Genomic DNA, 42,832 nt, shown 5'->3' with positions numbered 1-42,832 from the left:
ACCCCCGCCCACCTGGCGTTCCACGCCCTCACCGCGATCGTTGCGGCCCGCCGGGCCGCCGCCGGGACCGGCCGTTGGGGTGGGGCCCGGGGCCGGGGTCCTCCCCCCCCGGCCCCCCGGCCCCCCGCCCCGCCCCGGCCCGGGGGGGGGGCCGGGGGGGGGGGGCGCCGGGGGGGGTGGGGGGGGCGGGGGGGGGGGGGGGGCGGGGGGCCGCCCCGGGGGGGGGGGGGGCCCGGGGGCCGGCCGGGTCGGCCCGGACCGGGGGACGTCCGGGCCGAGGGGCGGCCCGGGAAGTCCGGGCCGGGGATGATCCGGAACCGGGGGCCAGCCCGGACCGGGGGGATCCAAGCCGGGGAGAAGGCGCCGGGACCGCAGTGCCCCGAGGGCCGGGCCGGACCGGGAGGTGACCCGGGACCGGGGGCCGACCCGGACCGGCGTGATCCGGGGCCGGGGGCCGAACCTGGACCGGGCGTGACCCCGGAGACCCGAGGGCCGGCCCGGACCGGGCGTGATCCGGGGCCGGGGGCGACCCGAACCGGAGGTGGGCCGGGAGCCGACCTGGACCGGGGGTGGTCCGGAGGACCCGGGGCCGATCCGGATCCCGGAGACCCGGGGCGCTCCGGACCGGGGATGGCCCGGGCCGGGGTCAGCCCGCGAACCAGCGCACCGGCTTGGGGGCCAGGTTCTGGTAGATGTGCTTGGTCTCCCGGTACTCGGCGAGACCGGCCGGGCCGAGTTCGCGGCCCACTCCGCTCTTGCCGAATCCGCCCCACTCCGCCTGCGGCAGGTAGGGGTGGAAGTCGTTGATCCAGACGGTGCCGTGGCGCAGCCGGCCGGCGACACGGCGGGCACGGCCCGGGTCGGCGGTCCAGACGCCGCCCGCGAGGCCGTACTCGGTGTCGTTGGCCAGGGCGACGGCCTCGTCCTCGGTGCGGAAGGTCTCGACGGTGAGGACCGGCCCGAAGACCTCCTCCCGGACGACGCGCATCTCGCGGTGGCACCGGTCGAGGACGGTCGGCTCGTAGAAGTAGCCGTTGGCCGGCCGCTCCGGGGACGGCTCGGGGCGCTTGCCGCCGCAGCGCAGCACCGCCCCCTCCTCCAGGGCGGAGGCGACGTACGCCTCGACCTTGGCGCGCTGCTGCTCGGAGACGAGCGGGCCGCACTCGACGCCCTCCTCGGTGCCCCGGCCCAGGCGGATCCGCTGGGCCCGGCGGGCGAGTTCGGCCACGAACCGCTCGCGCACCGACTCCTCGACGATGAGCCGCGCCCCGGCCGAGCAGACCTGGCCGCTGTGGATGAAGGCCGCGTTGAGGGCCTGGTCGACGGCGGTGTCGAAGCCCTCCTCGGTGGCGCAGGCGTCGGCGAAGACGACGTTGGGGTTCTTGCCGCCGAGTTCGAGGGCGACCTTCTTGACGGTGGGCGCGGCGGCCTGGGCGACCTTGGTGCCGCTGAGCAGACCGCCGGTGAAGGAGACCAGGTCGACGTCGGGGTGCTCGGAGAGCCGGGCACCGACCGTGTGGCCCGGTCCGGTGACGATGTTGGCGACTCCGGCGGGCAGTCCGGCCTCGACGAGCAGGCCGATCAGCGCGACGGTCGTCATCGGCGTGATCTCGCTGGGCTTGACGACGAAGGTGTTGCCGGCGGCCAGGGCGGGGGCGATCTTCCAACTGGCCTGCAGCAGCGGGTAGTTCCAGGGGGTGATCATCGCGCAGACACCGACGGGCTCGTGCACGACGACGCTGTGGACCTCCGGCGAGCCCGCGTCCACCACCCGGCCCGGGGCCTCGGCGGCGACCAGGTCGGCGAAGTAGCGGAACGCGTCGGCGACGCAGTCGATGTCGACGCGGCCCTCCTCGACCGTCTTGCCCGCGTCCCGGGCCTCCAGCCGGCCGAGCTTGCCCCGGTCCCGCACGAGCAGGTCGGCCACGCGGCGCAGCAGCGCGGCCCGCTCGGCGGCGGGCGTGCGGGGCCAGGGTCCCTCGTCGAACGCCCGCCGGGCCGCCGCGACCGCGAGGTCGGTGTCCTTCTCGTCGCCCTCCGCGACGACGGCGAAGGGCAGGGCGTCCGCGGGGTCGAGGATCTCGCGCGTGGCGCCGGAGACGGCCGCGCGCCATTCTCCTCCCGCGTGGATGGTTTGACTCGCCTGAAGCTCGGTACTTTCCGCCATGTTCGCTCTTCGCCTTCCGTTCCTGGTCAGCGTCTCCCGGTCACACAGGTGCCACCGAGAGACCGGGTTCGCCTGCCCGAGAGCCCTGGATGCATGCGCCTGGGTGGCCGAAAGTGCGCTGCGTCACGGGAGATGCGGACAAAGAAGGACAAAAGACTCGCCGAACAGCGCGCGGGCCCCGCACCGGTCGTCCGGTGCGGGGCCCGCGCGACCACGCGAACGGCGTGCGATCAGATGAGGCCGAGGCCGCGGACCGCCTCGCGCTCCTCCTCCAGCTCCTTGACGGAGGCGTCGATCCGGGCGCGCGAGAACTCGTTGATCTCCAGGCCCTGGACGATCTCGTACCGGCCGTCCTTGCAGGTGACCGGGAAGGAGGAGATCAGGCCCTCCGGGACGCCGTAGGAGCCGTCCGACGGGATGCCCATGGAGACCCAGTCGCCCTCGGGGGTGCCGTTGACCCACGAGTAGACGTGGTCGATGGCGGCGTTGGCGGCGGAGGCGGCCGACGAGGCGCCCCGGGCCTCGATGATGGCGGCGCCGCGCTTGGCGACGGTCGGGATGAAGTCGTCGGCGAGCCACTTCTCGTCGTTGACGACCTCGGCGGCGTTCTTGCCGGCGACCGTGGCGTGGAAGATGTCCGGGTACTGCGTGGCGGAGTGGTTGCCCCAGATCGTCAGCTTCTTGATCTCGGAGACCGGGGTGCCGGTCTTCTTCGACAGCTGGGTCAGGGCGCGGTTGTGGTCCAGGCGGGTCATCGCCGTGAACCGCTCGGCCGGGACGTCCGGCGCGGCGGCCTGGGCGATCAGGGCGTTGGTGTTGGCCGGGTTGCCGACGACCAGGACCTTGATGTCGTCCGCGGCGTGGGCGTTGATGGCCTGACCCTGCGGCTTGAAGATGCCGCCGTTGGCCTCCAGCAGGTCGCCGCGCTCCATGCCCTTGGTGCGCGGGCGGGCGCCGACGAGCAGAGCGACGTTGGCGCCGTCGAAGGCGACGTTCGGGTCGTCGGTGATGTCGATGCCCTGCAGGAGCGGGAACGCGCAGTCGTCCAGCTCCATGGCCGTGCCCTCGGCCGCCTTGAGCGCCGGCGTGATCTCCAGGAGGCGCAGCTTCACCGGCACGTCCGCGCCGAGCAGCTGACCGGAGGCGATGCGGAAGAGCAGGGCGTAACCGATCTGGCCGGCCGCGCCGGTGACGGTGACGTTCACGGGAGTGCGGGTCATGGCGTTCTCCGTATGACAGCTGGCGGTAGGGGCGGGGTCCCTGCCCCGGACGTTTGATCGATCTCTTGGCGTCAAGAGATCGATCCAGCGGTCAGGCTATCGCGCATCCGGGATCCCGCACCGCCGGGTCGGTGTGGCCCGGCCCACAACCCGCCACCCGTCACACGGAGGCGGCCGCCCGTCCGGGAGAGGAGGACGAAGGCGGCCGCCTGAGGGGGGTACCGACGATGCCGGTCCCGTGGGGGTACGGTTCGCGTGCCCGCGATTGCGGCGGGCATGCCTCCCCCGGCGGAATTCCTCGCCGGTCCGCCGGTCCGCCGGAGTGACCGGGGGATGCGCCGGGGCCGCCGCTACTTCGTGCAGCCCTGTCCGCCGGCCGCGAGCGTCGCGCACGCCTTGGCGTCGGCCGCGTTCTTCACGGCCACCATCGGGGTGTACGCGATGGTGTCCCCGACCGCGGTGATGCTGCCGCTCTGCTGCGCCTTGCCGGCGCTGATCCGGACCTCGTCGCCCTGCGCGGCCTGCGTGATGCGGCCCCAGGCCGCCTTGCAGGTCTCGCTGTAGCGGACCTCCACGACGGTCGTGCCGACGGTCGCGGTCTGTGCCGTGGTCACCAGGTCACCGCTGCATCCCATGTTCTCCGCGTCCTTGCCGGTGCAGCTGTCGCCGCTGCACTTCACGCCGGGCGGCAGGTTCCGGTCGGTGCCCGCGGTCGGCGTGGGCGACTGGGCGCCGCCCTTGACGTCGTCGTCACCGCCGCCGCCGGTGACGTAGAAGGCTCCGGCGATCACCACGAGCACGCCCACGACGCCCGCCAGGAACATGCCGGTGCGCCGCTTGCCGGCGGCACCGCCCCTGTGCCCCGGACCGGCCGCCCGGCCGCGCCCGGCGGCCCGGCCGCCCCCGTCGGCGGTGGCCGGAGCGGCGTCCTGCGGCGTGCCGTACGCGCCCACGGCCGCTGTCCGGCCGGGCGCTCCGGCCGCGTCCGCGGAGCCGGGCCCGACGCCCGTGCCGGAGGTGCGTCCGCCTGCTCCCGGCCCGGTCGGCGACGGGCCCTTGTAGCCGGCCAGCCCCCAGGAATTGACCTCGCCGCGGTCCTCCCGCGGGCCGGTGCCCGCGGAGTCCTGGACCTCGGGCGCCGTCGGCTGCGGCGGCACGCTCGGGACGACGCCGGCCGGGCCCGCGATGCCCGGCGTGACCGTGGCGCTGCCGCTGCGGCGGGACGGCTTGCCGCCCCCGGATCTGCCGTCCCCCTTGGAGCCGGCCGCGGCGGCGCCGAAGTCCTGGCCGCCGAACTCACCGAGCGCGGCGCGCGCCTGCGAGATCCGGATGGCCTCCATCGTCATGTCGTGCCGCATCTCCGAGCGGCTCCAGGCGCGCTCGGCGAGCTCCCACATCGTGGTGAGGTGCACCGGGTTGGTCCCGGTGACCTCGGCCAGGGCCACGATCGCGCCCTTGGGCGCGAGCAGCCGGCCGTTCAGATACCGCTCCCACGACGTCTTGCTGTAGCCCGTGCGGTCCGCCACCGACGCGATGCTCAGACCGCTGCGGTCCACGAGCCTGCGCAGCTGGCTGGTGAACTCCCTGATCTGTGGATCGAGCTCATCCGGCAAGGCCTTCCAACGAGGCATTGCTTCCCCCCTCTTCCCCCGGGTAGTGCTGTTCTGTCCCGCGCTGTTCGCCCCGCGCGTGGCGGCCTCGGCCGATCCCCGTTGTGGCTACCCACAGGGATGCGCCCAGTCAGGATCTCAGTTCCCCGACGGGGGGCGCACAGAAGCGCGGTGCCCGCGCGCGATACACCCTGGACCGTCCCGATTGTCCACGCCAACCCCCGTGTCGCACCACTTCGTGCGGAATCGGAAGCAGGACGTACCGGAACTGTCACTTCCGTGCCACAGCGTACTGACAGGCGTTGAACAGGCCGTTCGCGGTGCACGAGGGTGGAGCGCGGCGGCGGCCCGTCCTTCCTCGGGGGAGGGGACGGGCCGTCGTCCGGTCATTCGCTGGTGACCGTGAAGTGCAGGGTGTCCTTCAGGAACGGGATCTGCAGCAGCGGATGCGGCTGGGCCATCAGCGCCAGCAGGACGATCACGGTGCCCAGCACGCCGTACGTGACGATGTCGGTGAAGCGGGAGCGGACGGCGAGCATGCCGACGTCCGGGAGCAGCCAGCGCAGCGCGCCGCCGCCCAGCAGGGCGATGCCGATCAGCAGCGTCCCGAGCCGGAACTGGTCGAACGCCGTGACCAGCAGTCCGAGCCCGGCGATCCCCAGCACGGCGAGCACGGGCCACTGCCGCGCGGGCGCGGGCGCGTCCCCGGACGCGGCCCGGCCACCGCCCTCGGGGCGCGCGGTGTCCCTGGTGAACAGCGGGAACCGCCGGGTGACCCGCCGCGGCCGCCCGTCGGCGCCGGGGGCGCTGACGGGATCCCGGACGGTGAGCTCCTCGCCGTCGTCCTCGTCCGCCGCGTTCGGGCCGTCGCCCCGGCCGTCCCGGCTCTCGTGGCCGTCACCGCCCCTGCGGCCCTCAGGCCCGTCCCGTCCGACCTGCCCGTCCCGGCCCTTGGGGTCGTCGTGTCCGTCGGACGCGACGGGGCCGTCCGGGTCGGGCGCGGCGCTCGGCGCGCTCGCCGCGTTGCGGTCAGCCGGCACTGCGCTCCGCCGCCTCGACCACGTTGACGAGCAGCTGCGCGCGGGTCATCGGGCCGACCCCGCCGGGGTTCGGGGAGATAAACCCGGCCACCTCGGCCACGTCGGGGTGGACGTCGCCCACGATCTTGCCCTCCGCGCTGCGGGAGACACCGACGTCGAGGACGGCCGCCCCCGGCTTGACGTCCTCGGCGCGGATCAGATGGGCGGAACCGGCCGCGGCGACGATGATGTCCGCGCGCTTCAGATGCGCCGACAGGTCGCGCGTGCCGGTGTGGCACTGGGTGACGGTCGCGTTCTCGCTGCGCCGGGTGAGCAGCAGCGGCATCGGCCGGCCGATGGTCACCCCGCGCCCGACGACCACGACCTCGGCGCCCTTGATCTCCACGCCGTACTGTCGCAGCAGGGTCAGCACACCGTTGGGCGTGCAGGGCAGCGGCGCCGGCTCGTTCAGGACGAGGCGGCCGAGGTTCATCGGGTGCAGGCCGTCGGCGTCCTTGTCCGGGTCCATCAGCTCCAGGATGCGGTTCTCGTCGATGCCCCGGGGCAGCGGGAGTTGCACGATGTACCCGGTGCAGGCCGGGTCCTCGTTCAGTTCGCGCACGACCGCCTCGATCTCCTCCTGCGTGGCGGTGGCGGGCAGCTCCCGCTGGATGGAGGCGATGCCGACCTGCGCGCAGTCACGGTGCTTGCCGGCGACGTACTTCTGGCTGCCGGGGTCGTCCCCGACGAGGATCGTGCCGAGGCCGGGCGTGATGCCCTTCTCCTTCAGCGCCGCCACGCGGGCGGTCAGATCGGACTTGATCGCGGCTGCGGTGGCCTTGCCATCGAGAATCTGGGCGGTCATGGCCCCATCCTCGCGGATGACCCCGCCGTGGTTCCAATCCGGCCGCAATCCGGGCACCGCGGCTGCGCTCCGCCCGTATCCGCCCATGATCAGCGATGTTGCACTTGCACAACACATCGGGAATGCGGCTGGACAAGCCGGTCAGTGGTGCAGAACGATGACCGGACAAGTGCCGCGGGCAGTTCAACGGGGGGACGGTCGCTATCTGAAGAGCTTTCCTCCGTACGGACGTCACGCGTCGTCCCCGCACTCGGAAGACAACGGAGGAAAGTCCGCCATGAGCTTCGGCGACCCGAACAACCCCTACGGCCAGCCCCAGGGGCAGCAGCCGCAGCAGCAGGGCTACGGCTACCCGCAGCAGCAGGGACAGGCGCCCGGCTACGGCTACCCGCAGGCCCCTCCGGTCTCCCCCTACGGCGCCGGCCCCGCCGCCCCGACCACGATGCCCGGCTCGGTGAGCGCGGCCCGCGTGATGCTGTGGGTGATCGTCGGCCTCCAGGTCCTCGGCGTGGCCATCTTCGCCTTCTCCGCCATCGCGCTCAACGCCGCGAAGGACGACGAGTCCCTCAAGGACAACACCGCCTTCCAGGACCTCGTCGGTGACTCGACCGGCGTGATCTGGGGCTACGTCGTGTTCGGCCTGGCCTGGCTGGTGTTCGCGGCCGTGCTGGCGACGAAGTTCAAGAACGGCGGCAACGGCGCCCGCGTCACGATCCTGGTCTTCGCCATCATCACGGCGGTCCTCGGCATCTACCCGTTCGTCATCGTCGGCCTGGTGCACACGATCCTGGCCGTCCTGGTCGCGGTGTTCGTCGGCAACGCGGCCGGCAAGGCCTGGTTCAACCGCCCCCGTTACTGAGCGGACCCGGTCGACCGGACCACTTCACGCCAATCACATCCAAGGGCCGTGTCTCACCCGTACGAGGGGGGCACGGCCCTGGTGCGTCGCCCTAGTCTGACGGTGGTAGCTGTTCAGGCACGGGGAGAGCACCTTGTACAGCATCATCGTGGTACCTCCGCCGACCACGGAGGACAAGCGAGACCGCACCCCCATCCGCTGCGCGCCCGGCCCACGCCCCGCCCCCGGCCGGTCCGCGCCCGACAACGTTGCCCACCCCCTTCACACCGTCCGCCCCCGCCACTTCCGCCCTCACCGCTTCCGCCCCCGTCACGCCGCGCCCGCGACCGGTCCGGCCGCCCCGCCGGGCGAGGTGACCCGGTGACCGAGCCCTACGCCGTGCCGGTGCCCAAGGGGTACCGGGTCGGCGTCTGGGAGGTGCGCGAGCCCCTCGCGACCGGGGCCTTCGGCAGCGTGTACACGGCCCGGCGCGTCGGCGGCGACGGCGCGCTGCCGCCCACGGCCGCCCTGAAGTTCCTGCCCACCGGCACCGCGACGCCCCGCCGGCTGGCCCACCTGCGGGAGCTGATCGAGCGCGAGGTCGAGCTGTACCGGCGCCTGCGGCACCCGCGGCTGGTGCGGATGTACGAGACGCTGACCGTCGACGACCCCGGCCACCCGGAGCTGGACGGCGCCACCGTCCTCGTCCTGGAGCGGGCCGAGGGCTCGCTGTCCGCCCTGCTCGACGCCACGCCCCGGCCCGCGGCCGGCCCCGCCCTGCTCGCGCAGATCTGCGAGGGACTGGCGCAACTGCACGGGGCGGGCTGGGTGCACGGGGACCTGAAACCGGCCAACGTCCTGCTGATGGCGGACGGTTCGGTCCGGCTCGCCGACTTCAACATGGCCGCCGAACTGGAGGGCACCCACGCCTACACCCCCGCCTTCTCCACCCCGGACTACACCCCGCCCGAGCTGCTGTGGACCGAGATCGGCGAACGCGGCCGCCGCATCCGCCCGTCCGCCGACATCTGGGCCTTCGGCGTCCTGGCCCACCTCGTCCTGACCGGCTCCTTCCCGCTGCCCGGCGCCACCGCGACGGCCCGCCGCGACGCGGCCGTCGCCTACGCCCGCGGCACCGACGAGCTGCGCCTGTCGCCCGCGCTGACCGAGGACTGGCGGCAGATCGTCTCGGCCTGCCTGACCCGCACCCACGGCGACCGCGTCACCGCCGAGGCGCTGCTGCGCCGGGTCCGGGCCGCCGCCGGCACCGGGCACCGGCCGTTCCGCCTGCCCCGGCTGCGCCCGGCCCGCCGCCGCCCGCGCCGCGCGGCCGTCGTGGCGGCCGCGGCCGCCGCCGTCACGGCCGTCGCCGCCCTCGCCTACGGCGTCGGCCTCCTGGACGACGGCGCGCGCCGCGGCGGCGGCGGCCCGGGGGCGACGGCGAACGTCTCCGCCGCCACGTACGGCGCCTCGGAGCTGCGCACCGACCGCGGGATCCCGCCCGCCTACCGGCTGCTGATCGTCGAGACGGCGCACGACTGCGACCAGAAGGAGGTCAGCGCGGTCCTGATCGCCGCCATGCTGAAGGTGGAGAGCGACTTCGACCCGGACCTGTCCGACCCCGCCAACAACGAGTACGGCATCGCCCGCTGGACCCCGCGCGTGTTGCGCTGGTGGATGAACGAGGACGGCACCCCCGGGGAGACCGTGCCCCATCCGCCCTTCCCGCCGGCCGAGTCCATCCCGGCGATGGGCCGCTACCTGTGCTGGATCGCACCCCGCCTGCAAGCGGACCTGCCGGGCGACCGCCGGGTCCTGATCGCCGCCGCGTACCGCACGTCGTACCGGACGGTGAACAAGGCGGGCGGCGTGCCCCCGGACGTACGCGGCTACGCCGGACGCGTCGCCCACTACCTCAAGGAGTACGCGCCGGCCGGGCGGCGGTGACCCCGCCCGGTCCGGGAGGCGTGCCGGGACCGGGCAGCGGGATGCCCAGGAGCGCGGAGAGGTCCCCGGACGCCTGCGCGTCGTCCCGGAAGCACACGGTCCGCCAGCCCGCCGCGGCGGCGGCCGCGCAGTTCTCCGGGAGGTCGTCGACGAGGACGTGGCGGGGGGTGGGGGATGCCGCCGCCGCGATGCGGAAGACGGCCGGATCGGGTTTGCGCACGCCGACCCGGCACGAGTCCACGACGGCGTCGAAGGGGCCCGCGGGGGCGGTGATGCGCCGCCGGTGCCCCTCCCATTCGGGCACGTTGTTGGTGAGCAGCCCGACCGGGTGGCCGGCGGCCCGGACGGCGCGGACCACCGCCGCCATCACCGGGTTGCCGCCGCGTCCGCCCAGCCACTGCTCGCCGAACCGCTCCAGCCGCGCGGCACCGAGGTCCAGGCCGGGATGGCGGGCGCGCAGCGCCGCCCGGACCCGGGCTCCCCACTCGGCCTCGCTGATCCGGCCCAGTTCGAGCGGTGCCAGCGGGTGCATGCCGAGGTCCGCTCCCACGTCGGCGACGGCCCGGCGCAGCCGCGCGGGCGAGATGCCGGTCTCCTCGGCGTAGAGGGCGTACAGCTCGGCCATGGTGGGGGTCAGGACACCGCCGAAGTCGAACCAGACGGTGGTGGCGGCGGGCGTGTCACCCTCCGGTGGGCGCGCCGGGGCGCGGTGGCCGTCGCGCGTGCTCGTCACGGTGCGCGGCCCGTCTCAGGCGGCGGTCAGGAGCCGGGGGCGGGCGTCCGCCGCCACGACGTCGCCGGTGCCCGGGTCGTCCCGCTCCCGCGCGGCGCGGCCTTTGCGGGCGAGGGTCACCCGCGCCGTCGCCAGGGCGTCTCCGTCCTGCTCCAGCACGAGGTCGAGCACGGGGCGGCCGTCGGCCCCGTCGGCGACCCGGGCGCGGCAGTCGGTGGGCAGCTCGAACTCCCCGAACCGCAGGAACGCCACGTCGCAGCCGGTCAGTTCCAGCTCCTGCGGGGCGGCGTCGAGGCCGCACAGCTCACGGGCGGCCGTGGTGGCCGTCTGCCGGAGCGCCTCGAACATCACCGCGCCCGGGATGTGGTCCACGTGGTGGTCGAAGAGGGCGGGGTGGCCGCGGTCGACGACCACCTGGGCCACCACCTCCGCGGCGGAGGAGACGGTCACCCGGCCCAGGACGACGTTGGCGGACAGCCCGCGGCCCACCTCGGCGGGCGCCAGCCGGTTGACCAGGGGGTGCGCGCGGCGCGGGGTCAGGGTGAGCGCGGCCCTGGCCCGGGTGCGCAGCTGCCGCATGCTCCGGCGGGGTATCCACCGGTAGACCAGCCGCATGGTCGCCGCCGTCCTGCCGTCGACCGAGGCCCGCACCCGCACGGTGGCGCCGCAGGGCCGGCCGGCCCGCTCGCGGACGTCGGTGAACTCCCCCTCCACGGTGATCTCGGCGGGCCGTTCGCCGACGCGCAGCGCCTCGGGGTCGAGGACCTCCAGCGTGCCCCGGTCGAAGACGAAGCTGCTGTCCGCCGGTGCCGCCAGGTACGCGTGCGAGGCGAGGATGCAGGACTGGCGGAAGATCTCCAGGACGAGCAGCGGATCGTACGACGGGGCCGTCCGGGCGTCCGTGACGTGGTCGCTGTAGTACAGGTGCGCGCGCGGCGGCTGGGCCGCGACCCGGAAGGTGCGCTCGCCGGTGCGCCGGGTGTCGGTCAGGAAGCACTCGCTGACGGCGGCGCGGTGGGTGAGGGAACGATCGACGGTCCGGGCGTAGGAAAGGGCCCCGTCTGTCATGGGTGCTGCCTCCTCGGGCGGGTTCGGTGTCGGGCCGGGCTGGGCGGTGCGACCGCGGGGGCGGCTGCCGGGGGCGGCGGCGGGGCGGGGACCGCCGCCGCCCCGGAAGGCCTCCGCGGTGGTGGGTGAGACCCGGTCAGGGACCGGCCGGGGTGTCCCGCCGCCCGTCGAAGACGACGAGCTGGCGTCCTCGTACACCGCCCGCGGCGAGGCGGCGGTGGGCGTCCGGCGCGGCGGACGGGGTGAGCAGGGAGTCCGTGCGCAGGGAGAGCAGTCCCTCGCAGGCGAGTGCGGCGAGTTCGGTGAGGGCGGCGGCCTTGTCCGGGTAGGCCAGGACGTCGAGTTCGTGCCGCACGATGCCGCGGGGCAGGGCCAGGGGGCCCGGACGGCAGGTCACCACGGCGCCGCCGTCGCGGACGGCGCCGAGGACCGGTTCGCCCAGGACGGCGGCGTCCACCAGCGCGTCGACGCCCTCGGGCACGGCGCGGCGGTACCGCTCGGCGAGCGAGGCCGCCGCCGCGGCGCCCGCCCGCGGCGCGTCCCCCGGCTCCTCGTGCCGCGCCACGACGATCTCCGCGCCGAGCTGCTTCAGCAGCGGCTCGTCCTCCGTGGCCGCCTCCGCGACCACGCGCAGACCGCGGTGCACCGCGAGCTGGATCACGAAGCCGCCCAGTGCGCCGGCCCCGCCGGTGACGGCCAGGGTCGCCCCCGAGCGGAGTCCGAGCAGGGCCAGCGCCTGATGGGCCGTCAGGGCGTTCATCGGCAGCCCGGCCGCGCGGACCAGGTCCATGCCCGGCGGGACCAGGACCGTGTCCGCGGCGGAGACGACCACGTACTCGGCCTGGGCCCCGCCCTGCGGACGGAACGGGTCGACGAACGCCATGACCCGGTCGCCCAGGGCGAACAGGGTGCCGGCGCCCGCGGCGTCGACGGTGCCCGACACGTCCATGCCGGGGATGTACGGGGGCTCGAAGGCGGCCAGGTAAGCCGCGAGTTCGCCCGAGCGGAGCATGAGGTCCGTGGGGTTGACGGCTGCGGCGGCCACGCGCACGCGCAGCTCGCCGGGGCCGGGGTCCGGTATCCCCCGGTCGATGACCTCGAGCACGTCCGGTCCGCCGTATTCCAGGATTCCGACTGCGCGCATGGTGGGGCACTTCCGTTGTGGGGCCGTGAGGCCTGCGGGTGGGTGGTCTCGGGTGGGGTGGAGCGCGGGTGGAGCGGGGGTGGTCAGGCCGGGTGCCGCACGCCGGCGGGCGGCGTCCGGGCCGTCCACAGGGAATCGGGGAGCCGCAGCGGGCGCGCCGCGGGCGGGGCGGGCAGCAGGCGCCAGCCCTCCCGCGCGGCGACGGCACGCAGTTCCCGGTCGCCGCCGACCACCACGCCGCGGCCCGTGGCCCGCAGCATGGGCAGGTCCGAGGCGTGGTCGCCGTAGGCGGTGGCGGCGGCCGGGTCGATGCCGTGCTCGGCGCACCAGGTCCGGACGGCGTCCGCCTTGGTGCTGCCGATCATCGTGACCGCGGCGTCGCCGGTGTAGTGGCCGAGGAGGGTCTCGGGCTCCGTCGCCAGGACCGCGTCCACCTCCAGCAGGCGGGCCAGCGGCGCGAGGAGCGCGGGGAAGGAGCCCGAGACGAGCACCACGGGCTCCCCCGCCGCCCGGTGCCCGCGCAGCGCGGCGACGGCGCTGTCGTGCAGGAAGCCCCCGGACTCCAGCTCCGCGCGGAACCAGTCCTCGGCCAGGTCCGCCACGTAGGAGACGCTGAGCCGGGCGTAACTGGCGAAGTAGGCGCGGTTGGTGCGCGAGCGGCACACGCCCGCCTCGGTCATGGCGCGCAGCCGCTGCCGCTCCTGCGTGTAGGCCTGCGGGGGGCGTCCCTCGACGGCGAAGCGGTACTCGAGGAACCGGAACAGGGTCGTCCCGGTGGTGAGTGTGCCGTCGACGTCGAAGAACGCGGCCCCCGTGGCGCCGGCCGGGCCGTCACCGGGCAAGGCGGGCGCCCTTCGCGGTGAGCAGCCGGGCGGTCTCGGCGACGTTGGTGGCGTCGAGTATCTCGTCGTCGCCGATCTCGACGCCGTACACCTTGGACAGGTGCACCGCGAGCTCCAGCAGGACGAGGGAGTCGAAGTCCATGTCCTCGTACGGCGTGGTGGCGGTGGTGTCCTGCGGTGCCTCGAACTTGCCGCGGACGATGTGGAGCACGGCCTCGGTCAGGTCGGCCGGGGCGGTGAGGGGTGCGGTCATGGTGTCCTTCTCCTTGGATCGGGCGGGGTCAGGCGGGTACGACGTCGGGCCAGGTGAGTGCCGCGGAGCCCCAGGTGAGCCCGCCGCCGAAGGCGGTGAGCAGCACCCGCTCCCCCACCGTGAGGGAGCCGGCGGCGTCCGCGAGGGCGATGGGGATGGAGGCGGCCGAGGTGTTCCCGACCTGGTCGAGGTTGACCACCGCCCGCTCGGCGGGGACGCCGAGCTGCTCGGCGACCGCGCGCAGGATGCGGACGTTGGCCTGGTGGCCGACCAGGTGGCCGAGGCTCTCGACCGGCCAGCCGATGCGGTCGAGCAGGGACGCGGACGACTCGCTCATCCGCTGCACGGCCGAGAGGAAGACCTTGCGGCCCTCCATGGCGAAGTACTCGTCACCCGGGGCGGGTTCGGTCAGCGCGGCGCGCTGCCGGGAGCCTCCGGCCGGGATGCAGATCACGTCCTTCTGCGTGCCGTCGGAGCCGAGTTCGAAGCCGTGCAGGGCGCCGGGGAGATCCGCGTCGCCCGCGGTGAGGACGACCGCCCCGGCACCGTCCCCGAAGATCACCGAGGTGGTGCGGTCGGCCGGGTTGAGGATGGTCGAGTAGGTCTCGGCGCCGATGACCAGGGCGGTTCGCGCCCGTCCGGCGCCGATGGCGTTGGCCGCGGTCTCCAGCGCGTAGACGAATCCGGAGCAGACGGCGCTGATGTCGAAGGCCGCCGCGCCGGCGAGGCCGAGCCGGGCCGCGACGTCGGGCGCGGTGGCCGGGCACAGATGGTCGGGCGTGGTGGTGGCCAGGACGACCAGGTCGACCGCGCCCGGCGCGGGGTCGACGCCCGCGGACTTCAGCGCGCGGTGCCCGGCTTCCACGGCGAGGTCGCCGGTGGAGGTGCCCGGGTCCGCCCAGCGCCGGCTGCGTATGCCGGTTCTGGACGTGATCCATTCGTCGGTGGTGTCGAAGCGGTCCGCGAGTTCTTCGTTGCTGACGCGACGCGGAGGAAGGTAGGCGCCGAGTCCGGTGAGTACGGCGGTCAGGGGCATGTGTCTCGCCTCCCGTGGAGGGCCGCGGGCCGCGGGCGCCGGTGGTGACCGGCTGCGGCCGAGGACGCGAACTGGGATCGGAGCCGTCGGCTCCCGGTGGTGGTGCGCTCCCGGGCCGTCACGCGGGGAGCAGATGGGCGACGGAGCAGCTGAGCCGCAGGCCGCCGTGGTCGGCGACGATCTCGGCGCTGCGCCAGGTGCCCTGGGCGCTGTGCAGCAGCTGCGGTTCCCGGAGTCGGGCCTCGAACCGGCCCCGGGCCGTGCCGGCCTCGGGCGCCGGCCCGATGGCGGTGCGCCGCATCCACAGCGTGTTGCTGTCGGCCCGGGAGACGCCGTCCAGCGAGTAGAGCAGGACCTGGCCGAGCTGGAGGGCGGCGACGAACAGGTCGATCATCGTCGCCGGGCCGTCGGGGTCGAGGGTGAGGTCGGCCCGGGCCAGCGAGGCGTCCGGGAGCACCTCGACGGAGGTGAGCAGTTGCCGCCGGTCGCGGTGCGGGGTGCCGAAGGGCGCGTCGTTCCAGGGCCCGGGCAGCGCGTCGGCGTCCGCGTGGCGGGCGGGGCCCGGCCGGGCGGGGGCCGGGTGCGGCGCGGCGGTGCCGGCGGTGGTCTCCACCCGTACGGTGAGCAGGCCCACGCGGCATTCCATGGTCGTCGTGCCGTCGTCGGCGGTGTCCAGGAGCCGGCCGGAGACCGGGAACGTGTCCAGGTCCTCCTCCTGCGGCTTCTTGCCCGCCTTGATCGTCAGCGACCGGACGGTGAACGGCGTGTGCGGGCCGAGGCCGCGGGTGTGGGCGGCGTGCAGGCCGGCGAGCCGGGCGCCGTAGAGCATGACGTCGAGGGTGGACAGATGGGGCCGCTGGGTGCTGTCGCCCTTGCGGGACCAGGCGCCGGGGATCTCCAGGCCCGCCGTGGCGGTGATGCCGCGCTCGTCGACGGTGAGGTCGGTGAGCGTGTGGTGCACCCGTTTGAAGCCCTCGCCGAAGAACCGCTCCTCCCGGGCGCCGAGGAAGTCGTCCACGGTGCCCAGGGTGTTGAGAGGTGCTGCCGTAGTCATAGAGTTTCCTTCGTAGGCGGCCACACCCCTGCGGGGTGCCGGCCGTTGAACGGCGACGGCGATGCCCGGGACCCTCCGCAACAGTGGACCGGGTATCGCCGACGTCCGGGTCGGGGCGCTGCTCAGGCGGTCCGGCTGGCCTGCACCGGCTCGGCGGTGCCCGCGACCGGCTCGCTCTGCGCGGGGTCGACGTGGTCGCCCGACGCCGGCTTCTTGAAGTTGAGCACCACGAGGAACGTGAGCGCGATGCCGACGGCGATCGCCCAGGTGGCCGTGGTGACCCCGTCCATCAGCTCGCCGAGGTCCTTGGTCTCGCCGCCGCCCGAGGCGTTGGCGATCGCGATCAGTACGGCGAGGCCGACGGCGCCGCCGATCTGCTGGCCGGTGGTGGCGATACCGGAGCCGATGCCCTGGTCCGCCGCCTCGACGCCGGTGGTGGCCGCGGCGAACATCGTCGTGAAGACGATGCCCTGGCCCAGCGAGAGCACGAACAGCGACGGCGCGATCACGCCGTAGGAGGCGTCCTGGCCGAGCGTCAGGGCGAGGACGACGGTGCCCACCAGGCCCATGGTCAGACCGATGAACAGGGTGTTGCGCACCCCGAACCTGGTGGCCCACTTGCCGCCCACGATCGTGCCGATCAGCACGCTGCCGGACGGCAGCACGAAGGCGAAGCCGGTGGTCCAGGCGCTGTAGCCCTGCACGATCTGCCAGTACTGGGTGAGGAAGTACGCCAGGGCGCCGAAGGTGGCCATGAACAGGAAGGTGATGCCGGCGCCGGTGGACAGGTTGCGGTTGCCGAACAGCCGCAGCGGCACCATCGGGGCCGCGCTGCGGCTCTCGATGACCAGGAACAGCGCGAAGGTCAGCACGGCGACGCCGAGGGCCGCCAGGACCTGGCCGGAGCCCCAGCCCGCCTCCGGGCCCTGCACGAGGGCGAAGACGAACAGCGTGGAGGCGACGGTGCCGGTGATCGCGCCGGGCAGGTCGAACCCGCTGCCGGCCTGCGGCTTGTCGTCGGGCAGCAGGGACATCGCCACGAACATGGCGGCGCCGGCCAGCAGCACGTTGACGTAGAAGACCGAGGGCCAGCCGAAGGCGTCGGTCAGCAGACCGCCGAGGATCGAGCCGAGCACCATGCCGGAGCCGCCGGCGCCGCCCCACACGGACAGGGCGCGGTTGCGTTCGGCGCCCTCCGCGAAGAGCGTCGTGACGAGGGACAGGGTCGCCGGCGCGAGGAACGCGCCGCCCAGGCCCTGCACCGCCCGGGCGGCGATGAGCAGCCAGGGGTCCTCGGCGAGACCGCCCGCGAGGGAGGACGCCGCGTAGAGGAAGAGGCCGAGGACGAACATCCGCTTGCGGCCGAACAGGTCGGTCGCCCGGCCGCCCAGCAGCAGGAATCCGCCGAAGGCGACGGCGTAGGCGGAGACCACCCACTGGAGGTCCTGGGCGCCGAAGCCGAGCTTGTCGCCGATCTCGGGCAGGGAGACGAAGACGATGTTGTAGTCGATCGCAATGATCATCTGGGCGAACGCGAGCAGTGCGAGCACCGCTCCCAGATGACGCGGCCGTGTCGAGTTGATGCCGGACACGCCGGTTCCTTTCGTGGTGGACGTCGGGGGACGAGAGTGAGAAGGGAAGGAGAGGGGAGGGAGGGGACGGGGTGGTGGGGACGTGGGGACGTGCGGGGGCGGAAGCGGCGGGCCGGTCAGTAGCGCATGGCGTAACCGATGCGCCGGGCCAGCGACTTCTGACGCTGCGCCTCGTGGAAGCGGGCGTCGGCCTTGAGGTCCTCGATGTCGGCCAGGACGCGGCGCTGCGCTTCCTCGATGGCCTCCTCGATCGGGACGACCACCGGCAGGTCGAAGAGCTTGACGATCTTCTCGATCCGGTCCGGGATGGGACCGCCGATGACCCGGTAGGGGATGTCCATCCGCCCCAGCGCCTCGATGAGCAGGTCGTCGGAGAGACGGCGGAACTTCTCGGAGACGGGCCGGTGGCCGTCGGGCTCCATGTCGAACTCGACCGGCAGGTGGACGTAGGCGTCGTAGATCCGCTTGGCGCGGGCGCGGGTGATGTCGCCGAGGGTGTCGGTGTAGCGCTGGTAGAAGTGCTTCACCGGCAGGCCCATGACCTTCTTGATGCCCTTGAACCACCAGTCGGCGCCGGGGTTGATGCCGACGCGCATCCGCGCCTCGAAATACACCCACTCGTGGAACACGCCGCCGTCCGAGATGAAGGCGTCACCGCTGGACTCGTTGTGCACGCGCTCCTCGAAGCGGCGCAGTCCGAGTTTCACGAGTTCCATGGCGTTGAGTTCCATGACGGTCTTGCCGGGAACGAGGTCCACCAGCAGCTCGCGTGAGGTCTTGGCGTGGGTACGCGGTATTCCGGTGGCTATGGAAAGGGCCTCGGTCGTCGTCGACTTGCCCGTCGAATACGTGCCGGAAATGGCGAGCTTGAGCTTCGGATTGTCCTTGAAACTGGGTACTTCGAGCGCGGACACAGGTGGTCACCTTTACGGGAATGAGCCTGGGGGCTCGGCGGGTGGGGCGGCGGTCAGCGGGCGGTCGCGGCGCGTCCGACGGCCTCGTCGACCGTCATGACCGTGGCGTCCTGGAGCCCCAGGTGCTTCACGGTCCGGGCGAGGCGTTCGGCCGGGTCGCCGTGGACGGTGTGCACGGGGACGCCCGTGGCTTCGAGGGCGGGCAGCAGCAGGGAGTCGGACAGGTGCCGGAAGTTCTCGTTGATCGGGCGGTTGTCCGGTGCCAGCTCGAACTCCACGGGCACGTGCACGAACGCCTGGTAGGCGGTGCGGGCGTGGTGCTTCATCAGCAGGCCGATGTCGTCCACGGCCGCTTCCAGCGCGGCCGTCGTGGCGCTGCGGTGCCGGTCCTCGAGCGGGGTCAGGGTGCCCGGGTACGAGCCGGCGACCAGGCGGAGCTTGGCGTACACCCACTCGTGCACCACCGAGCCGTCGGACACGAAACCGCCGGGGTGGGCGGCCTCGCCGAGCAGCCGTTCCGCGTAGCGGTTCACGGTGAGCTGGATGAGCTGCCCGTCGGTCCAGTTGTGGACACTGCGGCCCTCGCCCCCGATCGGCTCCCGCATGGGCGAACCATGGGTGCGGGGCAGGCCGGTCAGCTGCGAGAGCGCCGTGGAAAGCGTTGTCTTTCCCGATCCGTAGGCGCCTACGACGGCGATTCGTTTCGTCACGGATCAAGCATCACAGGGGACTTTCACCTGAACCAGTGGCCATCAACGCTATTGCCACGACCAACAGGATGAGCTCGAATCCGGAAATGGGAAGTCCGGATACACGTTACGGGAATGCCTGCGGAACCGGCGCTGGAATTGAAAGTTCCGTAACACGGGTGCGCCCGGACCGCCGGGGAGCCGGCGGTCCGGGCGCGGGTCAGGGGCCCGGGTCAGCGGGAGGTCCGGGTCAGCAGGGGGTCCGGGTCAGCAGGGGGTCCGGGTCAGCGCGCGGTCGCGGCGAGGCGCGTGCGCAGCGGCTCGGTGTGGGGGAACAGGGCCCGGTTCTCGGTGCTCCAGCGCACCGACTCCAGACCGCGGTCGGCGGAACCGGTGAACCGCGGGGCCACCTCGGTCGCCAGCAGCTCGAAGCTGCGCTTGACCTTCTCGAAGGAGGCCCAGTTGACGACGTAGGTGAGGAACGTGCCGAAGCCGCCGGTGGTCTCCTGGAGGTTGCGGATCGCCTCCACCGCGTCCTCGACCGATCCGACGACGGCCCGGCCCTGCTCCACGGTCGCCTCCAGGTGCCGGGACTCCGGCACGCCTTCGAGGCCGCCGAGCACATCGGCGCCGACCGCCTCGCCCCAGTAGCCGTGCAGCCACTTCCCGAAGCCCTCCCGGGCGTCCCGGAAGGCCTCCTCGCGGGTCTCGGCGATGTGCAGGGGTACGGCGATGCGCCAGTTGCGGCGATCCACGGTCCGGCCGTGCTCCTCGGCCGACTCCTCCGCGTAACTCCACTGCCGGGCCAGGTCGACGGCCGGCCAGCCGGGCGGCGGGGCGCCGAAGGACAGCAGGCCGAGGCCGTACTTGCCCGCGATCTGGGGGCTGTTGGGGGTGCCGACGCTGGAGACGGCGATCTCGATGCCGGGCCTGCTGTAGCGCGGCAGCTGCATCTTGGCGTCCTGGAGGGTGTACCAGTCCGTCTTCTCCGAGATCCGCTCCTCGCCGTTGACCAGCTCCATGACGGTGGGGATGGCCTCGCGCGCCATGCGCTTCAGCTCGCCGAGGTCGAGTCCGAGCATGTGGGCGTCGTTGGGGGTGGCGCCGGGGCCGACGCCCAGGATGTACCGGCCGCGTGTGAGGTGGTCCAGCATGATCGCCCGGGTCGCGACATGGAACGGGTGGTGGAAGGGCAGCGTCACCACGCCGTTGGCCAGCTTGATCTGCCGGGTCCGCTCGGCGAGGGCCGCGATCATCGTCTCCGGAGCGCCCACCGTCGGCCAGGACAGGGAGTGGTGCTCGCCGAACCAGCACTCGTCGAAGTTGAGTTCGTCGAGGTGCTCGACGAGTTGCAGATCCCGGCGGATGGTCAGGTGCGGGTCCTGTCCGGGCGCGTGGAGGGGGGAGAGGAAGGCTCCGAAGCCGGTGTGCATGATGCTCCTGTGGTCGGGGGGTGGCGACGAACACCGCGGCGCCGGACACGTCTCGGCGGGGGTCCGTCGGGTCGGGGGGCCGGCGGGATCCCGGGGGCCTCGCACGGAGGGTGGGGGCGGGCCGGGGACGGCCGGGGTCGGTCGGGGAACCGGGTCGGGATCGGCCGGGGCGGTCGAAGGACCGGGTCGGTCGGGGGTGGCTCGGGGTGGTCGGGGGTGGCTCGGGGTTGTCGGGGATGGCTCGGGGTTGTCGGGGATGGCTCGGGTTGTCGGGGTTACTGCGTGGTGCCGGTCTGCGCCGCGTGGGTGATGCGGTCCAGCAGCCGGTGGTGGGCGGCGGCGTGGGCGAAGTCCGGTACCACCGACGTTCCTTCCCGCAGGTCGGCGCGCAACTGGTGGTAGGCGTGGGCGACCACTCCGGCCGGTCCGTCGAGGGCCGCGAGGCGGTCGAGGCCGCCCGGCAGCAGATAGTCCCCGGGCACCGGCAGCGGCCGTAGCTCCCGCTGGTCGCCCCGCGCGCCGCGCAACTCCACCTGCCCGAACTGCAGATGGCCGGAGTCACCGGTCAGCACCAGGTCGCCCTCGGTGCCGTTGATCTCCCACAGCAGGTTGGTGCCGCGCGAGGAGCCGCCCCGGTAGTGCAGGGAGGCGACCGCCCCGCTCTCCAGCCGCCCGGTCACGGCGATCTGGTCCTCGGCGGTCATCGGCAGCGTGGCACCGGTCTCGGCGACCCGCACCCGGGGACGCCGGGTGGCCGTGGTGGCGGTCAGGGTCGCGAACCCGGACAGCACCATGGTCAGCGCGTCCAGCGTGTGCCCGAACGGAACGGTCAGCAGGGTCGCCCCGTTGGCGCGGTCGGCGACGTAGGCGGTCCGCTCGGCCACCACCGGGCCCCAGCCGCCGCCCGACCCCACCAGCGTGGTGGACAGCACCTCGCCGACGTAGCCGTCCGCGACGAGGTCCCGGAGATAGCGGACCACCGGGGCGGACCGGGCCTGGAGGCCCACCGCCGTGCGCACGCCCGCCTCGGCCGCGAGGACGGCGAGCTCCTCGGCCTCGGCCGTGCCGTTGCCCAGGGGCCACTCGCTGAGCACCGTCTTGCCGGCCCGCAGGACGGGCAGGATCAGTTCCCGGTGGCGGGGCACGCGGACGGCGACCACCACCAGGTCGACGTCGTCCCGGGCCGCGAGTTCGGCGGCGTCGGTCCCCGCGGCCGACTCGGGCAGTCCGAACGCCGCGGCGGCCTTGCGTGCGGAGTCGGGCGTGGACGCCGTCAGCGTGCGCAGTTCGTAGCCTTCGACGGCTCGCAGTGCGGGCACGTGGCCGCGTCCGCCCCACCCGCCGTCCGCGCTCAGTCCGACGATCCCCACTCCGAGCGGGGCCGCTGTGTGCTTCACGAATGCATCGTCCTTTCCTGAAAGAGGGTCGGAGCAGGGTCAGAGCTGGGCGTAACGCCCGTACAGGCCGCTGAAGAACAGCAGGGGCGAGTCCTCGTGGTGGGTGTCCAGGTCGTGGACGCGGGCTATCACCACGTCGTGGTCGCCGGCCGGTATCTCCTCCTCGACGGAGCACTCGATCCAGCCGATCGAGCCGTCCAGCACGGGCGCGCCGCCCGGTGAGGCCGTCCAGGAGGCCGTACCGAACTTGTCGCCGCCGCTGGTCGCGAAACGGGTGCTGAGCTCGCGCTGGCCCTCGCCGAGGATGTTCACGCAGAACCGGTCCGCCGAACGGACGTCGGGCCAGCTGCTGCTGGTCCTGGCGACGCAGAACAGCACGAGGGGCGGGTCGAGGGACACCGAGGTGAACGAGTTGACGGCCAGCCCCGCGGGCGCACCGTCGGAGCCGCGCAGGGCCGTCACGGCCACCACGCCGGTGGTGAACCGCCCGGCGACGGTACGCAGTCGCCGCGGTTCGACCGGTGCCGTGCGGGACATCGGGGGAACAACCGTTGAGGACATGCCCTCAGGCTCGGCCGGGCCCGTGCGACCTGCCAGTGCGCAAGCAACATATTGCTCGCGCCAACAGAAGAGAACGGCCACTTGTCCCCCGGCGGGAATATCCGCGGCAATGACGCACAACACGGCACGACGCCGCCGGAGGAAGCCGCACGGGCGGAGCGGCCGGGGGCGCGTGGGGACGCCCGGGAACGTCCGGGGGACGCGTAGGGACACCCAAGGACGCGTGTGGAAAGCGCCCGGCCCCCGGTCCGTAAGGACCGGGGGCAGGTGGGCGGTGGCCGGGGGCGGGTGGGCGATGGCCGGGGGGCGGTGGCCCGTGAGCTGTGGTCGGCGAGCGGTGGCCCGTGGCCGGTGGGCTGTGGCCGACGGGCGGTAGCCGGTGGCCCGTGGCCGGTGGGCTGTGGCCGACGGGCGGTAGCCGGTGGCCCGTGACCCGTGGGCTGTGGCCGACGGGCGGTAGCCAGTGGGCCGTGGCCCGTGGGCTGTGGCCGGCGAGCGGTAGCCGGTGGGCCGTGGCCCGTGGACTGTGACCGGCGAGCGGTAGCCGGTGGCCGGTGGCCCGTGGGCTCTGCTGAGGGGCGGGCGGGCGGTGGGTGTCAGGTCAGCGGGTGCCACCGCGGTGCGTCGCCGGAGACCGCCAGCCGGCCGAACACCGTGCCGGAGAAGTGCCCGGCGAAGCCGATCGTGCCGGGCCGGGACAGTTCCGCCACGATCTTGCGGCGGCTGCGGACCGCTTCCGCGGGATCGAGGTCGGAGGCGGCCCGCCAGGTCAGGTCGGCCAGTTGCAGGGCGGAGTGCAGGACGTCGCCGACCACCACGGCCGCGGGCCCGTCGGAGCCGCCGCGGATCACGTACGAGAGGTGCCCGGGGGTGTGTCCCGGGGTGGCGAGCGCCGTGACGCCGGGGAAGATCTCCTGGCCGTCCCGCACGGCCACCGGCTGCCCGGCCGGGCGGCGGTGCGCTCCGCGCCATTCCGCGGCCGAGGCCACGAACCGGGCACCGCGCAGCCGCTCGTCACCGGCCCAGCCGACGTGGTCGTCGTGCAGGTGGGTGAAGGCGACGGTGTCCACCGACTCCCAGGCGACCCCCGCGGCGGCGAGCGCGTCGGGCAGGCCCCCGCCCTCGATCCGCCCCAGGGGCGGGATGGTGCGGTCGGCGGGGATGGCGGCCGGCCCGAAGCCGGTGTCGAGGAGCAGGGCCCGGTCCTCGTACTCGACGAGCAGCGCACCCACCGAGGCCCGCAGGAAGCCCTCGTCGTCGAGGTGGCCGCGCCGTTCCTCCCAGAACGCGCCGGGTGAGTCCGGGAACCAGGCCCTCGGCTGCAACTGCACGTAGCCGTCGGGGAGATAGGTCAGCCGGTGCGTGCCGAGCGCGACCCGGACCGTCTCGGTCACATGACGGTTCGGCGCGGTGCTCATCGGGCACCCCCCACCAGGTCGTCGCGGCCCATGCTGTTCATCCGCTGCGCCAGCGTCACATGGGACATCCGGCGCAGCGCCGCCTCCGTGCCGGTGCCCGGCGTGGGCAGGAACACCGTCATCCGCAGGGCGATCCGGCGGGTGAAGTCGAGCGTGGCGCGGGTGAAGTGCAGGTCGCCGACGGCGGGGTGGGTGAGCACCTCGGGGCCGCAGGAGTCCTCCTGCACCTCGTGCCGGTCCCACAGTTGCGCGAACACCGGGCTGGCGACGCGCAGTTCCTCCACCAGCGCCGGGATCGCCGCGTCCTCGATGTGCAGCGCGGCCTGGCTGCGGAAGCGGGCCACGACGGTCGGGGCGATCTTCTCCCACAGCGGGTAGGCGGACCGTACGTCGTCGTTGGTGAAGAACTCCCGCAGGATGTTGTACGGCCGGCGGCCGCCGAGGACGCCGGACCCGCGGCCCGCGTCGAGGCAGGCGCCGCCCGGACGTTCGTCGACCATGCCGAGCAGGGACTCCGCCGCCGCGTTGGCGACCACGACGTTCCAGGCGTGGTCGGCGATGTAGGCGGGGTTGGGCCACCAGTTCTCGACGAACGGGCGCATGGCCTCCGCCTCCGGCGGGGCGTCCGGCAGCAGCGGGACGGCCTGCACACCGGCGAGCTGGCGCAGGTACAGGCGTTGGTTCTCACTGAGGCGGAGCACGCGGGCGATGGAGTCGAGCACCTCGCCCGAGACGTTCTCGGCACGGCCCTGCTCGATCCACGTGTACCAGGAGACGCCCACGCCGGCGAGCAGGGCCACCTCCTCGCGGCGCAGGCCCGGGGTGCGGCGTTTGCCGGCGTCCGGGAGGCCGACCTGGTTCGGGGACACCTCGGCCCGCCGTGCCATCAGGAACCGGCCGAGTTCGAGGAGGTGCGGAGGTGCCACGCGCCTGGCGGAAGCAGCGTTTCCCATCGGTTGCGGTTCCCCTTCTGTTCATGACGGAGCAGGGGGACGTACGGACGCACCAGGTTCACGCGGCTCCCCCGTGCCGCCTTAGCCTCGGAAACAAACATACTCGCCTGTTTATTTCAGTGGTGCTACATGTGGGGAATGACAGGCCTTACGGACGTGAGAAGCGTCACCCAGAGGTGCGGCACGGTCACCCGACGTCGTGCAGCGCCGGGTCGGGCGGCGTCTCGGCCGGCTCCAGTTCCTCCACCCGCTTCTCGTCGGTGCGCAGGCGCAGCAGGAGCCCGGGGGCGGCGATCCCGGGCAGCAGGGCCCGCCACAGCACGCAGACCCGGAACAGCAGGTCGGCCCGCCCGCAGGACAGCTGGGACAGCAGCTGGATGCCGGTGAACGCCCCGACGACCAGGACGGCGATCTCGTCGGGGTCGGTGTGCGGGAGCAGTTCGCCCTTGTTGCGGGCCTGGTGCAGCAGGTCGGCCACGCTCTGCTGGGACCACAGGTAGGGGCGGGTGCCGGGCTGGTAGGAGGTCTCCTCGGTCGCCAGCCGCACGGCGGCCTGCAGGATCACGTCCTGCTGGAGCGCCCGCGCGTAACAGAGCGTGAGGTCGATGGCGGACTGCAGGGAGCAGTCGCCGGCCAGCGAGCGCAGCAGTGGCCGCTGGTACTCGACGATGGCGTCGGCCAGCGCCTCCTTGGACGGGAAGTGGAAGTAGAGGGCTCCCCGGGTCACACCCGCCCGCCGCAGTACGTCCGTGGTGCTGGAGCCGTCGTAGCCGTGCTCCTTGATGCATTCGGCGGCGGACCTGAGCAGCAGTGCCCGGGTCCGCAGGGCGCGTTCCTGACGTGGCATGTACGGGATCTCCGAGGTGAAGGGGGCGGAGGCGGGTAACCGGATGACGTACACCGGAAAACAGATAAGTCTGTATGTTACTCGCGGTCCGGGGATCCGATAAGTGGGGCGTCGGCCAGGAAAACAGGGGCGGCGCCACGCGATTCCGCGCAGCGCCGCTCAGGTCGGGAGGCCGGACCTTCCGGGTCGGGGAGGCCGGACCTTCCGGGTCAGGGAGGCCGGACCTTCCGGGTCAGTGGAAGAAGTGCCGCGTGCCCGTGAAGTACATCGTGACGCCCGCCTTGCGCGCGGCCTCGACGACCAGTTCGTCACGGACCGAACCGCCGGGCTGGACCACGGCCTTCACGCCGGCCGCGGTCAGGATCTCCAGGCCGTCGGGGAAGGGGAAGAAGGCGTCGGAGGCGGCGTAGGAGCCGGCCGCGCGCTCGGCGCCCGCCCGCTCGACGGCCAGCTTGGCGGAGTCCACCCGGTTGACCTGTCCCATGCCGACACCCACCGAGGCGCCGTCCTTGGCGAGCAGGATCGCGTTGGACTTCACCGCGCGGCAGGCCTTCCAGGCGAAGGCGAGCTGCTGGAGCTCGTCGGCGTCCAGCGCCTCGCCGGTCGCCAGCGTCCAGCCGGACGGGTCGTCGCCGTCGGCCTGGAGCCGGTCGGTGACCTGCAGCAGCGCGCCGCCGTCGATCGGCTTGACCTCGACCGGGGCGGAGGGGCCGTCGGGGCAGCGCAGCACGCGGATGTTCTTCTTCTTGGTGAGGGCCTCCAGCGCGCCGTCCTCGTAGTCCGGCGCGACGATGACCTCGGTGAAGATCTCCGCGACCTGCTCGGCCATCTCCTTGCTGACCGGCCGGTTGACCGCGATCACGCCGCCGAACGCCGACAGCGGGTCGCAGGCGTGTGCCTTGCGGTGCGCCTCGGCCACGTCCGCGCCGATCGCGATGCCGCAGGGGTTGGCGTGCTTGATGATCGCCACGCACGGCTCGGCGTGGTCGTACGCGGCACGGCGGGCGGCGTCCGTGTCCGTGTAGTTGTTGTACGACATCTCCTTGCCGTGCAGCTGCTCGGCCTGGGCGAGACCGCCGCCCTCGGGGGAGACGTAGAGCGCGGCCGGCTGGTGCGGGTTCTCGCCGTAGCGCAGGGTGTGCTCGCGCTCCCAGGTGGCGCCGAGGAAGTCGGGGAAGCGCGACTCGTCGACGGGGGCGTAGGAGAAGGCGAACCAGGAGGCGACGGCCACGTCGTAGGCGGCCGTGTGCTGGAAGGCCTCGGCGGCCAGGCGCTTGCGGGCGGCGAGGTCGAAGCCGCCGCTCTGGACGGCCTTGAGCACGTCGGCGTAGCGGTCCGGGCTGGTGACGACCGCGACGGAGGGGTGGTTCTTGGCGGCGGCGCGGACCATCGAGGGGCCGCCGATGTCGATCTGCTCCACGCACTCGTCGGGGGAGGCGCCGGAGGCGACGGTCTCGCGGAACGGGTAGAGGTTCACGACGACCAGGTCGAACGGCTCGACCTCCAGCTCGGCGAGCTGCTCGCGGTGGCTGTCCAGGCGCAGGTCGGCGAGGATGCCGGCGTGCACGCGCGGGTGCAGCGTCTTCACCCGGCCGTCCAGGCACTCGGGGAAGCCGGTCAGCTCCTCGACCTTGGTGACGGGGACGCCGGCAGCGGCGATCTTCGCGGCGGTGGAGCCGGTGGAGACCAGCTCGACCCCGGCCTCGTGGAGCCCGCGCGCGAGGTCCTCGAGCCCGGTCTTGTCGTAGACGCTGACGAGCGCCCGGCGAAGGGGCCGCTTGTTGCTCTCGGCGGTCACTGGATAACTACCTTTCGTCCCTCAATGCGATAGCCGTTGCGGGCGAGCCGCCCCACGACCTCGACGAGCAGCCTTCGCTCGACTTCCTTGATGCGCTCGTGCAGAGCGCTCTCGTCGTCCTCGTCCCGGACCTCCACCACGCCCTGCGCGATGATCGGCCCGGTGTCGACGCCGTCGTCGACGAAGTGGACGGTGCAGCCGGTGACCTTGGCGCCGTACGCGAGCGCGTCCCGCACGCCGTGGGCCCCCGGGAAACTGGGGAGCAGGGCGGGGTGGGTGTTGACGAACCGCCCGCCGAACCGCGCGAGGAACTCCTTGCCGACGATCTTCATGAACCCGGCGGAGACGACGAGGTCGGGCTCGAAGGCGGCGACGGCCTCGGCGAGCGCGGCGTCCCACTCCTCGCGGCTGCCGTAGTCCTTCACCTTGCGCACGAAGGTCGGCAGACCGGCGCGCTCGGCGCGGGCCAGCCCCTCGATGCCCTCGCGGTCGGCGCCGACGGCGACGATCTCGGCCCCGTACTCCTGCGTGCCGGTGGCGGCGATCTCGTCGAGCAGCGCCTGCAGGTTGGTGCCGGATCCGGAGACCAGCACGACGAGGCGCTTGGCGCGCGGGGCCACGGGCTTGGCGGCCACGGTGGTGGGCCTTTCTCGGGGGAGCGTCTGTCCGGGCGGCACGCCTCGTGGCGCTTTGTGCATTCATACGAATGCTTCGGGCCCCCGGATACGGGGAAGCCTACGAACCGGCCGACCGTCAGCAACGATACCGGCACACCGGACGGCCCCCACGGGACGGGGGCGTGGCCGGAAGGTAGCGTCTGGGCGGGGCTGGTTCGGGAACGCCGTCCGGACGCGGAGCGTTCAGAAGGTGACGGACCCGGATCCGACACCGCCCAGTCCTGTCCAGCCCAGTTCTACTCACCCACGGGAAGACGCTCACTTGATGCCGGACCGCAGCCTGCGACTCCTCACGTTCCCCCAGCTGTCGCCGCAGGGAGGGGAGCGCGGCGCCGTGCTGCTGCGGGAGCGCCCCGGTTCACCGCCCGAGGCGCCGTCGGACGGCGGCGACCGGGGCGGCCGGGAGCGCGGGTCCCAGGAGGACAACCCCTTCGCCCCGCCGCCCGAGGGCACGCCGGACCGGCCCTGGCAGCCGCGGCGCCCCTCCGGCGACGAGGCGCGGGACGGCGGGGAGCGTGACCGTTCGCCGTGGGGCAGTCAGTGGAGCGACCGGCAGCCCGGCCGCTCCCCCGGTGGCTTCGGCGACCGCCCGCGCGGCGGCCCCGAGGGCCCGGGCGGCCCCCAGGGCGGCGGGTCGAACCTGCGCTGGGACCCGACGGACCCGGCCCAGCGCCGCGCGCGCTACGCCCTGCTGTCGGGCATGTGGGCGTTCTTCTTCGCCCTGTTCAGCTGGCCGTACGTGGCGCTGCTGCTCGGCGCGCTGGCCCTGTACTGGGCCATCAGCTCCCTGCGCGCCAAGCCCCGCGGGTCCGGCCCGGACTCCCCGGCCCCGGAGCAGCAGGGCCGTCCGCAGACGACGGCTGCGGTGAGCGGCCTGGTGACGGCGTCCCTGGCCATCGTGCTGGTCGCCGCGTCCTTCATGGCACAGCTGGTCTACCGCGACTACTACACGTGCACCCATGACGCCCTGACCAACGAGGCGAAGCAGTCCTGCTCCGAGCTGCTGCCGGACGAGCTGCGCGGAGTGCTGGGCACGGACGGCTGACACCGGCGTCATAGGACTCGGGCGAGGCAAGGCCGGGCAGGGCCGGACTCCAGGGGATCTCCGGCTCGGGCGGCGGGAAGCCGAGGGGCTCGACGGACTCGGCATGCCGAACCGACTGCCTTCGGACGCTCCACGTGGGGACGGACCGCGTGGGGACGGACCGCGTGGGGACGGACCGCGTGGGGGCACCCCGCGCTCGGACGCCCCGTGCTCGGGCGCACCGCGCTAGGGCGCACCGGCCGTCCACGGCCTGTCCGGCTCGTGGCCGGTTGGCGCGGTGCGAGGTCCCTCATCGTCCCGCCCGGCCCCGCCCGTACCAGCATCTGCGCGCTCGACGGGGCTCGTCCCGGATGCCTGTTCCACGCTGAGCCCTTCACCGGCCGGCTGGGTGCCGTACCCGGAACCGCCGGTCCGCCCGGCCCCGCCCGTCCCGAAGCCGTCGCCGGCCCCGATCCCGCGTGTCCCGAAGTCCTCGCCGGCCCCGGCCCCGCCCGTCCCGAAGCCGTCGCGCCCGGGTGAGGGCGCGGCCGTCCACGGTGCCGGCCAGTGGTCGTCCGGGGAGGTGCTGTCCGGTCCGTCGGGTGCCCCGGCTGCCCAGATCGGGCCCAGGCCATCGTCGTCGTCCCAGACCGCTTCCGTGCCGTCGGCGGTCGCCGCGTCCGCGGCTCCCCCGGCGGCGCCGGCCCGCCCGGCCCTGCGCGGCCCCTTCCACAGCCGTCCGCCCCGGTGGCCCTGGTCGTCCTCGGCGGCGTCGTCCCGCTGCCGGCCGATCCGCGGCTCGTCGTCACGCGGCGGCCGGCACCGCCGGGACCGTACGGCCAGGGCCGTCGGGATCGCCACCAGGGCCAGCCAGGCCAGTGCCGCCGCGCCGACCTGCCACCACACCGGGCCGAAACGGGCCAGCACGGACCTCCCGAGCGGTCCGCCCGCCAGCGCGGCGAGCCCCGCCAGCACGGCGGCGCACAGCAGGGCCGCCAGGCCGGCCGCACAGGCGGTGCGCCCCGCCGACCAGACCACGCCCGGCCGCCCACCCGGCCTGGTGCCGCCCCGCTCCGCGGCCGCCGCCGCCTTCGCCACCCACCTGCCCACCATCACCCCGGCGACCAGCGGCACCGCCCCGGCCGCCCAGTGCACCGGCGTCCCCGCCCCCGCCTCCGGCACCGCCGCCAGCAGCGGAAACGGCGGCAGGGACGGTGCCGGCGCGGAGGACAACGGCCCGACGGCATGCCCAGCGCCGAGGGCGAACCCCGGCCCGAGGGCGTACGCGGCACCCCACACCGCCGCGTTCGGCACCAGGGCCGCGCACAGCAGCAGCACCGCGAACCGCCCCGACCACCCCTCGGTCAGCCGGAGCAACGACGACTGGGCCGCGGCACCGTGCCAGGCGAGGGACACCGCCACCAGCAGCGCCCCGCCCCCGAGCAACACGGCCAGCCCGGCCGCCGCGGCACGGGCGGCGACCCCCGGGCGTCCGTCCGGGGCGAGCACCAGCGGCCTTACTCCCCCGGGCAGCACCCCGAGCAACCGCCGCAGCGGCCCGCCCGGACGGCCGTACGCCGACCACACCCCGAGCCCCGCCGCCACGAGGGCCACGGCCGGCACGCACACCGCCGCCGACACCCACGCGGGCCGCAGCACACCGCCGGTGGCGTACAGGGCGGCGGGCGCGGCTACGGCGAGGTAGCCGAGGACGACGCCCGCCCAGGCGGTGCGGGCCGGAACCAGGGGAGGTTCGGCGCCCACCTCGACGACGCCGTACTCGTCGTGGGCATCGTCCCCCGCCCCGCCGTCCGTGGCATCCCGCGCCGCGCGGTGCAGCAGGTACACGGGCACGGCGAGCAGCAGCAGCGGCGGGACGCCCATGGGGGCGGTGCCGCTGGAGAGCGTGTCGACACGGACCAGTTCGACGCCGTGCGCCAGCAGCCACAGGGCCGCCGCCACGTGCAGCGCGCCGCCGGGTCCGCTGTCGGGGTACGGCGAGCTGATCCACAGCAGCGTCACGAGCACGGCGAACGACGCGAGTCCCAGCCCGGCCGCGGCCGCACCGCCCATCAGGCCGCCGGCCAGGCCGGGCGAACGGTCGCGCATCCGGGTGAGCAGGGGTGACGACGGACGTCGGCGAGCGGTCATCTCGATCACGCCCGCCATGCTGCCAACGACACGCGCTTTCCCGTCGTAACAGGCGAACCCCCGCTGTGTCGCTCAATATACGTTTATGTACTTTCCTGTACGGAGGGGCGTGCTGTGACACAGAGCCCTGCCATGCCGCTCCCCCCGCCGAAGGAGCGCCGACGCCTGCGTGAGGCCGCCTCGCTGACGCGGGCTCAACTGGCCTCCCGGGTGGGCGTGACCAGTGAGACGGTGCGCGGATGGGAGACCGGCCGTTCGACGCCCCGCGGCCGGAAAGGGGAGAAGTACGCGAGGGTGCTGAACTCGCTGGGCGGGGAGGCCGGAGTGACGTCTCCTCAGACGGGGCGGGAGTCGGGCACGGTGGAGGCGGTGCCATCGGCCGACGGCACCCGGGCCGCCGAGCCGGTCCCGGTGTCCTCTTCGAGCCCTGCGTCCTCGTCGGCCCGCGCGTCCTCGTCCGACCCTGCGACCTCGTCCGTCCCTGCGTCCCCGGGGCGCGGGCGCGGCCGGGCCTCCGCACCGGGCCGCAAGCGCGCCACCGCCGCGACCGCCGCGTCCGCTGCGTCCGCTGCGTCTGCGACGACGGCGACGACGGCGGCCGCCGGGTCCGCGACCGATCGGGGCCGCGGCTTCGCCAAGGACAGGCGGCGGGCCACCGCGACCGACCCGGGCCGTGGTCGCGCCCCGGCCGCGGACCGGACCCGCGGCCCCGCCCACGAACGGCCCCTCTCCCCCGCCCCCGACCGCGGCCACCGGGGCCCCGGACCGGTGCACGACCAGCGGCGCTCACCGGTCCCTGACCGAGGCCGTGTCCCGGTCCTCGACCGGCGTCCCGCCCCGGCCGCCCGCCCGGTACGGACCTACCTGCCGGACGACGCCACCGACGCGCTCACCCCCGACCAGGCCTTCGACGCCCTCTACGCCTTCTGCGCCCCCGCCCTCGTCCGGCAGACCTACCTGCTGACCGGGAGCCGTGAACTGGCCCGGGAGTCGGTCGAACGGGCGTTCCAGATCGCCTGGCAGCGCTGGCCCGAGGTGGCCCGGGACCGTGACCCGGCGAGCTGGGTGCGCGCGATGGCGTACGAGTGCGCGCTCTCCCCCTGGCAGCGCTTCCGCCCCCGCTACCGCCACCCCGAGCCGCCGCCCTCGGACGTGCTCGACCGCGCGCTGCTGGACACCCTGCTCAAGCTCCCGCCGTCCTACCGCCGCACGCTCCTGCTCCACGACGGCGTCGGGCTCGGCCTGCCGGAGACGGCGGCGGAGACGGAGGCCAGCACCCGCGCGGCCGTGAACCGGCTGGTGCACGCGCGTGAGGCGGTCGCCGAACGGCTGCCGGAGCTGGCGGACCCGGAGACGCTGCACTGGCGGCTGGTCGAACTCGCCTCCACCGAGCGGCTGCGGGCCGCCAAGCCCGAGGTCGTGCGCAAGGGCGGGGAACGCCGGGCCCGGTTCTGGACCCGGGCCGCCATCGCCTTCACCGTCGCCCTGATCGGCACCACGGCCCTCACCCTGCGCACCGCCCCCACCCACTACGAGCCGCCCGTGCCGCAGGGCGAGACCGTCCAGGGCGTCCCTCCCCCGGTCGCCCCGGGGCCGCTGTCGGAGTCGGAACGCGAACTGCGGGCGAAGCTGCGCGAGCAGACGCAGAAGGGCCCGGAGCGGTTGCTGCCCCAACCGCACTGACGGACCCGTCCCGCCCCGGGGACAGGCAGCCCGGCCGGGGACAGGCGGCGGTGTCGGGGACAGGCGGCGGTGTCGGAGGGCGTGAAACGGCGGTGGGCCCGCCCCCTGGAGGGGGCGGGCCCACGGTCGGCCGAGGCCGGGACGGTGTGTCAGCCGGCGAGGATCTCGCGCGCCAGCTTGGCCGTCTCGGTCGGCGTCTTGCCGACCTTGACGCCGGCGGCCTCGAGGGCCTCCTTCTTCGCGGCGGCCGTGCCGGAGGAGCCGGAGACGATGGCACCGGCGTGGCCCATGGTCTTGCCCTCGGGCGCGGTGAAGCCCGCGACGTAGCCGACGACCGGCTTCTTCACGTTCTCCTTGATGAAGGCCGCGGCCCGCTCCTCGGCGTCGCCGCCGATCTCACCGATCATGACGATCAGGTCGGTGTCGGGGTCGGCCTCGAACGCGGCGAGCGCGTCGATGTGCGTGGTGCCGATGACCGGGTCGCCACCGATGCCGACGGCGGAGGAGAAGCCGATGTCCCGCAGCTCGTACATCATCTGGTACGTCAGCGTGCCGGACTTCGAGACCAGGCCGATGCGGCCCGGCTTGGTGATGTCGCCCGGGATGATGCCGGCGTTGGACTGGCCCGGGGTGATGAGACCGGGGCAGTTGGGGCCGATGATCCGGGTCTTGTTGCCCTTGGACACGGCGTAGGCGTAGAACGCGGCCGAGTCGTGGACGGCGATGCCCTCGGTGATGACGACCGCGAGCGGGATCTCGGCGTCGATGGCCTCGACGACGGCGGCCTTGGCGAAGGCCGGCGGGACGAAGAGGACGGAGACGTTGGCGCCCGTCTTCTCGATCGCCTCGGCGACCGTGCCGAAGACCGGGATCTCGGTGCCGTCGACGTCGACGGTCGTGCCGGCCTTGCGCGGGTTCACGCCGCCGACGATGTTCGTGCCGTCGGCCAGCATGAGCTTGGTGTGCTTCATGCCCGTGGCACCGGTCATGCCCTGGACGATGACCTTGCTGTCCTTGTTGAGGAAGATAGCCATGGCTGTGTAGTCCCTCGTCCCTTACTTCGCAGCAGCCGCGAGCTCGGCGGCCTTGTCGGCCGCGCCGTCCATGGTGTCCACGCGCTGGACCAGCGGGTGGTTGGCGTCGGAGAGGATCTTGCGACCCAGCTCGGCGTTGTTGCCGTCCAGCCGGACGACGAGCGGCTTGGTGACGTCCTCGCCCTTGTCCTTGAGCAGCTGCAGCGCCTGGACGATGCCGTTGGCGACCTCGTCGCACGCGGTGATGCCGCCGAAGACGTTGACGAACACGGACTTGACGTCCGGGTCGCCGAGGATGATCTCCAGGCCGTTGGCCATGACGGCGGCGGAGGCGCCGCCACCGATGTCGAGGAAGTTGGCGGGCTTGACGCCGCCGTGCTTCTCACCGGCGTAGGCGACGACGTCCAGGGTGCTCATGACGAGACCCGCGCCGTTGCCGATGATGCCGACCTCGCCGTCGAGCTTGACGTAGTTGAGGTTCTTGGCCTTGGCGGCGGCCTCGAGCGGGTTGGCCGCGTCCTTGTCCTGGAGGGCCTCGTGCTCCGGCTGGCGGAACTCGGCGTTCTCGTCCAGGGAGACCTTGCCGTCCAGGGCGATGACGTCACCGGAGGCGACCTTGGCCAGCGGGTTGACCTCGACCAGGAGGGCGTCCTCCTTGATGAAGGTCTCCCACAGCTTGACCAGGACGTTGACGACCTTGTCGGCGACCTCGGCCGGGAACTTGGCGGCCGCGACGATCTCGCGCGCCTTCTCCTCGGTCACGCCCTCGTTGGCGTCGATCGGCGTCTTGGCGACGGCCTCGGGGCGGGTGGCCGCCACCTCCTCGATCTCCATGCCGCCCTCGACGGAGGCGATGGAGAGGAAGGTGCGGTTGGCACGGTCCAGGAGGAAGGAGACGTAGTACTCCTCCACGATCTCCGGGGCCGTCTCGGCGATCATCACCTTGTGGACCGTGTGGCCCTTGATGTCCATGCCGAGGATGTTGGTCGCGTGCTCGACCGCCTCGTCGGGGGTGGCGGCGAGCTTGACGCCACCGGCCTTGCCGCGGCCGCCGACCTTCACCTGGGCCTTGACGACGGACTTGCCACCGAGGCGCTCGGTGGCTGCGCGGGCCGCCTCAGGCGTGTCGATGACTTCACCGGCCAGCACCGGTACATCGTGCTTGGCGAAGAGGTCCCTCGCCTGGTACTCGAACAGGTCCACGCGCTTCCGTCCCTATCAGTGATCTCGCGGTTCGTTGTCTGCGTGGGCGTGCCGCGAGGGCAACGTGACGTCCGCCGTCTGTCACAAGGGAGGCGCACACGGTGTCCGAGCGCGCGGCATGTCCGTCTCGCAGGTTATCGCTGCTTCCGGGGGGCCTCTAAATCGAGGGTCACACCTGAGCGGTGATACCTGTCACATGATGCCGCGCTCTCTGGCACGGCGTGCCGGATGTGAGGAGCGGGTGGCGCGAGGGCGGGGGGCCTCACCGGGCTGGGGTTGACCCGGTGAGGCCCGCGGGACACCGCCGGGCGAGCACGGAGGGCCTGGTCGGCCCCCCGGCGTCCCGGGGTGCGGGCCGGTCGTTTCCCCACCCCGATGGGGTACGACAGGCCCTGCCCACGAGACCTCGCCCCTCCGGGGGCCGACGGCTTTCGACCGGCCGGGGGGTGTCTCGTGGGGGTCTGGGGGGCGGTGGGTGTGGAGCTTCGGCTCAGGCCGGGGGTGTGGTCCGAGGTCCCGGGCTGCCGGACGTACGGGAGGGAAGGGCCGCGGGGCTCACCGGGTGAACCCGGTGAGCGAGCCGGTGAGCCGGCGAACCCGGCGAACCCGGCGAACCCGGTGAGCAAGCCACCAGTCCGGGAGGAGATGAACTGCTAGCCGGGGAAGAGCGGAACGTCCCGCTGCCTGTCCCGCGTGCCGGCCGCCGCCCCGCGGGCCGCGGTACCGGGCACGAGCCGCGGCGGGACCCGCCGGCTCGGCGTGACGGCGTGCAGGTCGCCGCCGTGGCGCGAGGTGCCGTTGTCGGCCGAGGAACGGTTGCCGAGCGTGCCGTCGGGCCGGTCGGCGGGTGCCTCACCGGCCGGAGCGTGCGCGGAGCCGGCGACCGACGCGGCGGGGCCGCCGTCCTGCCCCCGGTGGTGCATGGCGAGCCCGGGGTACCCGGGGTGGCGGTACACGTGGGCCGCCCGGACGACGCTGTCGCCGCCGACCCGGTGGGACGCGGTGCTTGCCGTTCCCCCGCCGGAGCCGGGCACGCCGACCGGCGGCAGGACCACTGCCCCACCCGGCTCCGGGCTCCCCTTGACCGGCACGGGGAACGCCTCCCCGGGCGGCAGGACCGGACCGCCGGGGACGTCGGGGAGGCCGGGGAGCGAGGGCAGGCCGGGCGCCTCCGGGAGGGCGATGTCACCGCCGGGCGGATCGGGCAGGATCGGCAGAGGCGCGGGCAGGTCCGGAAGGGCGGGCAGCTCAGGCAAGTCCGGCAAGGCCTGCGGCGGCGCGGGCAGGTCCGGAAGGGCGGGCAGCTCGGGCAGGTCCGGCAAGGCGTGCGGCGGCGCGGGCAGGTCCGGAAGGGCGGGCAGCTCGGGCAAGTCCGGCAAGGCCTGCGGCGGCGCGGACAGGCCCGGAAGGGCGGGCAGCTCGGGCAAGTCCGGCAAGGCCTGCGGCGGCGCGGACAGGTCCGGAAGGGCGGGCAGGTCGGGCAGGTCCGGCAAGGCCTGCGGCGGCGCGGGCAGGTCCGGCCGGCCCGGCGGCGGCGGCGAAACGGGGAAGGCGGGTAGAGCCGGTACGACGGGCAGCGTCGGCTCGACCGGCAGGGCGGGCGGCTCAGGAAGCCCGGAGAGGCCCGCCGCGTCGGGGGCGGACGGCAGCGCCCGAGGCTTGTCGTGCCCTGGGACCTCGGTGGCAGGCGACAGCACCGGAGACTCGGAGCGTCGCGGCAGCTCCGACACGGTCGGCAGGGCCGGAGAACCGGGCATCGCCCCCGACGCGGAGACCGCCGGCGTCCTCTCGACCGCTGGCGGTACCGCCAGAACCCGCTCGACCGGCGGCCGTACCGGCAAAGCCCGTTCGGTCGGCGACTCACGCCTGGACGACAGCGCGGGGAACTCCGCGTACACCAGCGTTTCCCGCGCCTCCCCGGCGTGCCCGTCCTGGCGGATCACGAGCCCCTGCTCACCAGCGGCCCGCCCCACCGCGCCTTCCGCCGCATCGGCCCGCTCCCCGCACAGCAGCCCGATCACCAGCAACCCGCCCACCAGCAACGCCACGTGCAGCACACGCCGTCCGGCCGCCGTGCGCAGGAGACGCGACGCGGCACCGGACAGGGCTGCTGACCAGGTCAAGAGGGAGAGTCCTCCGTGCGACGAACAGGCGCGGAACGCATCACGCGTCACGGGCCGACGAGTCGGCACACCGCCGTGCCGCCCGATGCCGCCCGATGCAGCGCGACGCCCCGCCGAGCAAGCGCCGATCCTCGCACGGGAGTGCGGAGGTTGCGCAAGCCCCTGCCCGCCGATGAACCGCCCTGTCCGGTTCACCGGCTCCGGCCGGCGCCCACGCATCGACATGTCGCCATCCAGCCGACAGTCGGCGCCTGACGACGGAAGGGGGCCGGGCCCGCCTGTGCCGAATCCGGCCCGGCCCTGCCTCCGCCGACCCCACCCCCTCCTCAGCCCCGCCACTCCGTCAGGCCTCGCCCCTCCGTCAGGCCCCGCCGGCGTCAGGCCCCGTCATCACGCCGGGTCCGGTATCGGCAGCGGCCGCTTCTCGATCGCCGCCGCCATCACCTCCGGGAACAGATCCGGTGTGCAGGCGAACGCCGGCGCTCCCAACGCCGCCAGCGCGGCCGCGTGTTCCCGGTCGTACGCCGGTGCGCCCTCGTCCGAGAGGGCCAGCAGCGTCACGAACTGCACCCCCGACGCCTTCATCGCCGAGACCCGCTTGAGCATCTCGTTGCGGATGCCCCCTTCGTAGAGGTCACTGATGAGGACGACCACCGTCTCCGCGGGCCGGGTGATCTGCGACTGGCAGTAGGCGAGGGCCCGGTTGATGTCCGTGCCGCCGCCCAGCTGCGTGCCGAACAGGACGTCCACCGGGTCGTCGAGTTGATCCGTGAGGTCGACGACCGCCGTGTCGAAGACGACGAGTCGCGTGGAGATCGTCCGCATCGAGGCGAGCACCGCTCCGAACACCGATGCGTACACGACCGACGCCGCCATGGATCCCGACTGATCGATACAGAGGATGACCTCCTTCTTCGTGGATTGGGTCGCCCGCCCGTAGCCGATGAGCCGCTCCGGCACGATCGTGCGGTACTCGGGCAGGTAGTGCTTGAGGTTGGCCGCGATCGTGCGGTTCCAGTCGATGTCGTGGTGGCGCGGCCGGCTGATCCGGGCGCTGCGGTCGAGCGCGCCGGTCAGGGTGGCCCGCGTGCGGGTGGCGAGCCGCTTCTCCAGGTCGTCGACGACTTTGCGCACGACGGCCCGTGCCGTCTCCTTCGTGGTCTCGGGCATCGCCTTGTTGAGCGACAGCAGCGTGCCGACCAGGTGCACGTCGGCCTCCACCGCCTCCAGCATCTCCGGCTCCAGCAGGAGCGTGGCGAGACCGAGCCGGTCGATGGCGTCCCGCTGCATGACCTGGACGACGGAGGACGGGAAGTACGTCCGGATGTCGCCGAGCCAGCGCGCCACGGACGGCGCCGACGCCCCGAGTCCCGCCGAACGGTCCCGGCCGCCCTGCCCCTTGGCGTCCTTCCTGCCGTAGAGGGCGGTCAGCGCGCCGTCCATCGCCGCGTCCTGCCCGGACAGCGCGCACCCGGTGCCGTCGGCCGCGTCTCCCCCGAGCACGAGCCGCCAGCGCCGCAGCCGCTCCTGCGCCGGGTCCGTCACCTCGGTCGTCATCCGTGTCCTCCCCCGCGCGACCGTTCCCACAGCGGGATCACCGGCACGGTCGTCGCGGGCCGGCCGTCCGCCCCCGGCCCGTTCCCGACGGTGTCCGCCTCCGCCGTCCTCGGCGCCTGCGCTCGCAGTCCTTCGCTCGTCATCACTCCACCCCCACCAGGTCGTTCCGCGTGTTCTCGTCGTCGAGCCCGAGCAGCAGCCGCACCACCGGCAGCACGGCGTCCGCGCGCGCCGGGTCGAGTTCCGGTGCGAAGCCGGGGAGCGCGGAGCCGGCGGCGGCCGCACCGCCTCCGGTGGCCGGTCCGCGCCTGACCAGTTCGCCGAGGGTCCGGCGCACCCCGGGCTCGTACGCCGAGAACGTCCGCCGCAGCAGCGGCAGCACGTCCGTGAACGCCTCCGCCGGCACGCCGGTCAGCCACGCGTCGACCAGCCCGAGCAGCCGCTCGTCGTGCACCAGGAGCATGCCGCCGCCGGAGCCTCCGCCGACGAAGCCCTCGATCCAGGCGGCCGCGTCCGCGGGCGGGGTGCCCGGCGACAGGACGAGTCCCATGAGCCGTGCCGCCTCGTCGTGTGCCAGCTCGCCGTCGTCCAGCAGCAGCCGCACGGCCCGCCCCCGGATCACTCCCGGCACGGTGTCCCGCCCGGACAGCACGCGCAGCACCGACCGCCAGCGCGCTCTGAGGTGACCGCGTCCCGCTGCAGGGGCGTCACCCAGGAGCCCGACGGCCCCGTGCACCGCGTCCACATGACGCCGCATCTCCTGCGCCGCGTCGGTGTCGAGCGCGGCGCAGGCCGGGGGCAGGCCGACGAAGATCCGCTCGGCCAGTCCCGCGGCGACCTCGCCGAGGGCCCCGGTGTCGGTGCCGCGGACGTCGCCGTAGCGCAGGGAGCGGACCAGGGCGGGCAGCGCCTGGGCGAGATGGCCGACGTCCGAGTCGAGGGCCGCCCGGTCGGCGAGGATCCGCATCACCGTCGGCAGCGCGGCGGGCAGTTCGGCCAGCAGGCAGCGCTCGGCCAGCGCCGTGACGTCGGCGAGGCCCTCCGCGGTGACGGCGTCCGCCTCGGCCTTGGCGGTCGCGGCGGACCGTACGGTCGTCCCCCACACGCCTGCCTCGGCGACCCGCACGGACAGCTCGGGTTCCCAGCGCAGGTGCCAGGTCTCCCGGAACGTGCCCGTGCCGCCCCGGGTGGCGGCCGGCTCGCCCCACGCGATGCCGAGCAGCCGCAGCCGGTGCAGCAGTCTGCTGCGTTCGGCGTCGTTCTCCTTGCGCAGGTCGAGCTCCAGCTCCCGCTCCAGCGCCTCCGGCTTCAGCCGCAGCCGGCGCTGCAGCCGGGTGAGGTCCCGCTGCAACGGCACCGCCGGAGCCGTCGACGGCACCTCCCCCAGCACGTCCCCCACGACCAGCCGGTCGTGCACCAGGGCCAGCGGCACGTCCGAGCCCTCGCACATCACCGCCCGCACCGCGTCGGTCGACTCGCTCAGACCGGGCAGCGGGCGGCCGCGCATCGCGGCGAGCGTCTCGGCCAGCCGCACCGCCTCGATGACGTGCGCGGAGGAGACGATCCGGTCCTCGGCGCGCAGCAGCCCCGCCACCTTCGTCATCCACCGCTCCACCGGCCGGTCCGGGGCGCTGAACAGGTGCCCGTACCAGCCCGGCGAGTCGATGCCGGCGCCGTATCCGCTGACCCGGGACAGCCTGCGGTGGGTCCACGGCACCCAGGTCATGTCCGTCTTGACCTTGGGCAGGCCCTTGAGCAGCGCCTTGTCGGCGGCGACGGTGGTCTTCCGCCGCAGGGCGGGCACGTGCCAGGCGCCGCAGACGACGGCCACGCCGTCCCCGAACTCCCGCTGCGCGGAGCGCAACTGGAGCCGCATGTACGCCTCCCGGACCAGGTCCCGGTCGTGGCCTCCGCTGCCGTAGGTCTCCCGCAGCGCGGCCATGGCCTCCTCCAGCGCGGTGAACGGCGCGAGCGCGTCCCCCTGGCCGGCGCCCCGGTGCTCGACGACGTCCTCCCACCACCGCTCCGGGTCGTCGTATCCGGCGGCGTCGGCGAGCACTCCGAGCGGGTCGACCCGCACCTCGGCGGCGCCCAGGTCCGGATCGGGGCCGGGGGCGGCGCCCGGTGCGGCGGTGCTCGGTGTGGCGGTACCCGGGGCGTTGCCCGGGGTGGTGCCCGGGGTGCCGTCGCCGTCCGTCGTCGGCGCAGGCTCGGCGTCCAGCGGGGACTCCCCTTCCGCTTCCACCTCGTCCCCGCCCTGTCCCCAGGCCAGCGTGTGCGTGGCCGGCAGGTCGATGAAGCGCGCCGGGACGCCGTGCTCCAGGGCCCAGCGGAGGGCGACCCACTCGGGGGAGAACTCGGCCAGCGGCCAGAACGCCGAGCGGCCGGGCTCGTCCACGGCGTGGGCGAGCAGGGCGACCGGCGGCCGCATCTCCTCGTCGGCGGCGAGCGGGATCAGGGCGTCCGCCTCGGGCGGCCCCTCGATCAGCACGACCCCCGGCCCGGCCTCCTCCAGCGCCGCCCGCACGGCCCGCGCCGAACCCGGCCCGTGATGCCGCACCCCCAGGAGCACCGGACCCGCCCCGGCCCCCCGGCCCGCAGGCCTCTCCACACCCGTCACGTGACTCCCTCCCGTCCCCGGTCCGCCCCCGCGAGCGCTCCCCGCCCCCTGTCGCTCACCCGCTCACCTCGCGGCAGGCCCGGTAGAAGTCCTTCCAGCCGTCGCGCTCGCGGACCACCGTCTCCAGGTACTCCTGCCAGATCACGCGGTCGGCCGCCGGGTCGCGGACCACCGCGCCGAGGATGCCCGCGGCGACGTCGCCCGGCCGCAGCACGCCGTCGCCGAAGTGGGCGGCCAGCGCCAGTCCGTTGGTGACGACGGAGATCGCCTCGGCCGTGGACAGCGTGCCGCTGGGGGACTTCAGCTTCGTCCGGCCGTCGGCCGTCACCCCGTCACGCAGCTCACGGAAGACCGTGACGACCCGGCGGATCTCGTCGAGCCCGTCGGGCGCGGCCGGCAGGTCCAGGGACCGGCCGATCTGGTCGACGCGGCGCGAGACGATGTCGACCTCGGCCTCAGGGCTCTCCGGCAGCGGCAGCACCACCGTGTTGAAGCGGCGGCGCAGGGCGCTGGACAGGTCGTTGACCCCGCGGTCGCGGTCGTTGGCCGTGGCGATCAGGTTGAAGCCGCGGACCGCCTGCACCTCCTGGCCCAGCTCCGGTATCGGCAGCGTCTTCTCCGACAGGATCGTGATGAGCGTGTCCTGCACGTCGGCCGGGATGCGCGTCAGCTCCTCGACGCGCGCCGTCATGCCCTCGGCCATGGCGCGCATGACCGGGCTGGGCACGAGGGCGTCGCGGCTCGGGCCGTGCGCGAGCAGCTGCGCGTAGTTCCAGCCGTAGCGGATGGCCTCCTCCGGGGTGCCGGCGGTGCCCTGCACGAGCAGCGTGGAGTCGCCGCTGACCGCCGCTGCCAGATGCTCGGACACCCAGGTCTTGGCCGTGCCGGGCACGCCGAGCAGGAGCAGGGCCCGATCGGTGGCGAGCGTGGTGACGGCGACCTCGACGATGCGGCGCGGACCGACGTACTTCGGCGTGATCACCGTGCCGTCCGGCAGGGTGCCCCCGAGCAGGTACGTCGCGACGGCCCACGGCGACAGCTTCCAGCGGGCCGGGCGCGGACGATCGTCCTGCGCGGCGAGCGCGGCGAGTTCATCGGCGAAGGCGTCCTCGGCATGCGGCCGCAACGCCTCGGACGGCTCCCCCCGCTTCGGCTCCACGGTCGTCGGTTCAACGGACACAGACATGGCTGAGGCCCCCTCCAGCTCGGCCGGTTCGGATCTGCCACCAACGGTGCACCACACCACTGACAATCCCTCCTGACCTGCGTAAACGCAGCGCCGCAGTGGCTCGTGGACCCGATTGTCAGTGGTGGGATCTACCTTCGATGGCATGACTCAGCAGGGGGTGCGCTGGACTGCGG

35 protein-coding genes and 2 pseudogenes (1 of these 37 running past the window's edge) are annotated in these 42,832 nt (G+C 73.9%); 7 read left to right on the top strand and 30 right to left on the bottom strand.

Translation table 11 applies throughout. From position 1 onward, the window contains the following. Positions 1–646: 646 nt before the first annotated feature. The 5 genes from ACIGAN_RS34040 to ACIGAN_RS34020 form a co-directional block, all read right to left on the bottom strand. Positions 647–2,167, bottom strand: coding sequence for an aldehyde dehydrogenase family protein (locus tag ACIGAN_RS34040; RefSeq protein ID WP_399863324.1), 1,521 nt, complete (start codon positions 2,165–2,167; stop codon positions 647–649). 230 nt (positions 2,168–2,397) lie between these two features. Next, a complete protein-coding gene (locus ACIGAN_RS34035; protein ID WP_365735506.1) occupies positions 2,398–3,387 on the bottom strand; it encodes a malate dehydrogenase in 990 nt (329 codons plus the stop codon). Positions 3,388–3,737: 350 nt separating this feature from the next. Continuing rightward, positions 3,738–5,000 (bottom strand): helix-turn-helix domain-containing protein, encoded by a 1,263-nt coding sequence (locus ACIGAN_RS34030; RefSeq protein WP_399863322.1) that lies wholly within the window; start codon positions 4,998–5,000, stop codon positions 3,738–3,740. 383 nt (positions 5,001–5,383) lie between these two features. Continuing rightward, on the bottom strand, positions 5,384–6,037 hold the full coding sequence (locus ACIGAN_RS34025) for a DUF3017 domain-containing protein (RefSeq protein ID WP_399863320.1): 654 nt from the start codon (positions 6,035–6,037) through the stop codon (positions 5,384–5,386). After that, the gene (locus ACIGAN_RS34020) at positions 6,027–6,881 is read right to left on the bottom strand and encodes a bifunctional methylenetetrahydrofolate dehydrogenase/methenyltetrahydrofolate cyclohydrolase (RefSeq protein WP_399863318.1); all 855 of its coding nucleotides are present in this window, start codon (positions 6,879–6,881) and stop codon (positions 6,027–6,029) included. Before ACIGAN_RS34020 ends, ACIGAN_RS34025 begins: the two co-directional genes overlap by 11 nt. Positions 6,882–7,158: 277 nt before the next feature. On the opposite strand from ACIGAN_RS34020, the gene ACIGAN_RS34015 reads away from it, so the two are divergent. The 3 genes and pseudogenes from ACIGAN_RS34015 (at position 7,159) to ACIGAN_RS34005 (ending at position 9,666) form a co-directional block, all read left to right on the top strand. Continuing rightward, positions 7,159–7,740 carry a hypothetical protein gene (locus tag ACIGAN_RS34015; RefSeq protein WP_365735513.1) on the top strand — a complete coding sequence of 194 codons (582 nt, stop codon included), beginning with the start codon at positions 7,159–7,161 and terminating at the stop codon, positions 7,738–7,740. 133 nt (positions 7,741–7,873) lie between these two features. Further along, positions 7,874–7,987 (top strand): annotated as a pseudogene (locus ACIGAN_RS34010) (FHA domain-containing protein); the annotation flags it as partial. A 113-nt stretch (positions 7,988–8,100) separates the two neighbouring features. Next, positions 8,101–9,666 carry a protein kinase domain-containing protein gene (locus ACIGAN_RS34005; protein ID WP_399863314.1) on the top strand — a complete coding sequence of 522 codons (1,566 nt, stop codon included), beginning with the start codon at positions 8,101–8,103 and terminating at the stop codon, positions 9,664–9,666. Here ACIGAN_RS34005 and ACIGAN_RS34000 read toward each other — a convergent pair. From ACIGAN_RS34000 to purN, 18 genes are all read right to left on the bottom strand, one after another. Next, complete coding sequence (locus tag ACIGAN_RS34000; RefSeq protein ID WP_399863312.1) at positions 9,635–10,399, bottom strand: HAD-IA family hydrolase; 765 nt, start codon at positions 10,397–10,399, stop codon at positions 9,635–9,637. The genes ACIGAN_RS34005 and ACIGAN_RS34000 overlap by 32 nt on opposite strands. Before the next feature lie 15 nt (positions 10,400–10,414). Beyond that, entirely contained in the window at positions 10,415–11,467 is a 1,053-nt protein-coding gene (locus ACIGAN_RS33995; protein WP_399863309.1) for a ScbA/BarX family gamma-butyrolactone biosynthesis protein, read from the bottom strand. A 136-nt stretch (positions 11,468–11,603) separates the two neighbouring features. Then, entirely contained in the window at positions 11,604–12,611 is a 1,008-nt protein-coding gene (locus ACIGAN_RS33990) for an NADP-dependent oxidoreductase (RefSeq protein WP_399863307.1), read from the bottom strand. Positions 12,612–12,694: 83 nt separating this feature from the next. After that, positions 12,695–13,453 (bottom strand): HAD family hydrolase, encoded by a 759-nt coding sequence (locus ACIGAN_RS33985; protein WP_399863305.1) that lies wholly within the window; start codon positions 13,451–13,453, stop codon positions 12,695–12,697. Next, entirely contained in the window at positions 13,443–13,706 is a 264-nt protein-coding gene (locus ACIGAN_RS33980; RefSeq protein ID WP_399863303.1) for an acyl carrier protein, read from the bottom strand. Before ACIGAN_RS33980 ends, ACIGAN_RS33985 begins: the two co-directional genes overlap by 11 nt. Positions 13,707–13,734: 28 nt before the next feature. Further along, positions 13,735–14,742 (bottom strand): beta-ketoacyl-ACP synthase III, encoded by a 1,008-nt coding sequence (locus tag ACIGAN_RS33975; protein ID WP_365735527.1) that lies wholly within the window; start codon positions 14,740–14,742, stop codon positions 13,735–13,737. Positions 14,743–14,860: 118 nt separating this feature from the next. After that, positions 14,861–15,796, bottom strand: a complete 936-nt coding sequence (locus ACIGAN_RS33970) for an AvrD family protein (RefSeq protein ID WP_399863301.1) — start codon at positions 15,794–15,796, stop codon at positions 14,861–14,863. Positions 15,797–15,918: 122 nt separating this feature from the next. Continuing rightward, entirely contained in the window at positions 15,919–17,388 is a 1,470-nt protein-coding gene (locus ACIGAN_RS33965; RefSeq protein ID WP_365735530.1) for an MFS transporter, read from the bottom strand. Positions 17,389–17,504: 116 nt separating this feature from the next. After that, the gene (locus tag ACIGAN_RS33960) at positions 17,505–18,302 is read right to left on the bottom strand and encodes an ATP-binding protein (RefSeq protein ID WP_399863299.1); all 798 of its coding nucleotides are present in this window, start codon (positions 18,300–18,302) and stop codon (positions 17,505–17,507) included. 53 nt (positions 18,303–18,355) lie between these two features. Next, positions 18,356–19,012 (bottom strand): AAA family ATPase, encoded by a 657-nt coding sequence (locus ACIGAN_RS33955; RefSeq protein ID WP_365093278.1) that lies wholly within the window; start codon positions 19,010–19,012, stop codon positions 18,356–18,358. Between the two features lie 263 nt (positions 19,013–19,275). Further along, complete coding sequence (locus ACIGAN_RS33950; RefSeq protein ID WP_399863296.1) at positions 19,276–20,424, bottom strand: LLM class flavin-dependent oxidoreductase; 1,149 nt, start codon at positions 20,422–20,424, stop codon at positions 19,276–19,278. A 275-nt stretch (positions 20,425–20,699) separates the two neighbouring features. Continuing rightward, a complete protein-coding gene (locus tag ACIGAN_RS33945) occupies positions 20,700–21,821 on the bottom strand; it encodes a Gfo/Idh/MocA family protein (RefSeq protein WP_399863294.1) in 1,122 nt (373 codons plus the stop codon). 39 nt (positions 21,822–21,860) lie between these two features. Then, entirely contained in the window at positions 21,861–22,382 is a 522-nt protein-coding gene (locus tag ACIGAN_RS33940) for a flavin reductase family protein (protein ID WP_365735536.1), read from the bottom strand. Positions 22,383–22,978: 596 nt separating this feature from the next. Then, positions 22,979–23,800, bottom strand: a complete 822-nt coding sequence (locus tag ACIGAN_RS33935) for an MBL fold metallo-hydrolase (RefSeq protein WP_399863292.1) — start codon at positions 23,798–23,800, stop codon at positions 22,979–22,981. Continuing rightward, positions 23,797–24,753 carry a helix-turn-helix transcriptional regulator gene (locus ACIGAN_RS33930; RefSeq protein ID WP_365093264.1) on the bottom strand — a complete coding sequence of 319 codons (957 nt, stop codon included), beginning with the start codon at positions 24,751–24,753 and terminating at the stop codon, positions 23,797–23,799. The genes ACIGAN_RS33935 and ACIGAN_RS33930 overlap by 4 nt, the downstream gene beginning before the upstream one ends. A gap of 187 nt (positions 24,754–24,940) precedes the next feature. Next, positions 24,941–25,600, bottom strand: a complete 660-nt coding sequence (locus ACIGAN_RS33925; protein WP_399863290.1) for a ScbR family autoregulator-binding transcription factor — start codon at positions 25,598–25,600, stop codon at positions 24,941–24,943. 232 nt (positions 25,601–25,832) lie between these two features. Beyond that, complete coding sequence (gene purH / locus ACIGAN_RS33920; protein WP_399863288.1) at positions 25,833–27,398, bottom strand: bifunctional phosphoribosylaminoimidazolecarboxamide formyltransferase/IMP cyclohydrolase; 1,566 nt, start codon at positions 27,396–27,398, stop codon at positions 25,833–25,835. Next, on the bottom strand, positions 27,395–28,033 hold the full coding sequence (gene purN / locus ACIGAN_RS33915; RefSeq protein WP_399863286.1) for a phosphoribosylglycinamide formyltransferase: 639 nt from the start codon (positions 28,031–28,033) through the stop codon (positions 27,395–27,397). The genes purH and purN overlap by 4 nt, the downstream gene beginning before the upstream one ends. Before the next feature lie 307 nt (positions 28,034–28,340). Here purN and ACIGAN_RS33910 point away from each other — a divergent pair, with 307 nt between their 5' ends. Further along, a complete protein-coding gene (locus tag ACIGAN_RS33910) occupies positions 28,341–29,120 on the top strand; it encodes a hypothetical protein (RefSeq protein ID WP_365735543.1) in 780 nt (259 codons plus the stop codon). A gap of 225 nt (positions 29,121–29,345) precedes the next feature. On the opposite strand, the gene ACIGAN_RS33905 is transcribed toward ACIGAN_RS33910, so the two are convergent. Then, positions 29,346–31,268, bottom strand: a complete 1,923-nt coding sequence (locus ACIGAN_RS33905; RefSeq protein WP_399863283.1) for a cell division protein PerM — start codon at positions 31,266–31,268, stop codon at positions 29,346–29,348. A gap of 114 nt (positions 31,269–31,382) precedes the next feature. On the opposite strand from ACIGAN_RS33905, the pseudogene ACIGAN_RS33900 reads away from it, so the two are divergent. Next, positions 31,383–31,493: pseudogene (locus ACIGAN_RS33900) on the top strand (RNA polymerase subunit sigma-24); the annotation flags it as partial. 126 nt (positions 31,494–31,619) lie between these two features. After that, positions 31,620–32,933: an RNA polymerase sigma factor gene (locus tag ACIGAN_RS33895; protein WP_399863330.1), complete on the top strand. Its 1,314-nt coding sequence runs from the start codon at positions 31,620–31,622 to the stop codon at positions 32,931–32,933. A gap of 149 nt (positions 32,934–33,082) precedes the next feature. Here the strand turns inward: ACIGAN_RS33895 and sucD are convergent, their stop codons facing one another. The 6 genes from sucD to ACIGAN_RS33865 form a co-directional block, all read right to left on the bottom strand. Next, positions 33,083–33,967: a succinate--CoA ligase subunit alpha gene (gene sucD / locus ACIGAN_RS33890; protein WP_094054536.1), complete on the bottom strand. Its 885-nt coding sequence runs from the start codon at positions 33,965–33,967 to the stop codon at positions 33,083–33,085. A gap of 21 nt (positions 33,968–33,988) precedes the next feature. Continuing rightward, positions 33,989–35,170, bottom strand: coding sequence for an ADP-forming succinate--CoA ligase subunit beta (gene sucC / locus ACIGAN_RS33885; RefSeq protein WP_351355751.1), 1,182 nt, complete (start codon positions 35,168–35,170; stop codon positions 33,989–33,991). Between the two features lie 653 nt (positions 35,171–35,823). Beyond that, positions 35,824–37,293, bottom strand: a complete 1,470-nt coding sequence (locus ACIGAN_RS33880) for a hypothetical protein (protein ID WP_399863281.1) — start codon at positions 37,291–37,293, stop codon at positions 35,824–35,826. A gap of 390 nt (positions 37,294–37,683) precedes the next feature. After that, positions 37,684–38,850, bottom strand: a complete 1,167-nt coding sequence (locus ACIGAN_RS33875; RefSeq protein ID WP_399863279.1) for a VWA domain-containing protein — start codon at positions 38,848–38,850, stop codon at positions 37,684–37,686. Between the two features lie 142 nt (positions 38,851–38,992). Further along, entirely contained in the window at positions 38,993–41,470 is a 2,478-nt protein-coding gene (locus ACIGAN_RS33870; protein WP_399863277.1) for a DUF5682 family protein, read from the bottom strand. Between the two features lie 55 nt (positions 41,471–41,525). Then, on the bottom strand, positions 41,526–42,656 hold the full coding sequence (locus tag ACIGAN_RS33865; RefSeq protein WP_365093237.1) for an ATP-binding protein: 1,131 nt from the start codon (positions 42,654–42,656) through the stop codon (positions 41,526–41,528). A gap of 145 nt (positions 42,657–42,801) precedes the next feature. Here ACIGAN_RS33865 and ACIGAN_RS33860 point away from each other — a divergent pair, with 145 nt between their 5' ends. Continuing rightward, positions 42,802–42,832, top strand: the beginning of a protein-coding gene (locus ACIGAN_RS33860) for an SWIM zinc finger family protein (protein ID WP_365735555.1). The gene runs 1,325 nt beyond the window's last position; only the first 31 of its 1,356 coding nucleotides appear in the window; it begins with the start codon at positions 42,802–42,804; its stop codon lies beyond the right edge, outside the window.

The sequence above is a fragment of the Streptomyces sp. NPDC085931 genome, assembly GCF_044540565.1.
GTDB lineage: Bacteria > Actinomycetota > Actinomycetes > Streptomycetales > Streptomycetaceae > Streptomyces.
This window is presented reverse-complemented; position numbering and strand designations above follow the sequence as displayed.

Bases quoted from the DNA above. Each gene is read 5' to 3' on its own strand.
- ACIGAN_RS34040 (WP_399863324.1), bottom strand. From the start codon at position 2,167: ATGGCGGAAAGTACCGAGCTTCAGGCGAGTCAAACCATCCACGCGGGA.
- ACIGAN_RS34035 (WP_365735506.1), bottom strand. From the start codon at position 3,387: ATGACCCGCACTCCCGTGAACGTCACCGTCACCGGCGCGGCCGGCCAG.
- ACIGAN_RS34020 (WP_399863318.1), bottom strand. From the start codon at position 6,881: ATGACCGCCCAGATTCTCGATGGCAAGGCCACCGCAGCCGCGATCAAG.
- ACIGAN_RS34015 (WP_365735513.1), top strand. From the start codon at position 7,159: ATGAGCTTCGGCGACCCGAACAACCCCTACGGCCAGCCCCAGGGGCAG.
- ACIGAN_RS33995 (WP_399863309.1), bottom strand. From the start codon at position 11,467: ATGACAGACGGGGCCCTTTCCTACGCCCGGACCGTCGATCGTTCCCTC.
- ACIGAN_RS33990 (WP_399863307.1), bottom strand. From the start codon at position 12,611: ATGCGCGCAGTCGGAATCCTGGAATACGGCGGACCGGACGTGCTCGAG.
- ACIGAN_RS33980 (WP_399863303.1), bottom strand. From the start codon at position 13,706: ATGACCGCACCCCTCACCGCCCCGGCCGACCTGACCGAGGCCGTGCTC.
- ACIGAN_RS33975 (WP_365735527.1), bottom strand. From the start codon at position 14,742: ATGCCCCTGACCGCCGTACTCACCGGACTCGGCGCCTACCTTCCTCCG.
- ACIGAN_RS33970 (WP_399863301.1), bottom strand. From the start codon at position 15,796: ATGACTACGGCAGCACCTCTCAACACCCTGGGCACCGTGGACGACTTC.
- ACIGAN_RS33950 (WP_399863296.1), bottom strand. From the start codon at position 20,424: ATGCACACCGGCTTCGGAGCCTTCCTCTCCCCCCTCCACGCGCCCGGA.
- ACIGAN_RS33940 (WP_365735536.1), bottom strand. From the start codon at position 22,382: ATGTCCTCAACGGTTGTTCCCCCGATGTCCCGCACGGCACCGGTCGAA.
- ACIGAN_RS33935 (WP_399863292.1), bottom strand. From the start codon at position 23,800: ATGAGCACCGCGCCGAACCGTCATGTGACCGAGACGGTCCGGGTCGCG.
- ACIGAN_RS33930 (WP_365093264.1), bottom strand. From the start codon at position 24,753: ATGGGAAACGCTGCTTCCGCCAGGCGCGTGGCACCTCCGCACCTCCTC.
- ACIGAN_RS33925 (WP_399863290.1), bottom strand. From the start codon at position 25,600: ATGCCACGTCAGGAACGCGCCCTGCGGACCCGGGCACTGCTGCTCAGG.
- ACIGAN_RS33910 (WP_365735543.1), top strand. From the start codon at position 28,341: ATGCCGGACCGCAGCCTGCGACTCCTCACGTTCCCCCAGCTGTCGCCG.
- ACIGAN_RS33905 (WP_399863283.1), bottom strand. From the start codon at position 31,268: ATGGCGGGCGTGATCGAGATGACCGCTCGCCGACGTCCGTCGTCACCC.
- sucD (WP_094054536.1), bottom strand. From the start codon at position 33,967: ATGGCTATCTTCCTCAACAAGGACAGCAAGGTCATCGTCCAGGGCATG.
- ACIGAN_RS33875 (WP_399863279.1), bottom strand. From the start codon at position 38,850: ATGACGACCGAGGTGACGGACCCGGCGCAGGAGCGGCTGCGGCGCTGG.
- ACIGAN_RS33865 (WP_365093237.1), bottom strand. From the start codon at position 42,656: ATGTCTGTGTCCGTTGAACCGACGACCGTGGAGCCGAAGCGGGGGGAG.